This window comes from Pseudochelatococcus sp. B33, from assembly GCF_053570585.1.
The window spans coordinates 228496-283963 of sequence record NZ_JBSEFH010000006.1 but is presented as its reverse complement, the minus strand read 5'-3'; the positions used below and the strand labels follow the sequence as shown (position 1 = coordinate 283963).

Genomic DNA, 55468 nt, shown 5'->3' with positions numbered 1-55468 from the left:
ATGCGCGTGCGCAGCGAATCCGCCCGGCTGGTCAGGATGATGGGCACGCGCGCCCCGAGCACGAGGCCGGCGGCGTCGGCGTCGGCGAAGTAGAGCAACTGCTTGGCCAGGATGTTGCCGGCTTCGAGATCGGGCACCAGCAGGACGTCCGCCTGCCCCGCGACGGGGGAGGTGATTTCCTTCGAGCGCGCCGCCTCGAGGTCGATGGCATTGTCGAAGGCGAGCGGGCCGTCGACCAGCGCGCCGGTGATCTGCCCGCGCGCCGCCATCACGGTAAGGGCTGCGGCGTCGAGGGTGGCGGGCATCTTCTCGTTGACGGTCTCGACCGCGGCCAGCACCGCGACCAGTGGCTGCGCCACGCCGAGCGCATGCAGGAAGTCGACGGCGTTCTGGACGATGTCGCGCTTCTGCGCCAGCGTCGGCTGGATGTTGATGGCGGCATCCGTGACGATCAGCGGCTTGCTGTAGGCGGGTACGTCCATGACGTAGACGTGGCTGATGCGCCGTTCCGTACGCAGCCCCGACCCCTGTGCCAGCACGGCGGCGAGCAGTTCGTCGGTGTGGAGGCTGCCCTTCATCAGGCTCGCCACCTTGAGCGAGGCGGCGAGCTCGACCGCGCGCCCCGCCGCCGCATGGCTGTGGGGAACCGATTCGATCTCGATGCCGCTGAGGTCGATGCCGGCCGCTTCCGCGACCTGCCGTATCTTGTGGTCCGGGCCGATGAGGATCGGCTCCACGAATCCCTCGCGGTAGAGCTCGGCCGCCGCGAGCAGGGCGTTCGTGGAGCAGGGGTGCACCACGGCGACCCTGAGCGGATCACCCTGCCGGGCCTCGTGGACGAAGGATTCGTAGAGATCGTGCCGCCGCAGCGAGACCTTGGGCAGGGCGATGCGCGGCCATTCCACCCGGTGCGTCGGTGCGATGACGGTCGCCGTGCCGGTGAGCACTGTCTCGCCGTACTGGTTGACGCACTGGGTGTCGATCACCGCGATGTTCTTGTCGGGCTTCTTCTCCTGCACCGTCACGGTGGCGGTGATGGTGTCGGCGAGCGCCACCGGCTTGACGAAGCGCAGGTCCTGCCCGAGGTAGATCGTGCCCGGCCCCGGCAGCTTGGTGCCGAGCACGGCCGAGATCAGCGCCGCCGTCCACATGCCGTGCGCCACCACGTGGCCGAACACGCCCGTGGCCGCGAATTCGCTGTCGAGATGGGCCGGGTTCACGTCACCCGAAACGGCGGCGAAGAGGTCGATGTCGTCGCGCCCGACAGTGCGCGTCAGCGAAGCCGTGTCGCCGACCGCCATTTCGTCGAAGGTGCGGTTGTGCAGCAGGCCGTCGCCAACGTCCGGCGCGACGCTGCCGTTGGTAACATGCCCGTGGAGGGCACTGTCCGTGGTGGCGTTACTCATCGCGGCGTCACCTCATCGTTGCGGCTTCGGCTGTACGGTTCATCCTGCAACGATGCGCGGCCGTTGTCGATCACGAAAGCCGCGGCCGGCCCCGTGGACAAGGCCGTTTCAGACTATTTGCCGAGACGGCGGCCGGCGGGAGGCCCTCAGGCCGACATGCCGAGCGCCTGGAGGTAGAGCTCCAGGATCGCGTCCTCCTCGGCGCGTTCCTCGACGGGCTTCTTGCGGATCTGCACGATCTTGCGAATCGCCTTGGCGTCGAAGCCGCGCCCCTTGAGCTCGGCGTAGACCTCCTTGATATCGCCGGCGATGGCGGTCTTTTCCTCTTCGAGGCGCTCGATGCGCTCGATGAACTGCTTCAATTCGTCTGCGGCGACGCCGCTGTCGGCTACGTCTGTGACCATTTATCCTGCTCTTGGTATCCCGCCTTCGGATCCGGGCCGCGATCCGTGGAGGCGCACAATAGGACACGACGCCCGCGCGAGGCAAAAGCTTTCACCGCCGAAGGGCGGGCATCGTGGGATCACTGTGGATGGCTGGGGAGAGGGCGATACGCGTGCAGAGGAGATTCGCTGTGTGCGACAGGAAAGCGCGGGAGCGGTCGGCCTTGAAAATGATACATAAACTGCTCTTCGGGTTTGGAGCGGGATCGGAGCTTTCGCCCCGCCCCCGTTTGCCTAGAAGATGATCAAGACCCGGAGGATGACTTGCCAGCCTCTCCGGGTCTTCTTCATTTCCAGGCTCACGCTAACAGGCAATAGCAGCCACATTAGACGCTACTCCATTCGCAGGCGAGGCTGTCGCCACAGTCGGGGCAGCCCGTCTTCCCCGATCGCGCCGGCTGGCTCGGCGCTGCTGCTGTCGCCCGCGAATCCGCCGATCGTGTCAGCCGTGGCTTGTGGGAGGCTGTGGGCTCACGCGCTGCCGTTTCCGATCCATGCCAGTCGCGTGGCCGAGGCCAAGAATACGCGCCGAAACGGTCGGCCTTGAAAAGAATACACAAGCTGCTATCTTCGTGTATGGAGTGGAGCCGAGGGTTTCCCCTCAGCCCCTTGCCTTACAGAATGATCGAGACCCGGAGCACGATTGACCAGCGCCTCCGGGTCTTCTTCATTTCCAGGCTCACGCTAACAGGCAATAACAGCCACATTAGACGCTACTCCATTCGCAGGCGAGGCTGTCGCCACAGTCGGGGCAGCCCGTCTTCCCCGATCGCGCCGGCTGGCTCGGCGCTGCTGCTGTCGCCTGCGAATCCGCCGATCGTGTCAGCCGTGGCTTGTGGGAGGCTGTGGGCTTTCGTGATCCGGTGTCATTTCCGATCGATCAGATGATTCCATCGGGCCGGCAGGCGCGCTAAAAGCGCATGGACGGATACGATGACACGTCGGCGCGGAAATCATACCGGGACCATCCCTGCCGTGCCGTGCGCGCCGCACAGGAGACACCGAACGCCATGCTCCGTTTACCACGGCCCCGTTTACCGCGCGGCGAACGCCGCCGTTTCCTCGCCTCGACGCTTGTCGCGGGCACTCTTGCCGCCGCTGCGACACCGTTGACGACGGACGCGGCGCTGGCGGACCTGCGCATCTGCAACATGACGGCGAGCCGGGTCGGGGTGGCGCTCGGCTATCGCGACAATCGCGGCTGGGTCACGGAAGGCTGGTGGAATCTGGGCGTGCGCAGTTGCGAGACGCTGGTCAGCGGCTCGCTGGCCGCCCGCTACTATTACGTCCATGCCGTGGATTACGACCGGGGCGGGGAATGGGCCGGCCAGTCGCTGATGTGCACACGGGAGAAGGAGTTCTCCATTCGCGGCATCGAGAACTGCCTCGCCAGAGGCTACGATCGCACCGGGTTTTTCGAGGTCGACACCGGCCAGCAGCGAAGCTGGACCATCCAGCTCACCGAACAGAACCAGCAGGGCGACGGTCCCTGACGCGCCGCAGGGTGCGGCGCGTCAGGGTATCCGCGCCGGTCCGGCTCATAATTAATGCCGGTTCTCGTCCTCGTCGTCGGTCGGGCGCGTCGCGAACACGCCGCCGAGGTCGACACTGTCGGCCGCGTCGCGCTCGTCACGCTCGTCGGTCGGGCCGGCGTCGTCATCCCGCTTGAGCGTCTTGAGCTTGGCGAACACGTTCTCGACGTCGATCTCCCCTTCGTCGCCGCGGCGGGGTGTCTCCTCGTCGCCGAAGGGCGAGGCGGGGGCGGTGGAGACCTCGGTCGGCAGCAGGCTCCGGCCGCCGTCGGTCTCGGGGCGCGGCGGGGCGTCCTTGATGGCGCGCGAGACCTCGAAATCGAGATCGATCTGCGAGCACAGGCCGAGCGTCACCGGATCGGCGGGCGAGAGGTTGGCCGAGTTCCAGTGAGTGCGCTCGCGAATCTGTTCGATCGTCGACTTGGTGGTGCCGACGAGGCGCATGATCTGCGCATCCTTGAGCTCGGGGTGGTTGCGCAGCAGCCAGAGGATGGCGTTGGGCCGGTCCTGGCGGCGGGAGACGGGCGTGTAGCGGGGGCCGCGCCGGCGCTTGGCCTCGGGCAGTTTCACCTTGGGCGGCGCGATGCGCAGCACGTGGGCGGGATTGGCCTCCCCGAGCGCGATTTCCTCACGGGTCAACTGGCCGGTGAGGGTGGGATCGAGGCCCTTGATGCCGGACGCGACCTCGCCATCCGCGATCCCCTTGACCTCGAGAGGGTGCAGCTTGCAGAACTCGGCGATCTGCGTGAAGGTCAGCGCCGTGTTGTCGACAAGCCAGACGGCGGTCGCCTTGGGCATCAGCGGTCCGGTGCTCATTGGGTTTGGCTCCTTGTGCCATGAGACGCCGCATCGTGCCGGCGGGCACCTTGCGGCGTCACGTTTCGGAGGTCGGTCGACGACGGGCAATAGGCCCTCGCTCTCCGGCCCGGCTCTTTCTGCCGGGGCGGTCAACGACCACCTGATTGATGGGAAGACTCTTTCAAATATAGGCGTTGATAGCCGGGTTGGCAATTGATCGTTGGCGCAAAATGTCGGCGGCCGCGCTCCGGCACCCCGGAAGCGGGCATCGGAACGCTTTGCGACGGCGCGCGGGTTCAGTCCGCGGCGAGCCTGGCGAGCAGCGCTTCCGAGAACTGGGCGTTGGAATAGACCGTCTGCACGTCGTCGTTGTCTTCCAGCACCTCGATCAGCCGCAGGACCTTTTCGGCCGCCTCGTCGTCGACGGCGACGTCGTTCTGCGCCTTCCAGATCAGCTTCGTGGCGCGCGGCTCGCCGAACACGGCCTCGAGCGCCTTCGACACGGCGGCGAGTTCCCCCTGGTCGCAGTAGATCTCATGCGTTTCCTCGCCCGACACGACGTCGTCGGCGCCCGCCTCGATGGCGGCTTCGAGCACCGCATCGGCGCTGCCGACGGAGGCGGCGAACTCGACGAACCCGACCCTGTCGAACATGAACGACACCGCCCCGGTTTCGGCGAGATTGCCGCCCGCCTTGGTGAAGGCCGAGCGCACGTCGGAGGCGGTGCGGTTGCGGTTGTCGGTCATCGCCTCGACGATCAGCGCCGTGCCGCCGGGGCCGTAGCCCTCATAGCGGATTTCCTCGTAGTTTTCGGAATCGCCCCCCGCCGCCTTCTTGATGGCGCGCTCGATGTTGTCCTTGGGCATGTTCTCGGCCCGGGCCGCGAGAACGGCGGCGCGCAGGCGGGGATTGAGGTTCGGGTCGGGCATACCGAGCTTGGCGCTGACGGTGATTTCACGCGCCAGCTTCGAGAACAGCTTGGAACGCACCGCGTCCTGCTTTCCCTTGCGGTGCATGATGTTCTTGAACTGTGAATGTCCTGCCACAGGTGCCTCCGGCATGCGGGCGGCGCGCTGGACCCCGGTCGAGTCCGGGCGGCCGGCCCGGATTTGATGATTGATGCCCTGCGACTCACGACGCGGAGCGAATCCCCGGCGGTCCCGGCCGGAATACGCTCTGACGACGGGCGCAGCAGCGATAGACGTTGTGTCATTGCGCATAAACGCAAACGCCCGCGCGCGCAACCCGCTGGCGCGCGGCGCCGTTCATGCGGCCGGGTTCATGCGGCTGGGCTCATGCGGCCGGGTTCACGTGACCTTGCCGTCGATGGCGAGGGTGAGCGGCTGCAGCCCGTCCACCCCGGCAGCGAGCCTGTCGCCCGGCGACAGCGGCCCGACGCCCTCCGGCGTGCCGGTGAGGATGACATCGCCCGGCGCGAGCGTGAAGAACGCCGATAGGCGGGCAATGATCTCGGGGATCTTCCAGATCAGCAGGCCGATGTCCGATTCCTGCACCGTCCTGTCGTTGACGGTGAGCCAGATGCGTCCCTTGTCGATATGGCCCGTCTCGGAAACAGGGCTCAGCGGTCCCGCCGGGAACGAGCGGTCGAAGGCCTTCGCGATTTCCCACGGCTTGCCGTCCCGACTCTGGATGTCGCGGCGGGTGAGGTCGAGGCCGACGCCATAGCCCCAGACGTGAGCGAGCGCGTCCGCCTCGCCGATGTCGCTGCCGCCCTTGCCGATCGCAACGACGAGCTCGACCTCGTGATGCAGGTTCCGGGTCTGCGACGGATAGGGGATGGTCGCGCCCGATTCCACCACGGCGTCGGCGGGCTTCTGGAAGAAGATCGGCGGATCGCGGTCGGCGCTGCCGCCCATCTCGGCCACATGGGCCGCGTAGTTGCGGCCGATGCAGTATACCCGGCGCAGCGGGAAGTGCCCGCCGCCGTGTACGGCGATGCTCGCCCGCGCGGGCGGCGGGATGACGTAATCGGTCTCGGAGGGTGTGCGTGCGGTGTCGGTCATGGTCTTTCCGTTTTCAGGGGGGAATGGGGCGGGTTGCAGACGTCGTGCGGCATTGCCCAGATGGCGACGGGATCGCCCGGCCCGGCCGCGAGTTCCCGGCAGTCGCCCGCCGCGCACAGCGTCCAGCCGGAAGGGGTCGTGCCCGAGGCGGCGAGCAGCAGCCGGCGGACCGGCGCGAGCCGCGGGCGGTAGCGCCAGCCGTCCGCCGTGCGCTCGGCGTCTTCCGGCAGGTCGATGCCCGCGCCGGCGCCGCGCACGCGCGCCTCGACCACCGCGAGCCTGCCGCCCTCGACGCGCCAGCTCTCGTCCCAGCGCGTCTTCTCCACCGAGTGGATCCAGCTCAGGGTGAAGGTCGAAGCCGCGAGCGCGATCACCGTGCCGCCCGTGGCGATGCACAGGGTCATGCGGCGGCTCCCGGGCGTTCCTTCTGCCGTCTCGCCGCCCGCCACCAGTGCCAGGCGATGAGGGCTATGCCGAGCGCGAACCCGAGCTCGTCCGTATAGGGCAGCGCCAGCACCAGCAGCGCGCCGGCCGCAAACGCCAGGAGGCGCTCGAGGATGTTGGCGGGGCCGACGAGGAAGCCGACGACGGCCATGCCCCACAGGCCGACGCCGAAGCAGGCCTTCACCACGATATAGGTCACCTCGGCCGGATAGCCGTAGGCCTCCGTGATCCATCCGCCGTCCTGCAGCATGAGGGCGGGCGTGTAGACCGCCATGAACGGCACGATGAAGCCGGCGATGGCGAGCTTCGTCGCCTCGATGGAGATCTTGAGGCCGGACGTCTTGGCCATGGGGGCGGCGGCGAAACAGGCGAGCGCGACCGGGGGCGTCAGGTCCGCCATGATGCCGAAATAGAACACGAACATGTGGCTCACCAGCAGCGGCACGCCGAGCTCCAGCAGCGCCGGGCCGGCGAGCGAGGAGGTGATGATGTAGTTCGGGATCGTCGGGATGCCGAGCCCCAGCACGAGGCAGGTCAGCATGGTCAGCACCAGCGACAGGAACAGGTTGTCGCGGCCGACGGCGATCACCGCGCCGATGAAGGTCGAGGCGATGCCGGTCAGCGTCAGCGTGCCGATGATGACGCCGACGATGGCGCAGGCGATGCCCACCGGCAGCGCGTTGCGCGCGCCCTGCGCCAACGAATCGCGCACGATGACGAGCGTCTCCCGCCCGCCCCGGAACGTCGCGCAGGCCAGCATCAGCGCGCCGAGGACGCCGATGAGGATATTGACGCCGAACTCGACGAACGACCCGGCGGCAAGCCCGAGCGCGATCCAGAACACGATGCGGAAGGGAAGCGGCCCCATGCGTGCGGCAAGCGGCGTGCCGAGAATGAGCACCACGACGAGCGCCAGGCCGGCGGAACCGGCGAAGATCGGCGTATAGCCCGCGAAGAGCAGGTAGACGAGGGCGGCGAGCGGCAGCACCAGCGGCCATTGCCGGCGCACGGCGGCCCACGGATCGGGCAGCGTCGAGCGGTCCATGCCGCCGAGCCCCGCCTTACCCGCCTCCAGATGCACCATCCAGAAGCAGGCGCCGAAATAGAGCGCGGCGGGAATGAGCGCCGCCTTCACCACCTCGGCGTAGGGGACGTTGAGCGTCTCGGCCATGATGAAGGCGACGGCGCCCATGACCGGGGGCATGATCTGCCCGCCCATGGACGATGTCGCCTCCACGCCGCCGGCAAAGGCGGAGCGGAAGCCGAAACGCTTCATCAGCGGGATGGTGAACTGGCCGCTGGCGACCACGTTGGCGACGCCCGAGCCCGAGATCGTGCCCATGAGCGCGGAGGACAGCACGCACACCTGCGCCGGCCCGCCGCGCGCGCTGCCGACGAGCCCGAGCGCGAAATCGTTGAAGAGCGCCAGCATCCCCGCCCGTTCGAGGAAGGCCGCGAACACCACGAAGATGAAGATGTAGGCCGATGACACATAGACCGGCGTGCCGTAGATGCCCTCGGTGCCGAAGCCGAGATGCTCCACGATCAGCGCGAAGTCGTAGCCGCGGTGGATGAGCGGCGGCGGCAGCAGGTGACCGACGAAGCAATAGGCGAGGAAGATCGCCGCGATGACCGCCAGCGGCCAGCCCATCAGCCGGCGCGCCGCCTCGAACACGAGGATGACCATCACCGTGCCGACCGTGAGGTCGAGCGGCGTCAGGAAGCCGGTGCGCTGGATGAGCGGCACATAGAACACCCAGTTGTAGACGCCGGTCAGGAACCCCGTGATGCCGAGCACCCAGAAGAAGGCGCGCGCCGGCCCGCTTTTCGCCACGAGATTGCCGATCAGCACATAGCCCAGCAGCAGCAGGAAGCCGACGTGCATGGCCCGCACCACCTGGCTCGGCAGCGTGCCGTAGGCGGCGACCCAGAGCTGGAACACGGAGAAGGCGATGGCGATCCAGTAGGCGATATGGCCGAGCAGGCCCTCGCCGAATCCCGGCGGCAGGCCCTCGATGTTTTCCTCGGCGCTCGGATGATCGGGGTCGCTGAGTTGTACCGTCGCGCGGGACATTGTTTCCTCCCAGAACGGATTCTTCTGGCGCGGGTTCAACACGAAGGCACACCCCGGCGACCCGTGTCGCCGGGGTGTGCGGCTGTCGTCAGCTCATGGGCTAGAGCAAAATGCATTAAATCTGAATCGCCATTTTGCTCTATCTCTTTGTTTGTGCATCAAATCTATCCCAAAAATGGTACCCATTTTCTGGTTTGATGCAATTGCACGCCTGTTCCTGCGGGCCTATTTCAGCGCGCCGACTTCGCGATAGTAGCGCTCCGCTCCCGGATGCAGCGGGATCGGCAGCCCCTCCACCGCCTTCTCGACGTCGATCGAGCGGGCGGCGGAGTGGGAGGCGGAGAGCCGGTCGAGGTTCTCGAACAGCAGCTTGGTGATCTGGTAGGCGAGTTCGTCGCTGACCTTGTCGCTGGTGACGAGGATGTTGCCGATCGCGGCGGTGGGCACGTCCTCGGTCTGGCCGGTGTAGGTGTTGGCGGGGATCACCGAGGGCACGTAGGGCGCGCCGATCTTCTCCACCACCTCGGCCGGGATCGCCACGAGGTCGATCTTGTGGGTCGTCGCGAGGTCCTTGATGAAGGCGACGCCCAGCCCCGAGGATTGCAGGGTCGCCTGCAACTGGCGGTTCTTGATCAGCTCGGCCGATTCCGCATAGGGCAGGTACTCGACCTTGGCGAGATCCTCGTAGCTGAGGCCGGCGGCGGCGAAGATGGCGCGCGCGTTGAGCTCCGTGCCCGAGGCGGGCGCGCCCACCGACAGGGTCTTGCCCTTGAGGTCCTCGACGGTCTTCGCGTTGGCGGCCGCCTCGGCGACGATCTGGATGTAGTTGGGATAGATCGCGGCGATGGCGCGCAGCTGCGTCAGCGGGCGCGGAAAGCCCGCCTCCTGGTTGCCCTCCCAGCCGAACTTGACGGAATCGCCCAGCGCGAACGCGAGTTCCCCCTTGCCCTGCGCCAGCAGGTTGAGGTTCTCGACCGAGGCCTTCGTCGCCTGCACCTGGGTGCGCGTGCCCTCGATGTTCTCGGCATAGATCTCCGACAGCGCGACGCCGAGCGGATAGTACACGCCCGAGGTGCCGCCGGTCAGCACGTTGATGAACTGCTGGGCCTGCGCGCCGGACGCCGACACGCCCAGCATCGCTGCGGCGCCGAACAGCGCTCCGACAACCTTGTCCACAACCCTGCGAGATGGCCTGATGGTCATTTGCGTTTCTCCCTGTGCCGCGGACCTGGCGCCCGCCGATGCCCTTGCGTAGCGAGAGTGGTTCGGGAACGGCGGTGTGTCAATGCGCCGCGGCTCAGGCAATGCCGAAGAGCCGCGCCGCGTTGCTGTAGAGAAGCCGCTCGATGACCTTGTCCTTGAATCCCACCTGCAGGAAGTCCTCGATGGTCTGGCGGATGGGCCGGAAGGGATAGCTCGACCCGAACAGGAACTGGTCGGCCAGAAAGCTGTTCGCCGCATCGACATAGGTCTGCGTGCCGGGCTGGAACAGATACATGTCCGGCACCAGATGCACGTTGTCGTAGCGGAAGGCTACACCGACGATCTGCTGCACGTTGGGCCAGTAGCCGTGATAGACCACGAGCGGCAGCGCGGGAAACGCCTGCGCCACCCTGGCGAGCGGCGCGGGGTCGTTGAAGCGCGGATCGGGCGTCGTCGGCCCGCTCATGAAGAAGACCGGCACCTTGAGGGCGAGCGCGAGCTCGTAGACCGGGAAATAGACCGGATCGTCGGGATGGCGCGGCGGATCGCCGAAGCCGGGTTCGAGGTCGATGCCCTTGAGGCCGAGCACCTTGACGGCGCGCTCGGCCTCCTCCAGCGCCGCCCGCTCGCCCTGCAGCGCGGGGTCGACCGCGCCGATGCCGATCAGCTCCTCATGGGGCGCGACGATCTCGTGGATGCGGTCGTTGGGCAGGTGCTGGCCCGGCGTGTGCCGGCCGACGACGACGGCCTTCGACAGCCCGGCCTCGCGCACCTCGGCGATGAAGCCCTCGGGCGTGCGGGAGCGGTCGAAATGCGCGTCGTTGCCGCGCGTGCCCACGCGCCGGTTGAGCCAGCGGGCGGTCTGGTATTCCGGCGTGCCCGGCGTCGCGCCGAAGAAGTCGTGCAGGAGGGCCGGGCGGGCGCGCAGGTCGATCACGGTCATGGCTTCGTTCCTTGCCGGCCGTTCTCCGGCAGCGTGGCGCGGATGTCGAAGGCGCCGCCGGTCTGCGCCGCGCGGATGGTGACGGGCCGCTTGCCCGGCAGGTGCGGAAACACCAGTTCCGCGAAGCGGATCGCCTCCTCGAGGTGCGGGTAGCCGGACAGCACGAACGTGTCGACGCCGAGATCGGCGTATTCCTTGAGCCGGGCGGTCACTTCCTCGGCGTTGCCGACGAGGGCCGTGCCCGCCCCGCCGCGCACCAGCCCCACGCCCGCCCACAGGTTGGGGCCGACCACGAGTCGGTCGCGCCGGCCGCCGTGAAGGGCGGCCATGCGGCTCTGGCCGACCGAGTCCATGTTGGCGTAGTTCTGCTGCGCCCGGGCGATGTCGTCGTCGGTGAGGTGGGCGATGAGCCGGTCGGCGTCCGCCCACGCCTCGGCGCTGGTCTCGCGCACGATGACGTGCAGGCGCACGCCGAAACGCACGGTCCGGCCGTGTCGCTCGGCGCGCCGGCGCACGTCGGCGATTTTCTCGGCCACCGCTTCCGGCGGCTCGCCCCAGGTGAGATAGGCGTCGACGTGCTTGGCCGCGAGCTCGTGCGCCGCCGGCGAGGAGCCGCCGAAATAGAGCGGCGGATGGGGTTCTTGAACGGGCGGATGAAACACCCGCGCGCCCTCGACATGCACGTGCCGGCCCTCGAAATCGACGGTCTCGCCCTGAAGCAGCCGCCGCCAGACGGCAAGGAACTCGTCCGCCGCCTCGTAGCGCTCGTCGTGGGAGAGGAACACGCCGTCGGCGGCGAGCTCGGTCGCGTCGCCGCCGGGCACGACATTGAGCAGCAGCCGGCCATCGAGCGCCTGATCGAGCGTCGCCGCCTGCCGCGCCGAGGCCGTGGGGCCGCTGATCGACGTGCGCAGCGCGACGAGCAGCTTGATGCGCTGCGTGACCGGAACGAGGGATGAGGCCGTCACCCACGGATCGAGGCAGCTCGAGCCCGTGGGGATGAGCAGACCGTCGTAGCCGAGGCTCTCGGCGCTCACGGCGATCTGGCGCAGGTAGGCGTTGGTCGCGGGCCGCCCGAAATCCGACTGGCCGAGATAGCGCGTGTCGCCGGAGGTCGGCAGGAACCAGAAGATCTCAAGGCTCATGTCGTCCTCCTTAGATGGTTCCGTGGCGCGGCGGGCGCTTGCCGTTGAGGTAGAAATTGCCGATCGCGTGATACTTCCAGCGCACCGGATCGTGCAGCGTATGGGTGCGCACGTTGCGCCAGAAGCGGTCGAGGTCGTCCGCCTCGAAGGTCGCCGAGGTGCCCGTGAGCTCGAACAGCTTGTTGGCGGCGAGAAGCCCCGCGCGGGTGGTGAGCACGCGCGCTTCCGCCACCGCGACGGAGGCGCGCGCCACGCTGTCGGCGTCGGAATGCGCCTGCGCCGCGTCCAGGATGCGCCCGGCGCGGTCGGTGAGCGCCTGCGCCGCCCTGAGCCGCAGCGACACGTCGCCGACCTGCGCGATGAGCAGCGGATCGTCGCTCGCCTTCTCGACCCCTGAATCGATCCAGGGACGGGAGCGCTCGCGGATGAACGGCAGCGTCGCCCGGTACGCGCCGTAGCCGATGCCGAGATCGATGGCCGCGTGCAGGATCTGGGCGAAGGGGCCGATGGTCGTCGGCCGCTCGAAGGAGGCCTGGAACGGCACCACCCATTCGGGCTCGACCGCCACGCGCTCGAACACGACCGAGCCGCTGCCCGTCACCCGCTGGCCGAAGCCGTCCCAGTCGTCGATGATGGTCACGCCCGCCGCCGTGCGCGGGATGAAGACGAGGTAGCTGACGGTGCCGCCATCCTCCTGCGCGACGACGAGGGTCGGGATCCAGTGGGCGAAGATCGCGCCGGTGGCGTAGTATTTCCGCCCCTCGACATACCAGCCGGCGGGATCGCGCACGAGCTCGGTGCGGCGCACGTAGTCGCGGTGGGAGATCTCGGCGAGCGCATTGCCGAAACGCTCGCCCCTGAGCGCGCGCTCGAAGAAGAACGCCTTCTGCTCCGGCGTGCCGCCGATGCGCAGCACTTCGAGCGCGTAATAATGGTTCTGCGGGATCTGGCCGAGCGAACCGTCCGCCGCCGACAGTTCGGCGACGACATTGGCGAGTGTCACCGAGGAGACGCCCGCGCCGCCGTATTCCTTCGGCACCGTGATGCCCCAGATACCGCTTGCGCTGTAGCGCGGCAGCTCCGGCCACGGCAGCCGGCGCTCGCGGTCGCGCGCCACGGCGTCCCGGGCGAAATCCGCCGCGAGTTCCCGGGCGACGGCGAGCGCCTCCGCATCGTCACGGATGATCGCCGCCGCCTCCGCCAGCGGCGGGGCGGGCGCGGCGATTGGGGGCTCGGCTGACGGGAGCTTGGAATTCGTCATGCCGCGCTCCCTCAGTTCCACTGGTGGCGTGCGGGATACACGCCGTTCAACGCGTAATTGCCGATGAGGTGGTATTTCCAGCGCACGGGATCGTGCAGGGTGTGCACGCGGGTATTGCGCCAATGGCGGTCGAGGTTGTGCTTGTGGCGCGTGGCCGCCGAACCCGCCAGCGCGAACAGGTGCTCGCTCGCTTCGAGCGCGATCTCGGTGGTGAGGATCTTGGCCTCGGCCACCGCGACCGACGCCCGCGCGCTCGTCCCGGCGGTCACAGGCTCTGCCGAAAGCGCGTCCAGCAGTTCGCCCGTCTCCCGCAGCACCGCCTGCGCAGCGTGGAGGTCGATTTCGAGCCGGCCGACCTCCTGGATGATGTAAGGGTCGTCGGCGGCCGCGGCGACGCCCGAATCCGTCCATGGTCGGGTATGGTCGCGCACGAAGCGGATGGCGTCCTCGATGCTGGCGACGGCGAAGCCGGAATCGATCGCCGCCTGGATATACTGCGATATCGGCCCGGTGAGGCCGGGCGTGTCGGCGAACCGCCACAGGGGAATGACCCGCTCGGGGTCGATCGGCACGTTGTCGAACACCACGGTGCCGCTTGCCGTGGTGCGCTGGCCGAAGGACGACCAGTCGTCGATGACGGTGACACCCGGCGCGTCGTGGGCCGCCCACACCTGCAGCGCGCGGCCTTCCTCGTCCACGGCGCGGGTGGGGATCCAGTGCGCGAAGATGGCGCCCGTCGAATAGAAGCGCTCGCCGGAAAGCCGCAGGCCGTCGGGCGTCTGCGTGAGCCGGGTGGTCACGTGGGTGACGGCGTTGCGCCCGCGCTCCGGCCCGGCGTTGCCGATGCGAAAACCGTTTAGCACCTCGCCGTAGATGCGCGCCTTCTGCGCCTCGCTCCCCACGTCCGCGACGAGCCCGAGCACGCCGAAATGGTTCTGCGGGATCTGCCCCAGCGAGCCGTCGGCGGCGGTGAGGATTTCAAACACCTCCGCCAGCGTCGCATAGGATACCTGCGCGCCGCCGAAACGGCGCGGCACGGTGATGCCGCCAAGGCCGCTCGCCGTGTAAAGCTCGATCTCGTCCCACGGCAGGATGCGGCTGCGGTCGCGTTCCGACGCGCCCTTGGCGAAATGCGCCGCGAGGTCCCTGGCGATCGCGATGGCCTCCGCGTCGCTCGCTATGCGATGGGGAACAGCGGGCGGTGCGGGACGGCGCGGAATGCCGCCGGTATCGATTGAAAACGGTGAAACCATAAAATGTCAGCTCCGGCGGGAGACCTGTCGTCAATGCTGAAGACGCGCATCGATCAGACGCGGGAACTACAAACTATTCCCTGATTCATGTCAACATAGTCTATTGTCTTTGTATTTTTATGAACAAAAAGAGACCGGCCGCCCCAGGGGGGCGGCCGGCCGGAAGGGAGAGCCGGGTGGTCAGCGGTCGCGGAAATCGGGCGCGCGCTTCTCGACGAAGGCGGTCATGCCTTCCTTCTGGTCTTCGAGGGCGAAGAGCGAGTGGAACACGCGCCGCTCGAACCGCAGGCCCTCGGCGAGCGTCAGCTCGTCGGCGCGGTTCACCGCCTCCTTGGCCAGGAGCGTCACCGGCAGCGAGTAGGAGGCGATGGTCTCGGCCGTCTTGATGGCGTCGTCGAGGAGGTCGGCGGCCGGCACCACGCGCGCCACGAGGCCGATGCGCTCGGCTTCCTCGGCATCGATGAAGCGGCCGGTGAGCACCAGCTCCATCGCCTTGGCGCGGCCGACGAGCTTGGTCAGCCGCTGGCTGCCGCCCATGCCGGGAATGACACCGAGCTTGATCTCCGGCTGGCCGAACTTCGCCGTATCGGCGGCGAGGATGAAATCGGCCATCATGGCGAGCTCGCAGCCGCCGCCGAGCGCGAAGCCCGCCACCGCCGCGATCACCGGCTTGCGCGTGCGGGCGAACTTCTCCCACGCGCCGAACCAGTCGGCGAGGTACATGTCGGTGTAGCTCTGCGGCTGCATCTCCTTGATGTCGGCGCCGGCCGCGAAGGCTTTCTCGGAACCGGTGATGACGATGGCGCCGATGGCGGGATCGGCGTCGAAGGCGGCCGTCGCCGCCAGCACGTCCTCGGTCAGCTGGCGGTTGATGGCGTTGAGCGCCTTGGGGCGGTTGAGCGTGATGAGGCCGACGCGGCCGCGTTCGCCTTCGCCCTTCACTTCGGTGAGAATGGTTTCATAGCTCATCGGGCTTGCTCTCCTTCGTTTCCGCCGACGGTTCCGCCACGCAGGAACCGGATGATGGCAGAGAAATCCTCGTTGCCATGGCCCAATTTATCGAACAGGTCAAACAATTGTGTGGCCTCCGCGCCGAGCGGCGTCGACGCGCCCGCCGCCAGCGCCGCCGCCTGCGACAGCTTCATGTCCTTGAGCATGAGCGCCGTGGCGAAACCGGGCTTGTAGTCGCGGTTGGCCGGCGACGTCGGCACCGGGCCGGGCACCGGGCAGTTCGTCGTCAGCGCCCAGCACTGGCCCGACGACGTGGAGGCGACGTTGAAGAGCGCCTCGTGCGACAGGCCGAGCTTCTCGCCGAGCACGAAGGCCTCCGCCACCGCGATGGAGGAGATGCCGAGGATCATGTTGTTGCAGATCTTGGCCGCCTGCCCGGCGCCGGCGTCGCCGCAATGGACGACGCGCTTGCCCATGGCGGCGAGGATCGGCTCGCCGCGCGCGAAGGCTTCCTTGTCGCCGCCGGCCATGAAGGTCAGTGTCGCCGCCTGGGCGCCGACCGTCCCGCCCGACACCGGCGCGTCGAGGGTGTGCACGCCCTTGTCCGCGAACAGGGCGTGCGCCTTGCGGGCGCTGTCGACGTCGATGGTCGAGCTGTCGATGACGAGACTGCCCGGCTTCACATGCGCCGCGATCCCGTTCCAGACATCGAGCACCAGCTTGCCGTTGGGCAGCATGGTGACGACGACGTCGGCATTCGCCGCCGCCTCGGCGGCGGTGGCGGCGACGGTCACGCCCGCCGCCTTCGCGGCCTCCAGCGCCGCGGGTACGAGGTCGAAGCCGGTGACCCTGTGCCCAGCCTTGACCAGATTGGCCGCCATCGGCCCGCCCATGTTGCCGAGGCCGATGAAGCCGATTGAACTGCTCATCCCTTCTCTCCCTTGTTTTTTGACTTTTCGTCGATGCGCGGAGTGGCCGGCGGAGGTGCCGCCGGCCATTGCCTCAAGGGCATCAGCGCCAAAAATTACCGCATCGTCGGGATGACGAATTCCGCGCCGTCCTTGACGCCCGAGGGCCAGCGCGAGGTCACCGTCTTCGTCTTGGTGTAGAAGCGGATCGAATCCGGGCCGTGCTGGTTGAGGTCGCCGAAGCCCGAGCGCTTCCAGCCGCCGAATGTGTGATAGGCGATCGGCACCGGGATCGGCACGTTGATGCCGACCATGCCCACGTTCACGCGCGCCGCGAAGTCGCGCGCCGCGTCGCCGTCGCGGGTGAAGATGGCGACGCCGTTGCCGTATTCGTGGTCGGAGGGCAGCGCCAGCGCGTCCTCGTAGTTGTGGGCGCGCACCACGGTGAGCACGGGGCCGAAGATCTCCTCCTTGTAGATCTTCATGTCGGTCGTCACGTTGTCGAACAGCGAGCCGCCGATGTAGAAGCCGTTCTCGTAGCCCTGCAGCGTGAAGCCGCGCCCGTCGACGACAAGCGACGCGCCCTCCTCGACGCCCGAGGCGATGTAGCTCTCGACGCGATCGAGCGCCTGGCGCGTCACCAGCGGGCCGTAGTCGGCGGCGGCGTCCGTCGAGGGGCCGATGCGCAGGTTCTCGACGCGCGGCACGAGCTTTTCGATGAGCCGGTCGGCGGTTTCCTGGCCCACCGGCACCGCGACCGAGATCGCCATGCAGCGCTCGCCGGCCGAGCCGTAGCCCGCGCCGATGAGCGCGTCGACGGTCTGGTTGAGGTCGGCGTCGGGCAGGATGATGGCGTGGTTCTTGGCGCCGCCGAAGCACTGGGCGCGTTTGCCGGTCTCCGCCGAGCGGGTGTAGATGTACTGCGCGATCGGCGACGAGCCCACGAACCCGACCGCCTTGATGTCGCGGTCATCGAGGATGGCGTCGACCGCCTCCTTGTCGCCGTTGACGACGTTGAGCACGCCGGGCGGCAGGCCGGCCTCAAGGAAGAGCTCGGCGATGCGCAGCGGCACGGAGGGGTCGCGCTCGGAGGGCTTCAGGATGAACGCGTTGCCGCAGACGAGCGCGGGCGCGGCCTTCCACAGCGGGATCATGGCAGGGAAGTTGAAGGGCGTGATGCCCGCCACCACGCCGAGCGGCTGGCGCATGGAATAGACATCGATGCCGGTGCCGGCGGAATCGGTGAACTCGCCCTTGAGCAGGTGCGGAATGCCGATGGCGAACTCGACGACTTCGAGCCCGCGCTGGATGTCGCCCTTGGCGTCGGGCACGGTCTTGCCGTGCTCGCTGGCGAGGAGCTCGGCGAGGGAATTATATTCCTTGTGGGCGAGTTCGAGGAACTTGATCAGCACCCGCGCGCGCTTCTGCGGGTTCTGCGCCGCCCAGCCGACCTGCGCGGCCTTGGCGTTCTCGACCGCCTCGCGCAGTTCCTCGCGCGAGGCGAGCGCCACACGCGCCTGCACCTCGCCGGTGGAGGGGTTGAAGACGTCGGCGAAGCGCCCGCTGCGCCCGGCCACGCGCTTGCCGCCGATGAAATGTCCGATGTCGCTCATGTTATCGCTCCCGAACCGATGCGGGCCAAGCCCCATGTCTTCCGGCGCCCGCCCTTCTTGTGATTGTCTTTTTGCTGCCTGCTTGCGGCGTTGTTTGTGTAGCGTGGAAATATGCGCCATGGTACCGGCAAAATTCCTGTGTCGCTGTGCACCGATTCACATACGCGGCATAGGCAGACAGGACGTTCGCCACGGGAAACATGCGCCACGGGGGAAGATTCGCCATGGTCCAGCCCTTCAACTGGGATCTGCTGCAGTCCTTTCTCGCCGTCGCCCGCGCCGGCCGGCTCACTCTGGCGGCGAAGCGGCTCGGCATCGACCATTCGACGCTGAGCCGCAGGCTCGTAGCGCTGGAGGGGGCACTGGGGGCGACGCTGTTCGAGCGTAGCATGGCGGGCTATACGCTCACCACCCAGGGCGAGCACCTGCTGCGGCATGCGGAGAGCATCGAGAGTTCGGTGATCGCGCTGCAGTCCGACATGGCCGACAGCCGCTCCACGGTGTCGGGGGCGGTGCGGATCGGCGCGCCGGACGGGTTCGGCACGGCGTTTCTCGCGCCGGTGATCGGGCGGCTCGCCGCGGCGCATCCGGGGCTCGATATCCAGATCGTGGCGACACCGCGCAACTTCAGCCTGTCGCAGCGCGAGGCCGACATCGCCATCACCCTGTCGCGGCCCTCGCACGGGCGGCTGCATGCGCGCCTGCTGACGGAATACGAACTCGGCCTCTTCGCCGCCCGCGACCGCGAGGACCTGTGGGCCGGCCTCGCGAGCGCCGAGGACTGCGCCAGCCGGCCCTTCGTCAGCTACATCGACGACATGATCTTCACCCCGGAGCTCGACTACCTGTCGCAGGTCGCGCGCGACATCGTGCCGCGCATCAAGAGCTCGAACCTCATCGCGCAATATCAGGCGACGGTGGCGGGCGCCGGGCTGTGCGTGCTGCCGTGCTTCCTCGCGGCCGACGATCCGCGCCTCGTGCGGGTGCTGCCCGAGGTGCGGCTCACGCGCACGTTCTGGCTGCTGGTGCACAGCGACATGCGCGACCTCGCGCGCATCCGCGTCACCGCCGATTTCATCGCCGAGGAGGTGCGCAAGGCGCGCACGCTGTTCCTGCCCGCCTCAGGCTGAGACCGTCCCCGCCCGCTTCTGCCGGCGATAGGCGCCCGGCGTCAGCGCCGTCCACTTGCGGAAGGCGCGGTGGAAGGCGCTGGGTTCGGCGAAGCCGAGTTCGGCCGCGATGTCGCTGACGTGCCTGTCCGTCGCGGCGAGCGCCGCGAAGGCGCGTTCGCGGCGGATCTCGTCCCTGATCTCGGCATAGCTCTCGCCCTCGCGGCGCAGCCGCCGGCGCAATGTCGAGGCGGGCACGCGCAGAAGCCGCGCCATGCCGTCGAAATCCGGCCACGCCGCCGGCGGCGTGTCGTTGAGGCGGGCGCGCACCTCCGCGTTGACGCCGGAATCGTAGCGGTAGCGGATCAGGATATTGGCGGGCGCGCGGCGCAGGAACTCCTTCAGCGCCGCCTCCGAGCGGTTGATCGGCAGGCCGAGGTAGCGCGCGTCGAAGGCGAGCACGCTCGCGGGACAATCGAAGGTGACAGGCGCGCCGAAGAACTGCCGGTAATAGTCGCCGCTTTGCGGCTCGGGCCCGCGAAAATCCACCCGCCGCAGCGGCAGCCTGCGGCCCACCAGCCAGCAGACGAGCCCGTGCAGCATGATCCAGTAGGCGCGGTAGGCGAAGGCCGAGCGGGGGGGTGAACGGGGGTTCGAATCCTCGTGCAGGGTGATGGTGGCGAGCCCGTTCTCGACGGTGAGTTCGCCGCGCGGCTCGTCGATGACGAGCGTGAGGAACCGCAGCGCCCGGCGCAGGGCGCGCTCCAGGGTGGGGCTGTCGAGCACCGCGCGGCCGATCATGGTGAAGCTGCCCGGCCGCATGGCGCGCGCGCCGAAGCCGAAATATTCGTCCCGCAGGGCTTCAGCGATGCCGAGCCACAGCGCCCCGTACTGGTCCGCCGTGATCTGGCCGCCGGGCTGGCGCAAGTCGTCCGGCGCGACGCCGGCGCGGCGCAGCACCGGCAGCACGTCGAGGCCGCGCTCGCGCATCGGCTCCAGCGCCTCCAGCACGAACCCCATCGTGATCATCCGCCGCGGCGGCTGGCTCGCCTGCTGCATTCCGTCTCCGATATGGCAAAACCGATCACTCAAATCGGGCAGGATCGGTCATTGAATGCCATACCTAGGCGCGATAGCACAAGGGTAACGAGAAGTTTCGCGTGTGACCGTTTTTTCGCACGCCACGTTTCGCACGCCATGCGTCGAAAAGACGAAACAGCAGGTGGGAGGCAATACCTTGGTTCAGCCAACCGGCAATTTCGAGCGCGACTATGCGCAAGCCTACGCGGCTTTCGACCTGGAGGCGAAGGCCGCGACGCTCGCGGGAAGCCTCGCCAACGGCATCAACGCCTGCGTCGAGACCATCGACCGCTATGCGGACAGCGGTCGCGTCGCCTTCTACTGGGAAAGCCAGGACCGCCGCGCGGAGCAGTATACCTTCGCCGAACTGCAGAAGCTCTCGGCGCGTTTCGCCAATCTGCTGACGGCGCAGGGCGTCGAACCGGGCGACGTGGTGGCGGGCCTGTTGCCGCGCGCGCCCGATCTCCTTGTCACCATTCTGGGAACGTGGCGGGCGGGCGCCGTCTACCAGCCGCTGTTCACGGCCTTCGGCCCGAAGGCGATCGAGCACCGCCTGCGCACCAGCGGCGCGAAGCTCGTCGTCACCGACCAGGCGAACCGGGCCAAGCTCGACGAGGTCGAGGGCCTGACGTTCAAGGTCGCCAACGTGTCGTCCGACACGCCGCTGCGGCAAGGCGATATCGACTTCAGGGCGGAGCTCGACCGCCAGTCCGACACGTTCGAGCCGGTGCTGCGCCGGGGCGGCGATCTCTTCCTGCTGATGTCGACGTCCGGCACCACGGGCCTGCCCAAGGGCGTGCCGGTGCCGCTCAACGCGCTGATCAGCTTCGCCGACTACATGCGCGAGTCCGTCGACCTGCGCCCTGACGACGTGTTCTGGAACATTGCCGATCCGGGCTGGGCCTACGGCCTTTATTACGCCGTCACCGGGCCGTTGCTCATCGGCCATGCGACGCTGTTCTACGACGGCCCCTTCACGGTGAAGGATACCTACCGCGTCATCAAGCAGTACGGCGTGACGAACCTCGCCGGCTCGCCCACCGCCTACCGGCTGCTGATCGCCGCCGGTCCCGAGGAGGCGGCCGTGGTCAAGGGCCTGTTGCGGCGGGTCAGCAGCGCCGGTGAGCCGCTCAACCCGGAGGTGATCCGCTGGTTCGCCGAACATCTCGACGCGCCGATTTACGACCATTACGGCCAGACGGAACTCGGCATGGTGGTGTGCAACCACCATCGCCTCAAGCACACGGTGCATCAGGGGTCGGCCGGCGTGCCGCTGCCGGGCTACCGCGTGGCCATCGTCGACGAAAACCTGAAGGAGCTGCCGCCGCATACGCCGGGCGTGCTGGCGGTCGATATCGCGCGCTCGCCGCTCCTGTGGTTCACCGGCTACCTCAACCAGCCGACGCCTGCTATCGTGGGCGGCTACTACCTGACCGGCGACGTCATGGAGCAGGCGGAAGACGGCAGCGTGGCCTTTGTCGGCCGTTCCGACGACGTCATCACCTCGTCTGGCTACCGCATCGGCCCGTTCGACGTCGAGAGCGCGCTCATCGAGCATCCGGCGGTGGTGGAGACGGCGGTCGTCGGCAAGCCCGATCCCGAGCGCACGGAGATCGTCAAGGCCTTCGTCGTGCTCTCCGACAAGGTGGAGCCCTCCGAGGAGCTGGCGGAGGAACTGCGCCAGTACGTGCGCAAGCGCCTGTCCGCCCACGCCTATCCGCGCGAGATCGAATTCGTCAACGCCCTGCCCAAGACGCCGAGCGGCAAGCTGCAGCGCTTCATCCTGCGCAATCAGGAGATCGCCAGGGCCAGGGAGCAGGCACAGCAGCAGGCACAGCAGCAGCAATAGCGGGAGGGATGCATGCAGGTTGCGGATAGGGTCTTCCTGATTACCGGCGGCGCATCGGGGCTCGGCGCGGCAGTGGCCGGCCATCTCGTCGCACGGGGCGCCAGGGTGGTGCTCGCCGACATCGGCCGCGAGGCCGGCGAGGCGAAGGCGCGGGAACTGGGAGCGGGCGCCCGTTTCGTCGCCACCGACGTCACCGACGCCGGCCAGGCCGAGGCGGCGGTGCAGCTTGCGCTCGACGCTTTCGGCCACCTCGACGGCCTCGTGAACTGCGCCGGCGTCGCGCCCGGCGAGCGGGTCGTCGGCCGGCAGGGGCCGCATTCGCTGGAGCTGTTTTCCCGCGTCATCGCCATCAACCTGATCGGCACGTTCAACGTGCTGCGGCTCGCGGCGGACGTCATGTCCCGCAACGAGCCTGGCGAGGACGGGGAGCGCGGCGTGATCGTCAATACCGCTTCTGTGGCCGCCTTCGACGGCCAGATCGGTCAGGCGGCCTATTCGGCCTCGAAAGCCGGCGTCGCCGGCCTCACCCTGCCGGTGGCGCGGGAACTGGCGCGTTTCGGCATCCGCGTCGTGACCATCGCGCCCGGCATCTTCGAGACGCCGATGATGGCCGCCATGACCGAGGAGGTGCGCGCGTCGCTCGGCGCGACCGTGCCGTTCCCGCCCCGCCTCGGCCATCCGGCCGAGTTCGCCGGGCTCGTGCAGCACATCATCGAGAACGGTTATCTGAACGGCGAGGTCATCCGCCTCGACGGCGCGCTGCGGATGGCGGCGAAATAAGCAACCGGGAGAGGGACCACCATGACCACGCATGATCCGATCGTCATCGCAGGCTACGCCCGCACGCCCATGGGCGGCTTCCAGGGCGATTTCAAGGATGTCACCGCCGCCGAGCTTGGCTCCGCGGCCATCCGCGCGGCGCTCGCCCGCGCCGGTGTCGACGGAGAGGCCGTCGAGGAAGTCGTGTTCGGCTGCGTGCTGCCGGCGGGGCAGGGGCAGGCGCCCGCCCGCCAGGCGACGCTCGGCGCCGGCCTGCCGCTGTCCACGGGCGCGACCACCGTCAACAAGATGTGCGGCTCGGGCATGAAGGCGGCGATGTTCGCCCACGACCTGCTGCAGGCGGGCAGCGCCACGATCGCGGTCGCCGGTGGCATGGAGAGCATGACCAATGCCCCCTATCTGCTCGACCGCGCCCGTTCCGGCTACCGCATGGGCCACGGCAAGGTGTCGGACCACATGTTCCTCGACGGTCTCGAAGACGCCTACGACAAGGGCCGCCTGATGGGCACCTTCGCCGAGGATTGCGCCGAGGCCTACCAGTTCACCCGCGAGGCGCAGGACGACTTCGCGATTCAGTCGCTTACCAAGGCGCAGAAAGCCATCACGGGCGGTCTGTTCCGCGACGAGATCGTGCCCGTCACGGTCAAGGCCGGCAAGGCCGAGCGCATCGTGGCCGATGACGAGCAGCCGCCGAAGGCAAAATTCGACAAGATCCCGACGCTCAGGCCCGCCTTCCGCGAGGGCGGCACGGTGACGGCGGCCAACTCCTCCTCGATCTCGGACGGGGCGGCGGCGCTGGTGCTGCTCAGGCTGTCGGAAGCCGAGAAGCGGGAGCTCACGCCCATCGCCGCCATCCGCGGCCACAGCACCCACGCCCAGGCGCCCAACCTGTTCACCACCGCGCCCATCGGCGCGATCCAGAAACTCTTCGAGCGCACCGGCTGGACGAAGGGCGACGTCGATCTCTTCGAGATCAACGAGGCGTTCGCGGTCGTCACCATGGCGGCGATCCACGATCTCGGCCTCGATCCCACGACGGTCAACGTCAACGGCGGCGCGTGTGCGCTCGGCCACCCCATCGGCGCGTCCGGCGCACGGGTGATCGTGACCCTGCTCGCGGCCTTGAAGACCCACGGCCTCAAGCGCGGCGTCGCTTCGCTGTGCATCGGCGGCGGCGAGGCGACGGCCATCGCTGTCGAGCGGCTGAACTGACGGCCGGGCCATAACAGGGGAGGACACCATGATCCTGACGGAAGATCAGGCCGCCATTCAGGAAGCCGCCCGCCAGTTCGCGCAGGAGCGGCTGAAACCGTTCGCGGAGGAATGGGACCGCAAGCACGAATTTCCGCACGAGGCCGTCCGGGAACTCGGGGAACTCGGGTTTCTCGGCATGCTGCTGCCGGAGGAATACGGCGGCTCCGACACCGGGCAGGTGGCCTATACGCTGGCGGTCGAGGAAATCGCCGCCGGCTGCGGGCCGATCTCGACCATCATGAGCGTGCACACCTCGGTAGGCTGCATGCCGATCTACCGCTACGGCACCGAGGAACAGAAGAGCCGCTTCCTGCCCGCGCTCGCCTCGGGCGAGGCGATCGGCGGCTTCGCGCTGACCGAGCCGCAGGCGGGATCGGACGCGAGCGCGCTCAGGACGCGCGCGGTGAGGGACGGCGATCACTACGTGATCAACGGCTCCAAGCAGTTCATCACCTCGGGCAAGAACGGCAAGACGATCATCGTCTTCGCGGTGACGAACCCGGAGGCGGGCAAGAAGGGCATCAGCGCCTTCATCGTCCCCACCGACACCCCCGGCTACGAGGTGGTGCGGGTGGAGCTGAAGCTCGGCCAGCATCTGTCCGACACCTGCCAGCTCGCCTTCAACGACATGCGCATCCATGAAAGCTTGCTTCTGGGGGAGGAGGGGCAGGGCTACGCCATCGCGCTCTCCAATCTGGAGGGCGGGCGCATCGGCATCGCGGCGCAGGCGGTCGGCATGGCGCGGGCCGCCTTCGAGGCGGCGCGCGACTATGCGCGCGAGCGTATCGCCTTCGGCAAGCCGATCATCGAGCATCAGGCGGTCGCCTTCCGGCTCTCCGACATGGCGACGAGGATCGCGGCGGCGCGCGAGCTGGTGCTCTCGGCGGCGGCGCTGAAGGAAGCGGGGCTGCCCTGCCTCCAGCAGGCGAGCATGGCCAAGCTCTTCGCTTCCGAGATGGCGGAACAGGTATGCTCGGACGCCATCCAGATCCACGGCGGCTACGGCTATCTGGCCGACTTCCCGGTCGAGCGTATTTATCGTGACGTGCGCGTCTGCCAGATTTACGAGGGCACCAGCGACGTGCAGCGTCTCGTGATCGCGCGCGATCTGTGAGGGGGGGAAGGACATGAGCGGGCCTCTCGCCGGGGTGAGGATCGTCGAGATGGCCGGCGTCGGACCGGGGCCGTTCGCGGCGATGATGCTCGCCGACATGGGTGCGCGGATGATCCGTGTGCATCCGAAGAACGCCAGGCCCCTGCTGCCGCTCATGAACGGGCCTTACGACCTGCTGGCGCGCGGTCGCCCTTCGATCGCCATCGACGCCAAGTCGGACGCGGGCCGGCGCGCGCTGCTCGATATCATCGGCGAGGCGGATGCGCTCATCGAGGGGTTCCGGCCGGGCGTGATGGAGCGTCTCGGGCTGGGGCCGGAGACCGCGCTCGCGCGCAATCCGCGCCTCGTCTACGGCCGCATGACCGGTTGGGGGCAAACCGGGCCGCTGGCGAAGACGGCGGGCCACGACATCAACTACACGGCGCTGTCGGGCGCGCTTAATGCTATCGGCACCGAGGCCGGCGGGCCGGTCGTGCCGCTCAACCTCGTGGCCGATTTCGGCGGCGGCGGCATGTTCCTCGCCTTCGGCGTGGTCTGCGCCCTGCTGGAAGCCGGCCGGTCGGGCAAGGGGCAGGTGGTGGACGCCGCCATGGTCGACGGCGCGGCCGTGTTGTCGGCCATGCTCATCGGCATGCAGAAGGCGGGTTCCTGGAGCGGCGGACGCGGCGCCAACCTGCTCGACGGCGGCGCGCATTATTACGGCGTCTATCGATGCGCCGACGGCCGATGGCTCGCCGTCGGTGCCATGGAGCCGCAGTTCTACCGCGCCTTCCTGGAGCGGGCGGGACTGCCGTTCGACGATTTCGCCGACCAGCACAACGAGGCGCTGTGGCCCGTCTATCGTGAAAAGATCGCCGCCCGCATCGGCGAGAAGACGCGCGACGAATGGGCCGCGATCTACGACGGCACGGACTGCTGCGTGACCCCGGTGCTCGACTGGGAGGAGGCCGCGGACCATCCGCACTACCGCGCGCGCGGCACGTTCGTGGAAGTGGCGGGGGTGACGCAGCCCGCCCCCGCGCCGCGTTTCAGCCGCACGCCCGGAGAGATCGCCGGGCCGCCCGAGGCCCCGGCGGAAGACGCCGCCGCCGTTCTCGCCGGCTGGGGGCTCGACACCGCCCGCATCGCGGCGCTGCGCGAGGCGGGCGCCATCTGAACGGCAGAAATATGCCGGCGAACCTTTTTCGTCCGAAAAGGTTCGCCGGCTTTTCTCATGCTGAATCCCGACGAGCCTACCGCATCGGAATGCGGTCGAGGACCCCGGGGGCCGATGGCGTCAGGTGTAGTCGCGTTCGTCGGCGATCACCTTGCCGTCGTTCGGCAGTTCGCCCGGCGCGACGATCTCGACCGTGCCGCGCACCTTGGTGACGTTCTGCAGCGTCGCCGTCAGCGTGCCGATCAGCGCCTTGGCCTCGGCGGGATTGGTGATTGGCGTCTCGGCGCGCAGCGTCATGTGGTCGGCTTCGTCCATGCGGGTGACGACGAGGCGCAGCCTGCCGAGTTCGGGGTGAGCGCGGCCGATTTCGGCGACCTGTTCGGGCCGCACGAACATGCCCTTGACCTTGGTCGTCTGGTCGGCGCGCCCCAGCCAGCCCCGGATGCGCTGGTTGGTGCGCCCGCAGGGGCTGATGCCCGGCAGGATGGCGGAGAGATCGCCGAGCGCGAGGCGGATGATCGGGTGCAGCGGATCGAGCGCCGTCACCACCACCTCGCCGATCTCGCCGTCCGCGACCGGATCGCCGGTGCCGGGGCGCACGATCTCGACGATCAGCCCCTCGTTGACCACGAGCCCCTCGCGGGCGGGTGTTTCATAGGCGACGACGCCGAGCTCCGCCGTGGCGTAGGCCTGATAGGCCTCGACGCCGCGCGCCGAGATCTCCTTCTGCAGCGAGGGCGGGAAGGCCGCGCCCGACACCACCGCCTTGCGGAGCGAGGAGGCGTCGGCGCCCCTCTCGCGGACGGCGTCGAGCAGGATTTTCAGAAAGTCCGGCGTGCCGGTGTAGCCGGCGGGCCGATAGGCCTCGATGATCTGGAGCTGTGCTTCCGTGTTGCCGGGGCCGGCGGGGATCACCGGGCAATCGAGGGCGTTGGCGCCCGAGTCGAAGATGAAGCCGCCGGGCGTCAGATGATAGGAGAAGGTGTTGAGCAGGATCTCGCCGGCGCGAAAACCCGCGGCATGGAGGGCGCGCGCCGAACGCCACGCGTCGCGGCCGTTGACCTCGGGCTCGAAGATCGGCCCCGGCGAGGCGAAGAGGCGCGAGTAGATGGGCGAGGGCGGCGCCAGCAGCCCGCCGAAGGGCAGGTTCGCCGCGTGCAGCGACGGCAGGTCCGACTTGCGCAGCACCGGCAGTCGCGCGAGCGCCGCCCGGTCCCTGACGGCGGCGGAATCGATGCCGGCAAGCCGTTCGGCCCATGCGGGCAATTCCCGCGCCGCGTCGAGCACGGCGGGCAGGTTGGCGAACAGATCGGCTTCCCGCTCCGCGGGATCGCGGGTCTCGATCTGGTGATTGAAGGCGGTCATGCCGTGTCTCCGAAATTCTCAAACGTGGGGTATCCGAATGGAGCCGGAAAGTATCCGGCAGTGCGCTCCGGTGAGGCAGATGGTGCGGTGTCCCGAGAACCAGAGCGGAGTGGACTTCTGTCCATGAGCACCGGAAGCGCAGGGACGCGCCAGATGCCCGCCGGAGTAGCGCTGACGGGCGCTTTCTCAGCTGAGCCAGCGCTTCCGGCGCTTGTAACTCTTGACTTCGCGGAACGACTTCCGGTCGCCGCCGCCGACGCCGAGATAGAATTCCTTCACGTCCTCGTTCTCGCGCAGCGCCTTCGCCTCGCCGTCCATGACGATGCGGCCGGTCTCCATGATGTAGCCGTAGGTGGCGTAGCGCAGCGCGATGTTGGTGTTCTGCTCGGCGAGCAGGAAGGACACGCCTTCCTTGGTGTTCAACTCGCGCACGATCTCGAAGATTTCCTCCACCACCTGCGGCGCCAGGCCCATGGAGGGCTCGTCGAGCAGGATCATCGACGGCTTCGACATCATGGCGCGGCCGATGGCGCACATCTGCTGCTCGCCGCCCGAGGTGTAGCCGGCCTGCGAATTCTTGCGCTGGCGCAGACGCGGGAAGTAGTCGTAGACCTTGTCCATGTCACGCTTGACGGCGGCCCAGCCGTCGCGGCGGGTGAAGGCGCCGGTGAGCAGGTTCTCCTCGATGGACAGATGCCCGAAGCAATGGCGGCCCTCCATCACCTGGATGCAGCCGCGCCGCACCAGCTCGTTGGGTGACAGGCGGTCGATGCGCTCGCCCTTGAACGTGATGCTGCCCTTGGTGACTTCGCCGCGTTCGGCGTGCAGCAGGTTGGAGATGGCCTTGAGCGTGGTGGTCTTGCCAGCACCGTTGGCGCCGAGCACCGCCACGATGCCGCTCCTGGGCACGGTGAGCGACACGCCCTTGAGCACCAGGATGACGTGATCGTAGATCACCTCGATGTTGTTGACCGACAGGATGATGTCGGATGCGGGCGCCGGCGCCGCGCTATTGACGGGATTGAGGCTCATTGAGAAACCCTCCATCCCTCTCCCGTTACGGGAGAGGGATCTTGTCCGAACGAGAGGTTATGCGGGCGCGTCGCAGACTTCGGTGCGCTTGGGCCAGCCGGAGTTCTTTTCCGCATATTCCCTGGAGGCGGCCTCCAGCAGCGGCCTGACGCGCTCGTGCAGCGGCTCGATCAGGTCGGTGACGCGCACCCACTTTTCGCCGTCCCACTCCTGCAGGAACGTCGCATTGTGGCCGTTGTGGTCCTTGCAGGTGAGCTTGAGCGGCTCGGCGAAGCCTTCGAGGCCGAGTTCCTTCAGGCGCTCGGGCGTGAGGTCGATCGTCTCGAGGCCGCGGCGCACGTCCTCGCCCGTGACCACCTTCTTGCCGGTGATCTTCTGCGCGTTGGCGATGGCCTCCGCGATCAGCAGCGAGTTGTAGAGGCCGCGGTTGTAGAGCACCTCGCCGAGCTTGTTGGCGTCGGTCTTGCTCTTGCCGGCGTCGACGAGGTGCTTCCTGATGTCGTCGAGGGCCGGGAAGTTGGCGCCCACGGCGTGCCAGTTGAGGGTCTTGAAGCCCTTGGCCTGCGGCCCGGCCGAACGCAGGTCATCCTCGCCCGGCCACCAGATGGAGATGAACTTGTCGCGCGGGTAGTTGATCTTGATGGCTTCCTTGACGGCGGTGGGGTTCAGCGCGCCCCAGCCGAACAGCACGACATAGTCCGGCTTGTCGCGGCGGATGCTGAGCCATTGCGAGGACTGGTTCTGGATGTTGTCGGCCGGCACCGGATAGAGCTTGAGGTCGAAGCCGATTTCCTTCGAGAGCGATTCGAGCAACGGGATCGGCTCCTTGCCGAAGCCGGCGTCGAGATAGATGTAGCCGATGCGCTTGCCCTTTAGGTTGTCGAGCCCGCCTTCCTGGCTGCCGATATGGCTCAGGATACTGGAGATGCCGTCCCAATAGGTGTTCGGCGGGTTGAAGATCCACGGGAAGTTCTCGCCGTCCGCCGAGGCGGAAAGGCCGTAGGCCATGGACAGGACCGGCACCTTATCGACGCTGGCGCGCGGGATGAGCGACAGCGTGGTGCCGGTGGACCACGGGTTGACGATGACGGGGTTCTTGCTCTTGACCGCCTCGTAGCACTCGACGCCCTTCTTGGCGTCGTAGCCGGTTTCGCATTCGTCGATGCGCAGCTTGACGCCGCCGATGCCGCCGTCGCGTTCGTTGAGGAGCTGCAGATAATCGTTCATGCCGTTGGCGATCGGAATGCCGGAGCCCGAGAACGGCCCCGTGCGGTAGGTGAACAGCGGCACGTAGATCTCTTCCTGGGCGCGCGCCGGCCCGGCGGCGAATGCCGAGGTCGCGGCGATGGCCGCCGTCATGGCAAGGATTTGATACTTCTTGGACATGTTTCTCTCCCGGTGAAAGTGGGGGCCTTTGCGGCGCCCGCTGGCGCAGCGTGCAGAAAAGTGGGCACCACTTTTCGTCGCCAAAGCTGCGCAAACTCAAGGATCTGGAGGCCGTTCGATCAGTAGGGGAACGGCCATGTTCTCAGTTTCTGCTTCAACGTCTGCCACAGGCGGGCGAGGCCGTGCGGCTCGACGATCAGGAAGGCGATGATCAGCGCGCCGATGATCATGTAGTTGAGGTGCTCGACCGTCGCGGCGCCGACGGAGAAACCGAGGCTCTCCGGCAGGTAGCGCAGGACGATCGGCAGGATGTAGATGAAGGCCGCGCCCATGAAGGAGCCGATCAGGCTCCCGAGCCCCCCGATGATGACCATGAACAGGATCAGGAACGACAGGTTGATGGAAAAGGCCTCGGGCTCGGCCGAGCCGAGGTAGAGGAACACCATCAGCGCGCCGGCGACGCCGGCGTAGAACGACGAGACCGCGAAGGCGAGCAGCTTCGTCGGCAGCAGCCGGATGCCCATCAGCTCGGCGGCGATGTCCATGTCGCGCACCGCCATCCACATGCGGCCGATGCGGCCGTGCACCAGATGGGCGGCGACGAGCGTCAGCAGCGCGACGATGGACAGCACGACGAGATAGCGCACTTCCGGCGCGGCGTTCGGGCCGGTGATGGCGACGCCGAACAGCGTGCGGGTCGGCACCTCGATGGCGCCCGAGATGTTGTTGTTCGTCAGCCACGGGATGCGCACGAAGCACCATTGCAGGAAGAACTGCGCCGCGAGCGTCGTCACCGCGAGGTAGAAGCCCTTGATGCGCAGGCTCGGCAGGCCGAAGATCACGCCCACGCCGGCCGAGAACAGCCCCGAGGCGAGGAGCCAGACGATGATGTTCACCTCCGGAAAGGCGGTGGTGAGCTTGTAGCAGGCGAAGGCGCCAACCCCCATGAAGCCCGCGTTGCCAAGCGACAGCAGGCCGGTGTAGCCGGTGAGCAGGTTGAGCCCGATGGCGGCGAGCGCGAAGACGAGGAAGGGGATCATCACCGCGTTGAGGAAGAAGCTGCCGCCGAGAAGCGGGACCGCGACGAAGGCGGCGGCGACGATGAGGGCGACGCCGATCTTGTCCTGCAGGATCGGAAAGATCGCCATGTCGTCGGCGTAGTTGGTCTTGAACTGACCGGCCTCACGGTAGAACATGGGTGTGTCTCCCTCAGATGCGTTCGATGATCTTGTCGCCGAACAGGCCCTGCGGCCGGAACAGCAGGAAGACAAGCGCGATGAAATAGGCGAGCCAGCTCTCGATGCCGCCGCCGACGAGCGGCCCCCAGTAGAACTCGCCGAGCTTCTCGCCGACCCCGATGATGAGGCCGCCGACGATGGCGCCCGGCACCGAGGTGAACCCGCCGAGGATGAGCACCGGCAGCGCCTTGAGGCCGACAATCTGGAGCGCGAACGACACGTCCGAGCGCGCCCCCCACATGATGCCCGTGGTCAGCGCCACGACGCCGGCCGTGAACCACACGATGACCCAGATCTGGTTGAGCGAGATGCCGACCGAGAGCGCCGCCTTGTGGCTGTCGGCCACTGCGCGAAGTGCCCGACCGATGCGGGTCTTCTGGAAGAAGACGGCGAGCCCCGCCACCATGATCGAGGCGATGAGCGCCGCGGCGATATCGAGCTTCTGCAGCGAGACGAAGCCGCCGAGCATCTCGAACTCGACCGAGCCCGAGGGCAGGAACAGCTCCTGCGTGATCATGGACTTGGGGTTGCCGCCGAAGACGAGTTCGCCGAGCCCGATGAGGAAATAGGTCAGGCCGAAGGTCGCCATGAACAGGATGATGTCCGGCTGGTTGACGAGCGGGCGCAGCATCACCCGCTCCACGCCGACCGCAAGCCCGTACATGACGGCGACGGTGAGCACGAGGGCGAGAAGCGCCGGCACGCCGATCTCGAACAGGCCCACCAGCGTGAGGGCCGCGAACACCACCATGATGCCCTGGGCGAAGTTGAACACGCCCGACGCCTTGAAGATCAGCACGAAGCCGAGCGCGATCAGCGCATAGAGCACGCCGGAGACGAGCCCCTCCCACAGCGTCTGCACGAGCAGATCGGGCGCGCCGGCCATCTGCGCGAAGGGGTCGATGAAGATGTTGTACAGGATGTCCATGGTGGCGCTTCCCCCTCAATGCGGAACGCCGAGATAGGCGTCGATGACCGTCTGGTCGTTCTTGACGTCGTTCGGCACGCCGTCGGCGATCTTGCGGCCGTATTCCAGCACCACGATGCGGTCGGACAGGTCCATGACCACGCCGATATCATGCTCGATCAAGGCGATCGTGGTGCCGAACTGGTTGTTGACGTCGAGGATGAAGCGGCACATGTCCTCCTTCTCCTCCAGGTTCATGCCGGCCATGGGCTCGTCGAGCAGCAGGAGTTCCGGCTCCATGGCGAGCGCGCGGCCGAGCTCGACGCGCTTCTGCAGGCCGTAGGGCAGGCGCCCGACCGGCGTCTTGCGGATTGCCTCGATTTCGAGGAAGTCGATGATCTCCTCCACGAACCTGCGGTGCTCGATCTCCTCGCGGAAGGCCGGGCCGTGGCGCAGCACCTGCCAGAAGAAGCCGCGGTGCATCTTGAGCGTGCGCCCGGTCATGATGTTGTCGAGCGTCGACATGCCCTTGAACAGCGCCACGTTCTGGAATGTGCGGGCGATGCCCTGGGCGGCTGCGACGGAGGGGCGCATGCGCGCGCGCGTCTCGCCCTTGAAGGTGATGCGCCCTTCCTGCGGGTTGTAGAAGCCGTTGATGACGTTGAGCATCGACGTCTTGCCCGCGCCGTTCGGCCCGATGATGGCGCGGATCTCGCCCTTCCGGATGTCGAACGACACGTCGGTGATCGCCTTGACGCCGCCGAAGCGCAGCGAGACGTTTTCGACGTTGAGCAGGACGTCACCCTTGTGCAGAGCGCCCGCTGCTCCGCCTGTGCTGCCCATGTGCGGCGCTCCCGTGATATCCACTATTCTCATTGTTGCCCCCTTACGCCGCCTTGCGGGCGCTCGTCGCCGGGACCGGGAGCACCGCCACGTCGCGGATCTTGACGCGGGCGGAGATAGAGCCCTTGCGGCCGTCCTCGAAGGTCACTTCGGTGGTGATGTCCTCTTCCGTCTTGCCGGAATAGAGCGCGTCGATCAGCGGCTGGTAGCGCTCGGCGATGAAGGAGCGGCGCACCTTCTGCGTGCGGGTGAGCTCGCCGTCGTCGGCGTCGAGTTCCTTGTGTAGGATGAGGAAGCGGCGCACCTGGGCGCCCGCCATCAGCGGCTCCCGGGCGAGTGCCCGGTTCACGTCCTCGACGTTCTTCTGCAGCATCTCGTAGACGCGCGGATGGCCGGCGAGCTCCTGATAGGACGCGTAGGAGACGTTGTTGCGTTCCGCCCAGTTCCCCACCGCGGTGAGGTCGATGTTCAGGAAGCAGGTGACGTAGCCGCGCCCGTCGCCGAAGGCCACCGCTTCCTTGATGTTGTGGAAGAACTTCAGCTTGTTCTCGATGTATTTCGGCGGGAAAAGCGAGCCGTCCGCGAGCTTGCCGACGTCCTTGGCGCGGTCGATGATCTTGAGGTGGCCGTCCGGCTCGAAGAATCCGGCGTCGCCGGTCTTGACGAAGCCGTCCTCGGTCAGCGTCTCGGCGGTCTTCTCCGCGTCCCTGTAGTATTCGCGGAACTGGCCGGGCGAGCGGAACTGCACCTCGCCGTTGTCGGCGATGCGGATCTCGACATTGGGCGTCGGCGGGCCGACGGTATCGGCGCGGATCTGGCCGTCGGGCTGGGCGGTGACGTAGAGGAAGGCCTCGGTCTGGCCGTAGAGCTGCTTCAGGTTCAATCCCAGCGACCGGTAGAAGGAGAACAGGTCCGGCCCGATCGCCTCGCCCGCCGTGTAGGCGGTGCGGATGCGGCTGAAGCCGAGCACGTTCTTGAGCGGGCCGTAGATCAGGATCTCGCCGAGCCCGTAGAGCAGCCGCCCGGGAAGCGGCACGGCTTCGCCGTTCAGCAGCTTCTCGCCGTATTTCTTCGCCACCCCGATGAAGTACTGGAAAAGCTTGCGCTTCATCGACCCGGCATCCTCCATGCGGATCATGACCCGCGTCAGCAGCGCCTCGAACACGCGCGGCGGCGCGAAATAGAAGGTGGGGCCGATCTCGCGCAGGTCGTGCTCGGCGGTCTCGGGTGATTCCGGGCAGGCCATGCAGAAGCCCGCGACGAGCCCTTGCGCGTAGTTGAGATAATGGTCGCCGACCCAGGCGAGCGGCAGATAGGCGAGCACCTCGTCGCGGTCGGTGAGCTTGTCGAACGTCACGGTGTCGGTGGCGGCGTCGATGCAGCCCTTCGCCGTCAGCACCACGCCCTTGGAACGCCCCGTCGTGCCGGAGGTGTAGAGGATGATCGAGACATCCCCGCCCGTGCCCTCCTCGATGCTGGCGTCGATACGCTCGCGCACGGCGTTTTCCCTCAGCGCGTCGCGGCCCATCGCGATGATCTCGTCGATGGCATGCAGCTTCTCGTGGTCGTAGTCGCGCAGGCCGCGCGGCTCGTCGTAGAAGAGGTGCACTAGGTTGGGCAGGCGGTCCGAGACGGAGAGCAGCTTGTCGACCTGCTCCTGATCCTGCACCGCCGCGTATTTCACTTCGGCATTGGCGAGCACATAGGCGAGTTCGTCCGCGACCGCGTCGGCATAGACCGGCACCGGGATGGCGCCGAGCACCTGCGCCGCCATCACCGACCAGTAGAGCTTGGGCCGGTTGGTGCCGACGATGGCCACCGCGTCGCCGCGCCGCACGCCGATGCCCGAAAGCCCCGCGGCGTAGGCGCGCACGATCTCGCAACTCTCGGCCCACGTCCATGTCTGCCAGATGCCATAATCCTTGTGGCGGATGGCGGGCCGCGTCCCACGCACGGCTGCATTGTGTGCAAGGAGCTTCGGAAAGGTGTCAAGACGTGCGGAAGCACTCGTCGTCATGACGATCAACCCTTCTGTAAAGCCTTGAAAAGGCTCGATGACGTTTCCACGGGACGCGGTGTTGGAGGGGGCCGCACCCTCGTTGTTATAGGGAGAATTTGCCCGATATAGTTTTTTTTGCAACCGTCCGCTTGACAGACAGAACGGGGTGTTTCAAGGTATCATTGTATTTTTGTGTCTTGATCGAAATAGTCGCGTTAAACGCGGCGCTTTCCTTGTCAACAAGGCGTCGTCTGCCGGTGATCGTGCCGCCTTTCAGGCGCCGTAGGTCGCAAGGCCGTTGAGGTCGCGGACACTCACGCCGGCGCGGTCCACGGTGACGAGCCCTTCCTCCTCCAGTTCCTTCAGGGCCTTGTTGGCGACCTGCCGCGACAAGCCGCACAGCAGCGCGAGTTCCTCTTGGCTGATATCGAGGAAGTTCCCCACGCCGGGGTAGAGAACCGGGTTGAACAGCCACCCCAGCGCCCGCGCGACGCGCGGACGGGCGTCGAACATGCGGTCGCTGCCGACGGTGGCAATGAATTGCCCCAACCGCTCGTTGAGCTGGCGCACCAGAAAACGGTTGAAGCCTACCGAGTTCTCGAACAGCCAGTGAAACGTCGCCTTCTGCATCAGCGCCACGCGCGAATCGCGCAGCGCCACGATATCATATTGGCGGATCTCGTCTTTCAGCACCGAACCCTCGCCGACCCAGCCGGATGTCGGCACGCCGGTGAAGGTGACCGCCTTGCCGTGCGTCGAAATGGTGCCCACCTTGATGATGCCCCTCGCCACCCCGCACCAGTAGTTCATGCGGTCGCCCTGATGGCAGATATAATCGCCCTTGGAGAAGCATTTCTCCACGGTGCCACGCGCCGCCCGCTCCCGCTCCGCGGCGGTCAGCTCATGCGACCAGGGCGCGATGGTGGAAAGATATTCCGCTGTGATCAAAGGTGTTTCCGATTGCTTGCCCGGACTTCGGCGTTTCATCCCCTGTCGGCCGCACACCTACAGTGCATCAACCGATTGCCATATTATGCCTATATCGTTGACGGCAGTATCCTCCCGCGCGCGTTTTTGCTCAAGTCCTCCAATGGTTCAATGTCCGGGACTTTACCGTGGCTCTGGATGCGCATATGCTATGCGCATCAGTTTATCCGGAGTGTTGTCATGCCCGTTTCGACCCGCGTATCGAAGATACGCCGCGCGACCAATGTCACGTTGCCCGTCGATCTCGTGGCCGAGGCGAAGGCCTTGCAGGTCAACGTGTCGCAGGCATGCGAGAGCGGCCTGGCCCATTCTGTCGCGCAGGCGCGGCGCGCGCGCTGGCTGGAGGAAAACCGCGCAGCCATCGACGCATACAATGAGCGCGTCGAGCGCGAGGGACTGCTGCTGGACGAGTACCGGCATCTCTGATGGCCCAGTTCGATGTTTATGCCGGCGTCGGCCGCCAGCAGCGCTACGTGGTCGATGTCCAGGCCGATCTGCTGGAGGGGCTGGCGACGCGCGTCGTCGCGCCGCTCGTGCCACGGGCGGAGGCGTCGGTGGTCAATGGCCTCACGCCGGTCGTCGCCATCGACGGCGTTGAATTCGTCGTGTTGATGCCGGAGCTTGTGGCCATTCCGCTGCGCGAGTTGCCCCAGCGGGTCGGCACGCTCTCTGCGTTCCAGGATGCGCTCAAGCGATCGCTCGACATTCTGTTCATCGGTTTCTAGAGCGGCGGCATTCAAACTGACTCGTTCCGCCGCTCTATCCATTTGTTTGCGCACCAAGTTTTCCGAAAAGTGCGCACACTTTTCGGCTTGATGCTATAGAGCATTTCTCCTTTCCGTTGCAACGGAGAGATGCTCTATCTCTTTGCTTTTACGCAATTCCAGCAAAACCGGTTCCCACTTTTGCTGGAATTGCTTTAGTCTCCGAAAGACACCGGATCGTAGACGGGAGAAAAACACATGCTGGCCGCGCAACGTTCGACTCTGCTGCTGGTCGATTTTCAGCATCGCCTCGCCCCGGTCATCGACGGGGCGCAGCGCTCCATCGATACCGCCGGGCGTCTGGCACTGGCGGCCGGGCTCGTCGGCGTGCCGGTCATCGCCACGGAGCAGATTCCCGAAAAGCTCGGCGCCACCACTCCGGAACTGCTGCCGCTCGCGGGGCAGGTGATCGCCAAGCGCACGTTCAACGCGGCCGGCGAGCCGGACCTGCCGCAAGCCCTCGACCAGGAGCGCGAGCAGGTGGTGGTGACGGGCTGGGAATCGCATGTCTGCGTGCTGCAAACCGCCCTCGGCCTGCGGCGGGAAGGGTTCGGACCCGTGGTGGTGGCGGATGCCGTCGCCTCGCGCGATCCCTTCAACAAGGAGATCGCCCTGCGGCGGCTGGCGCATCACGGTATCGAAATCGTGACCAGCGAGATGGTGATTTTCGAATGGCTGGAGAACGCCGACCACCCGGCCTTCCGCGAGGCCATAGGGCTGATCAAATGATCAGCCCGTTCTTCTAAAGATCGCGCTCATCAAGTGATCAGCCGGCTCTTTTGGCCAGAACCGCGTTGGCGACGTTCGATCCGTTGCGCCGGCCGATCGTCTGCGAGATGAACGCGCCCGCGTCGACGAGCGCGTCGAGGTCGATGCCGGTTTCGATGTCGAGCCCGCGGAGCAGGTAGACGACGTCCTCCGTCGCCACGTTGCCGGTCGCGCCCTTGGCGTAGGGGCAGCCGCCGAGCCCCGCCACCGAGGCGTCGAACTGGCGGATGCCGAGTTCGAGCGCCGCATAGATGTTGGCGAGCGCCTGCCCGTAGGTGTCGTGGAAATGGCCCGACACATCGGCGATGTCATAGACCGACAAGGCCGCCTCCAGGGCCGCCTGCGCCTTGCGCGGCGTGCCGACGCCGATGGTGTCGGCGACCGCGGCGTGCTGGACGCCGATGTCCTGCATGAGGCGCGCGACGTAGGCGACCTTGTCGGGCGCGATCTCGCCCTCATAGGGGCAGCCCAGCGCACAGGAGATGGCGCCGCGCACGTGGATGCCCGCCTGCCGCGCCGCCGCCACGACGGGCGCGAAGCGTTCGATGCTCTCGGCAATGGAGCAGTTGATGTTCTTCTGGCTGAAGGCCTCGCTCGCCGAGCCGAATACCTCGATCTCGCCGGGGATCGTCGGCAGCGCGGCCTCGTACCCTTTGATGTTGGGCACCAGCACCGAATAGGTGACGTCCGCGTGGCGCGCGATGCCGGCCATGACGGCGGCGGCATCCGCCATCTGCGGCACCCATTTCGGGCTGACGAAGCTCGTCGTCTCGATATGCTTCACACCCGCCGCCTGCAGACGGTCGATGAGTTCGACCTTGACGGCGGTAGCGACGAAGCTCTTTTCGTTCTGCAGCCCGTCGCGCGGGCCGACCTCGACGATCCTGGCCTTCGATGGCAACGCGCTCATGGTTCACCCCGCCTTCCGCAACGGTTCGAGACGCAGCAGCTCGGCGCCCTCGGCGAGCTGGTCGCCGACGCCGTAGAGCAGTTCCGACACGGTGCCGTCGATGGGGGCCTTGATGGTGTGCTCCATCTTCATGGCCTCCATCACGGCGAGCGGCTGACCCCTGGCGACCTCCTCGCCCGCCGCGACGAGGAAGGCCACGACCTTGCCCGGCATCGGCGCGGTGAGGCGTCCGGCCTCGGCCTCGGATTCACCCGCGTGCGCCAGCGGATCGACGAGATGGGCGGTGGCGCTGCCGTCGCTCGCGAATACCGAAAAGATCTCGCCGGTGCGGTAGGTGGTGACGGGCAGCCGCCGGCCGTCGATGGTGATTGCTGCCGTTTCGTCGAGGCTGAGGGCGTGCGTCACGCCAGCGACCTCCAGCCGGACATGCGTGGCGTCGAGCGCCGTGAACGCTACCGTCTCGCGCGCCTCGCCGTGTTCGAGCACCAGTCGGCGTGTCACCGGCCCGCCAATGCGCCAGCCGTCGCGCCGCGACCAGGGATCGGGATCGCTGTCCGCGAGCGCGCGCTCCTCCCGCAGGACATGGGCGACGACGGCGGCCGCCGTCACCGCGAACGGCAGTCCCTCGCCGCCGAAGAGCGCGTCGCGCTCGCGCACGATCAGCGCCGTGTCGAGATCGGCGGTGGCGAAGGAGCGGCTCGCGGCGGTGCGCCGCAGAAAGGCGACGTTGGTCGCGACGCCGACGATATGCGTGCCGGCCAATGCCGCGTCGAGCCGCGCCAGCGCCTCCTCGCGGGTCGGCCCGTGCACGATCAGCTTGGCGATCATCGGGTCGTAGAACGGCGAGACATCGTCGCCCTCGCGCACGCCGGAATCGATGCGCACGCCGTTGGGGTTGATTCCGAAGGCCGTGTGATCGGGCAAGCGGAAGACGTCGAGATGGCCGGTTGCGGGCAGGAAGTCGTTGTCCGGGTTCTCGGCACAGATACGCGCCTCGATGGCGTGGCCGTCGATGGCGAGGTCGTCCTGCGCCAGCGGCAGCGGTTCGCCGCCCACGACCCTTATCTGCCATTCCACGAGATCGAGCCCGGTGATGGCTTCCGTCACCGGATGCTCCACCTGCAGGCGGGTGTTCATCTCCATGAAGTAGAAGTCGAGGTCGCCGTCGTGGGTGGGCTCGGCGATGAACTCGACCGTGCCGGCGCCGACATAGCCCACCGCGCGGGCCGCCGCGATGGCGGCTTCGCCCATTTCCCGCCGGCGCGCGGCACTGAGGCCCGGCGCCGGCGCTTCCTCCAGCACCTTCTGATGGCGGCGCTGCACAGAACAGTCGCGCTCGAAGAGGTAGACGTAGTTGCCGTAGGTATCGCCGAAGATCTGGATCTCGATATGGCGCGGGCGCTCCACATAGCGCTCGATGAGCACTGCGGCGCTGCCGAAGCTCGCCACCGCCTCGCGCTGGCAGGAGGCGAGGTTCTCGGCGAAGGTCTCCTGGGCGTGGACGATGCGCATGCCCTTGCCGCCGCCGCCGGCGCTCGCCTTGATCATCAGCGGATAGCCGATGCGCTCCGCTTCCGCCGCGAGCAGATCGAACTCCTGATCAGCGCCGTGATAGCCCGGCACCAGCGGCACGCCCGCCTTTTCCATGAGGCGCTTCGATTCCGCCTTCAGCCCCATGGCCTCGATGGCTTCGGCCGGCGGGCCGATAAACACGAGTCCCGCCTGCGTGCACGCCCTGGCGAAGTCGGCGTTCTCGCTCAGGAAGCCGTAGCCGGGATGGATCGCCTCCGCGCCCGTCGCCCTGGCGGCGGCGATGATCTTCTCCCAGCGCAGGTAGCTGTCCTTCGGCGCGGCGCCGCCGAGCGACACCGCCTCGTCGCAGGCAGCGACGAACTTCGCTCCAGCGTCGACATCCGAATGGACGGCGACGGTGCGGATCGCCAGACGCCGCGCCGTCGCCGCCACCCGGCAGGCGATCTCGCCGCGGTTGGCGATGAGGATTTTCCGGATGGCCGGCTGCGTCATGGTTCCCCCGCTTATTGTTCCGCCGCCAACCAGGACGGCCTTGTCTTGTTGAGGAAGGATTGCACGCCCTCGCGGCCCTGCGCGGAGGCGCGGATATCGGCGATGCGCCTTGCGGTATCCGTGACGAGCGCGTCGTCGATGGCGCGCCCGCCCACTTCCCGCAGCAGGCGCTTGGCTTCCCCGAGCGCGGCGGGCGAGGCGGCGAGGATGTTTTTCAGAAAGTGCTCCACCGTCGCGTCCAGTGCGTCCGCATGCACGACATCGTGCACGAGGCCCGTGGCAGCGGCAGCCTGCGCGGAGAAGACTTCCGCCGTCAGGAAGTAGCGCTGCGCCGCGCGCTGGCCCATGGCCGCGATGACATAGGGCGCGATGGTGGCCGGGATCAGGCCGAGCTTCACCTCGCTGAGGCAGAAGCGGGCGGTGTCGGCCGCAATCGCGATGTCACAGGCGGCGACGAGCCCCATGCCGCCCGCGAACGCGTCGCCCTGCACCCGGGCGATGACGGGCTTTGCCGTCTCGTGGATGGTGCGCAGCATGGTGGCGAGCGCGGTCGCGTCCTTGAGGTTCTCCGCATGGGTGTAGTCCGCCATGCGCCGCATCCACGCGAGATCGGCGCCGGCGCAGAACGCCTTGCCGCTGGCCGCGAGCACGATGGCGCGGGTTTTCTTGTCGCTGCCGAGTTCGGCGAAGGCCGCTGTCAACGATGCGATCAGCGCGTCGTCGAAGGCGTTGCGCACGTCGGGGCGGTTCAGCGTCACCGTGGCGACGGGGCCGTCGCGGGTGATCAGCAGGTTGCTCATAGTCGCCTCACACGAAGGTTGTTCGTTCGGCTGCGCCTCATATGAAAATTATCCGTTCGGCTGCGCCTCACATGCGGAACACGCCGAAGCGCGGCTCGGGGATGGGCGCGTTGAGGCTCGCCGAGAGGCCGAGCGCCAGCACGCGCCGCGTGTCGGCGGGGTCGATGACGCCGTCGTCCCACAGCCGCGCCGTGGTGTAGTAGGGGTGGCCCTGGTGCTCGTACTGCTGGCGGATGGGCTCGCGGAACGCGGCTTCCTCCTCGGCGCTCCAGGTGTCGCCTCTCGCCTCGATGCCGTCGCGGCGCACGGTGGCGAGCACCGAGGCCGCCTGCTCGCCGCCCATCACCGAGATGCGGGCGTTGGGCCACATCCACAGGAAGCGTGGCGAATAGGCGCGCCCGCACATGCCGTAATTGCCCGCGCCGAACGAGCCGCCGATGATGACGGTGAACTTCGGCACGTTGGCGCAGGCTACTGCCGTGACCATCTTGGCGCCGTGGCGGGCGATGCCCTCGTTCTCGTATTTCTGCCCGACCATGAAGCCGGTGATGTTCTGCAGGAAGACGAGTGGAATGCGCCGCTGGCAGCACAGTTCGACGAAATGCGCCCCCTTGGCCGCGCTCTCCGAGAACAGGATGCCGTTGTTGGCGATGATGCCGACCGGCAGGCCCTCGATATGCGCGAAGCCCGTCACCAGCGTGGGGCCGAAGCGGGCCTTGAACTCGTCGAACGCGGAAGCGTCGACGATGCGGGCGATGATCTCGCGCACGTCGAAGGGTTTTCGCGTGTCGGTCGGGATGATGCCGTAGATCTCGGCCGGGTCGTATTTCGGCGGCCGGGCCGGGACGACGTCGAGCGGGATTTTTTTGGACAGGTTCAGGTTGGCGACGGCCCGGCGCGCGAGCGCCAGCGCGTGGGTGTCGTCGTTGGCGAGATGGTCGGCGACGCCGGAGAGGCGCGTGTGCACGTCGCCGCCGCCGAGCGCCTCGGCGCTCACCACCTCGCCGGTCGCGGCCTTCACCAGGGGAGGGCCGGCCAGAAAAATAGTGCCCTGATTCTTGACGATAATCGTCTCGTCGCTCATCGCCGGCACATAGGCGCCGCCGGCGGTGCACGAGCCCATGACGACGGCGATCTGGCCAATGCCCTCGGCGCTCATGTTGGCCTGGTTATAAAAAATACGGCCGAAATGGTCGCGGTCCGGGAACACCTCGTCCTGGTTGGGCAGGTTGGCGCCGCCCGAGTCCACCAGATAGACGCAGGGCAGCCGGTTCTGCTGGGCGATCTCCTGCGCCCTGAGGTGCTTCTTGACGGTGAGCGGAAAGTAGGTGCCGCCCTTCACCGTGGCGTCGTTGCAGACGATGACGCACTCGCGTCCCGCGATGCGTCCGATGCCGGCGATGATGCCGGCCGCGGGGGCGGAATCGCTGCCGTCCTTCTCCTTGTAGACCTCATAGGCCGCCATGGCCGCGATCTCGAGGAACGGCGTGCCGGGGTCGAGCAGCAGCTCCACCCGCTCGCGCGGCAGGAGCTTGCCGCGCGCCACGTGTTTTGCGCGCGCCGCCTCGCCGCCGCCCTGCGCCACCTGCGCGAGGCGCTGGCGCAGGTCGACGACGAGCGCCTGCATGGCTTGCGCGTTCGCCTGGAAATCGGCAGCGCGCGGGCTGATCCTGGTGTCGATGACGGCCATGATCAGTTTCCGGTTTCGTTGAACAGCTCGCGCCCGATGAGCATGCGCCGGATCTCCGACGTGCCGGCGCCGATTTCGTAGAGCTTGGCGTCGCGCCACAGGCGCTCGACCGGGAATTCCCGGGTGTAGCCGACGCCGCCCAGCGTCTGGATGGCCTCGCCGGCGATCCACGTCGCCTTTTCCGCGGAATAGAGGATCGCCCCGGCCGCGTCCTTGCGCAGTGTGCGGGCGTGGTCGCCCCGGTCGCACGCCTTGCCGAGCGCGTAGACATAGGCCCGTGTCGCCTGCCAAGTGGTGTAGATGTCGGCGATCTTGCCCTGCATGAGCTGGAATTCGCCGATGCTCTGGCCGAACTGCCTGCGCTCGTGGATATAGGGCACGATCGCATCCATCGCGGCCGCCATCAGCCCGAGCGGCCCGCCGGAAAGCACCGCCCGCTCGTAATCGAGGCCCGACATCAGCACCCTGACACCGTTGCCGACGCCGCCAAGCACGTTCTCCTCCGGCACCTCGACATTGTCGAAGAACAGGGGATAGGTGTTCGAGCCGCGCATGCCGAGCTTGTCGAGCTTGGCGCCGGCCGAAAACCCCGGAAAACCCTTCTCGACGATGAAGGCCGTGATGCCCTTCGGCCCCGCCGACGGATCGGTCTTGGCGTAGATGACGAGCGTATCGGCGTCGCCGCCGTTGGTGATCCACATCTTCGAGCCGTTGAGCACGAAGCGGTCGCCTTGTCTTTCGGCCCTGAGCTTCATGCTGACCACGTCCGATCCCGCGCCGGGCTCGCTCATGGCGAGCGCGCCGACATGCTCGCCCGAGACGAGCTTGGGCAGGTATCGCCGCCTCTGCGCCTCGGTGCCGTTGCGGCGGATCTGGTTCACGCACAGGTTGGAGTGCGCGCCGTAGGACAGGCCGACGGAGCCCGAGGCGCGCGAGATCTCCTCCATGGCGACGATATGGGCGAGATAGCCGAGATTGGTGCCGCCGTATTCCTCGCTGACGGTGAGGCCGTGGACGCCGAGTTCCCCGAGCTTGCGCCACAAGGGAGCGGGGAAGACGTTGTCGCGGTCCACGTCGGCGGCGATGGGCGCGATCTCCCTGGCCGCGAACGCCTGAACCGCTTCCCGCAGGGCGTCGACATCCTCGCCCAGATCGAAATCGAGTCCCAGCCCTGAAAATGTCATCGGTCTCGCTCCCGCTTGTTGTCGTTGTGCCGTCTCATTGACCTCATGGGTTTCAGAGTAAACCGTTCCATCCGCCAATTGGTGCCACAATGGTTGCAAATCACGCCATCATCGCGCAATCATGCGGCCATGATACGGAGCGCCGGAAAGACCTTGTCCGCAGTCACGCCGATTGCATTTGTGATAGCAATAACAGAGGCTTATGCCATCCGTGGCCGGTCGCCGGAAGCGGCCCTGCGGCAGGCACGGATTGCGCCGCATCTTCTCGCGGATCCGGCGGCGCGCGTCACGGCCGAGCAGTTCGAGGCGCTGTCGGGTTTCGCCATGCGCGAGCTCGACGACGAGGCGCTCGGCTGGTTCTCGCGCCGTCTGCCGTGGGGAAGCCACGGCCTGCTGTGCCGGGCGGCTGTGACGGCGCCCGATCTCGGCATTGCCCTCAAGCGCTGGTGCCGCTGCCACGGGCTCCTGACCGAGGATATCCGGCTTACCTTGACCGTCAAGGCGGGGCAGGCGAGCCTCGCGCTCCATGAAGGGCGCATCCCGGACCGGCTGCGCGAATTCTGCCTGGTGTCGGTGCTGCGCATGGTGCACGGCTTCGCCTGCTGGCTGATCGACTCGCGCATTCCGCTCGACGATCTGACGTTCCCGTTTCCGCGCCCGGCGCACGCGGCGTCGTACCGGGCGATGTTTCCCGGCGAGGCGCGGTTCGGGGCGGAGCTCGCCGGTTTCAGCTTCGATGCCGACTATCTGGCGCTCGCCCCCCTGCGCGACGAGGCGGCGACGCGCGCCATGCTGCAGAGGGCGCTGCTGCTCACCGTGCTGCAATACAAGCGCGACCGCCTGCTGGTGGACAGGGTGAAGAGCCTGCTCAAGGGCCACATGCGCGCGCCGGCCGGCCGCGCCGGCCTGCCGAACGCGGAAGTGCTCGCCGCGGCGCTCGCCATATCGAGCCGCACCCTGCACCGGCAGTTACGGGAGGAGGGGGCGTCGCTGCAACAGATCAAGGACGACGTGCGCCGCGAGCAGGCCATCGACCTGATGCGGCGTACCAACCGGCCGCTGAAGCAGATCGCCCACCTCACGGGCTTCCGCGGCGAGAAGAGTTTTTCGCGCGCCTTCCGGGAATGGACCGGCGTATCGCCCGGCGCCTTCCAGCGCGGGTGACGCTCACCCGGCGGCGCGCCCCCCTGTCATGATGTCATGAAGCCTCCACACGAGGGCTTTATGTCGTTAAATCGTCATCGGCCTGTCAACGAAGCATCATCGCCAGCGCCTATCTCGGCAACAGAGGCAGGTTCCCGCGGAGGGGGCCGTCATCCTGCATGGAGAAACGACCATGGCAAGCAAGGTTCATATTTCCGGGATGGCGCTGGCCGTCTCGTTCGCGTTCACGGCCCCCGCTCTCGCGCAGACGGAAATCCAGTGGTGGCATGCGATGGGCGGTGAGCTCGGCGTCAAGCTCGAGGAGATCGCCAAGGGCTTCAACGACAGCCAGTCCGATTACAAGATCGTGCCCGTCTACAAGGGCTCCTACCCCGAGACGCTGACGGCCGCCATCGCCGCCTTCCGCGCCAAGCAGAACCCGGCCATCGTGCAGGTGTTCGAGGTCGGCACCGGCACGATGATGGCCGCCAAGGGCGCCGTCTACCCGGTCTTCCAGCTGATGGCCGACAACGACGAGCCCTTCGATCCGAAGAGCTATCTCGCGCCTGTCGTCGGCTACTATTCGGACACCGAAGGCAACATCCTGTCACTGCCCTTCAACTCCTCGACGCCGATCCTCTATTACAACAAGGACGCGTTCGAGAAGGCCGGCCTCGACCGCGACACGCCGCCCAAGACCTGGGCCGACGTCGAGGCGTTCTCGAAGAAGATCCTCGAGACCGGCGCCGCCAAGTGCGGCTTCACCACCGGCTGGGTGTCGTGGGTGCAGCTCGAGAACTTTTCGGCTCTGCACGACAAGCCCTACGGCACGCTGGAGAACGGCTTCGGCGGCCTCGCGACCGAGTTCCAGTTCAACGGCGACGCCCAGGTCAAGCACTTCGAGAACCTCAAGAAGTGGTCGGATGAGGGCATCTTCCAGTACGGCGGCCCGGTGGGCGGCAACGACGCCCCGCCGAAGTTCTATTCCGGCGAATGCGCCATCTACATGAACTCCTCGGCCTCGCGCGCCGGCGTCGTGGCCAACGCCAAGACCTTCGAGGTCGGCTTCGCGCCGCTGCCCTACTATGACGACGTGATCACGGAGCCGAAGAACTCCATTATTGGCGGCGCGACGCTGTGGGTGCTCCAGGGCCGTCCGGCCGAGGAATACAAGGGCGTGGCCAAGTTCTTCTCCTACCTGTCGAAGCCCGAGGTGCAGGCCGACTGGCACCAGTTCACCGGCTACCTGCCGATCACCTACGCCGCGTTCGAGCTCGGCAAGGAGCAGGGCTACTACGAGAAGAACCCCGGCACCGACATCGCCATCAACCAGATCACCCGCGGCGAGCCTTCGGCCAACTCCAAGGGCGTCCGCTTCGGCAACCTCGCCCAGGTGCGCGACGTGATCGACAGCGAGTTCGAGGCGTTGCTCGCCGGCAAGAAGTCCGCCAAGGACGCGCTCGACGCGGCGGTCGCCGGCGGCAACCGCATCCTGCGCGACTTCGAGGCCGCCAACAAGTAAGACGCGTTCGTCGCCAACGGCGGGCCCGCGCCGGCCGGCGCGGGTCTTGCCGCCTTCTGACGGGACCGGCTCGTCCGCATGCAGACCAAACGCACGATCTTCCCGAACAAAATCCTGCCCTATGCGCTGCTGGCGCCGCAGATCGCGATCACCGTCGTGTTCTTCCTGTGGCCCGCAGGGCAGGCGGTGGTGTCGTCCTTCGTGCGCGAGGACCCTTTCGGCCTCAGCGCCTCCTTCGTCTGGTTCGACAACTACATCCGCCTGTTCGAGGATCGCGCCTACGTGGATTCGATCCGGGTCACGGCGGTGTTCGCGGTGTCGGTCACTCTCGCGTCGATGTCGCTGGCGTTGCTGCTCGCCGTGTCCGTCGACCGGCTCATCCGGCTCGGGGGCATCTACACCACGCTGCTGGTGTGGCCCTATGCGGTGGCGCCGGTGGTGGCGGGCGTGCTGTGGTGGTTCCTGTTCAACCCCACCATCGGCATCTTCCCCTATCTGCTGTCGTTCGCCGACGTGCGCTGGAACCACCGCGTCAACGGCGACCACGCCATGATCATGCTGGTGGTGGCGGCGAGCTGGAAGCAGGTGTCCTACAACTTCCTGTTCTTCGTCGCCGGGCTGCAATCGATCCCGCGCTCGCTGATCGAGGCGGCAGCCATCGACGGCGCGGGGCCGTTGAAGCGGTTTCTCACCGTCGTCTTTCCGCTGCTGTCGCCCACGACCTTCTTCCTGCTGATCATCAACGTCAACTACGCCATGTTCGACACCTTCGCCATCGTCGACGCGACCACCGGCGGCGGGCCGGCGGGGGCGACGAACATCCTCGTGTTCAAGGTGTTCGCCGACGGCGTGCTCGGCCTCAACATCGGCTCGTCCGCGGCGCAGTCGGTGGTGCTGATGCTGATCGTGATCGCGCTCACCATCGTCCAGTTCCGCTATGTCGAGCGGCGCGTGCAGTATTGAGGGGCGGGCGATGAGCGACAACCAGGGCATGATCGAGAACAGGGTATGATCGAGAACAGACCTTGGCTCAACGTCCTCACCCACCTCGTGCTGATCGCGGGCGTGGCCATCGTGGCGCTGCCCGTCTATCTCGCCTTCGTCGCCTCCACCCATCCGGACGGCGCCTTCGTCAGTGGCGTGATGCCGCTGCTGCCGGGCGCGGAACTCGCCGCCAACTACGGCGGGATATTCCGCCAGGGGATGGCGATGGCCGGCACGCCGCCGCTGGGGCTGATGCTGTGGAACGCGTTCGTCATGGCGACGGTGATCACGGTGGGCAAGATCGCCATCTCCATCATCTCGGCCTATGCCATCATCTATTTCCGCTTTCCCGGCCGCATGCTGTTCTTCTGGATGATCTTCATCACCCTGATGCTGCCCGTCGAGGTGCGCATCCTGCCGACCTTCAAGGTGGTCGCGGATCTCGGCCTGCTCAATTCCTATGCCGGCCTCACCCTGCCGCTGATCGCCTCCGCGACGGCCACTTTCCTGTTCCGCCAGTTCTTCATGACGCTGCCCGACGAATTGACGGAAGCAGCGCGCGTCGACGGCGCGGGCCCCTTGCGATTCTTCCGCGACATCCTGCTGCCGCTGTCGCGCACCAATATCGCGGCGCTCGCGGTGATCCTGTTCATCTACGGCTGGGTGCAATACCTGTGGCCGCTGCTGGTGACGACGGACCCGCGCTACTACACCATCGTGATGGGCATCAAGCGCATGGTGGCGGTGTCGGACGCCGATCCGCAATGGAACCTCGTCATGGCGGCGGTGATGCTGGCCATGCTGCCGCCGGTGCTGGTCGTCATCCTGATGCAGCGCCTGTTCGTCAAGGGCCTCGTCGAGACGGAGAAGTGAAGTGGCGACCATCGACATCGCGGGCGTGCGCAAGACCTATCCGGGCGGCGTGGAGGTCATCAAGGGGCTCGACCTCGCGATCGGCGCGGGCGAGCTCGTGGTGCTGGTCGGCCCCTCCGGCTGCGGCAAGTCGACCCTGCTGCGCATGATCGCGGGCCTGGAGCGCATCACGGCCGGGACGATCGCCATCGGCGGGCGGGTGGTCAACGATCTGGAGCCCGCCGATCGCGATATCGCCATGGTGTTCCAGAACTACGCTCTCTATCCGCACATGTCGGTGCGCGGCAATCTGGAATATGGCCTCAGGAACCGCCGCACGCCGCGCGCCGAGATCGACGCGCGCGTGGTGGAGGCGGCGCGCATCCTCGAGATCGAGCCCTATCTCGACAGGAAGCCGCGGCAGCTGTCCGGCGGCCAGCGCCAGCGCGTCGCCATGGGGCGCGCCATCGTGCGCAAGCCGCAGGCGTTTCTGTTCGACGAGCCGCTGTCGAACCTCGACGCCAAGCTGCGCGCGCACATGCGCGTGGAGATCCGCCGGCTGCAGCGCACGCTCGGCACGACGCTGGTCTACGTGACGCACGATCAGCTGGAGGCGATGACGCTCGCCGACAAGCTCGTGGTCATGAACGGCGGCGCGATCGAGCAGCAGGGCGTGCCGCTCGATCTCTACGCCGATCCGCAGACGCTGTTCGTCGCCGGCTTCATGGGCTCGCCGGGCATGAACCTGATCGATACCGACAAGCTGCGCGCGGCGGGCGTTGCCCTGCCGGACGCCGTGCCGGCGGGCACCGGCGTCATCGGCATCCGTCCGGAGGACGTGCGGCTCGATGCGGGGGCCGAGCCCGCGCTGGCGCTGCCGGCGCGGATCGAGGCGGTGGAGATGGTGGGGGCGGAGAGCCTCGTCTACGCGCGCGCCGGCGCCGCCGGCACGATCGTGCTGCGCACTGCCGGCGTCTGGCCCGGCCTTCTGGACACGGACACGACGCTGCACCTGCCGCTTGCGCGCCTGCACTGCTTCAGCCGGGAAACCGGGCGCAAGCTGCACTTCGACAACGGAGCGGTGAGGGAACACGGCCAGATGGCGCGTTACCCGGCCAGCTTCTTGTAGAGTGTTCCGAATGTCGATCTTGCGCAAAAGCAACGGCGCGGGCGTTTCCGCCCGCGCCGCCGGCACGATGATCGTGTGACGGGTGTCACCCGCCGTTAACGACGTTGTTGACGACCGGGATCACTTCGAGAAGGCCGCGGTAGATCATGTCGAGCGCCACGTAGAGGATGATGGCGAGGCCGATATAGGCGATCCAGCGGTGCCTGTGCAGCAGCTTGGCGATGAAGTTCGCCGCCACGCCCATCAGCGCGACCGAGAGCACCAGACCGAAGACCAGGATCTCCGGATGTTCGCGCGCCGCGCCGGCGACGGCGAGCACGTTGTCGAGCGACATCGACAGGTCGGCGATGATGATCTGCGTGGCCGCCTGCCTGAAGGTCTTCGTCTGGGTCTGGCCGGCGATGGTGCCGTCCTTGTTGATGTCTTCCTCGCCGAGGGCCTCGACGGCGTCGACTTCCTCCTGATGCTGGATGCGCAGCTCGCGCCACATCTTCCAGCACACCCACAGCAGCAGCACGCCACCGGCGAACAGCAGGCCGACGATCTGCAGGAGCTGAGTAGTCAGCGCGGCGAAGAAGATACGCAGCACCGTCGCCGCGATGATACCGACGAGAATGGCCTTGCCACGCTGCTCCTTGGGCAGGCCGGCAGCGGCGAGGCCGATCACGATTGCATTGTCGCCTGCCAGCACGAGGTCGATCATGATGACCTGCAGCAGGGTATAGAACGCGTCAGGCGTCAGAAGATAATTGAGTGTGTCCGCCATTTGGCACCCGTCATGAGGGCGGCCGTCGCGGCGGGACCGGCATCGCGCACCGGCAATCTCCCTGCAAGGCTCCGCTATCGCGGACCGTACAGAAGGCGAAGCTTCAGCGATGTCGAATGAAAGTCCCTACGCTCCAGGCCACCGGATTTCAGACATCCAGTCCGACATCACAGTCCGGATGAATTCAGCGGACTGCCAGAGGGGCCCGGGCTGGCGTGTCCTGTATATCGCCGGAGGCGAACGGTTTCAAGCGTCTGATGGAAAAAACGCCCCGCGCCGGTTCAGGACTCCCGTCCGCCGTGCTATCGTCCGTTGGCGGAACCGAGGAACACGACCACGTCGTTTTCATGGACGAGGCCGAGTGTCTTGCGGGCTTCTTCCTCGAGAATATCCGCGTCGATCCTGCCGGCGCGCACCAGTTCCGTCCGGCGGTCCCATTCGGCGTGTTCCGCCTTGAGCGCTTCGAGTTCGACGGTCTTCTCGTAGATCTGTCGTTTGAACTCGCGTTTGGCCTCGAGCCCGCGCGCGCCGTTCTGGGCGTGGAAGAGAAAGTACCCTACCACGGCGGCCGAAACGGCGTATAAAAAAACCGGTATAAGGATGGCGCGGAGGCGCTTGCGTTTGACCATACATGAATGCTACCTCCGTCGCGGTTAATGACACCTTAACGAAGTATTGCGATCACCAAAAGTTGCGTACCTGAAAATGACCCGCTTCTCGGAATGCGTATTGTCTTTGCATGATCTGATGTGGAGGCGGCTTCATGAAGACAAGATTTGAGATAGATAGTAGAGGTAGATTATGTCTAAATGGTCAGAAGGTTACGTAACCGGAATCGAATACACGATCGGTTTCTTTCATGAACTCACGCCCGAGAATCTGCGCTTTGCGCTGCTGCAGCAGGGGCTGGCCACGCCGCGCGGGCCGGTCTCCTATCTCGAACTGGGGGCGGGCCACGGCCTGACGGCCAATCTCCTCGCCGCCGTCAATCCGGACGTCGAGGTGGTGGCGGTCGATTTCAATCCGGCGCACATCAGCCACGCCAGGGCGCTGGCGGCGAAGGCCGGCACCCCCAACGTGACGTTCCTCGAACGCAGCTTCGAGGAGCTGGCGCGCGACGACAGCCTGCAAAGCTTCGACTTCATCGTCCTGCACGGGGTCTATAGCTGGGTCAGCGAGGCCAACCGCGGCTACATCCGCGACATCGTCCGCCGCAATCTCAAGCCCGGCGGCGTTGTCTACGTGTCCTACAACGCCTATCCGGGCTGGTCTGCGGGAGCGACCCTGCAGCGCGTGCTGCGGGACGGCGGCGCGCTTGGCGGGGGCGAGATCACCCAGCAGATCGCCCAGGGCGTGCGGCTGCTCAATCGCCTCAAGGAGCTGAACGCCGGCTTCTTCGTCGCCAATCCCGGCGCGGCGGCCCGGCTGGAGGATCTGCAGAAGCGTCCGCTGTCCTATCTGGCGCACGAATACATGAACAGCGACTGGGACGCGTTCTTCTTCAGCGACGTCGCCAAGGATTTCGGCGAGGCGAAGGTGACCTATGCCGGGCAGGCCCACCTCGCCTCCCAGACCGAGGCGCTCAACTTCAATCCCGACCAGCGGCAGCTCCTGGCGTCGATTTCCGACCCGGTGTTCCGCGAGGTGGCGCGCGACGTCATCCTGAACACCGCGTTCCGCCGCGACATCTACCTGCGCGGCGCCTCGGCGCTGCCGCGCCAGGAGCAGAAGGACATCTGGAACAACCAGCGTTTCGTGCTGCTGCGCGATCCTGCCGACGTGCCGCGCAAGATCGCCGCGCGCGTGGGCGAGGTCTCGCTCAACGCCAGCGTCTACGATCCGGTGATCGCCGCGCTCGGCCGCGGGCCGCAGACCCTCGCCGAACTGGTCACGGACGCCGATGTCGCCCGGCTCACCTGGGGGCAGGTGACCGAGGCGCTGCATGTCCTGGTGCTGGTCGGCGCCGCGCATCCGGCGCTGCCCGCGGAGGGCGAGGCGGAGCGCACGGCGCGCGCGAAGGCGTTCAACGCCGCCGTCGCCGAGCGCGTCAAGGCCGGCGACGCCATCCAGGTGCTGGCTTCGCCGATCACCGGCTCGGGCATCGGCCTCGACAACCTGTCGCAGTTGCTGTTCACCGCGTATGCGACCGACGCGCAGGACAAGGCCGCCTTCGTGCGCCAGCAGCTCAGGGAACGTGGCCACGCCCTGATCAAGGACGGCGCGACGATCGAGGACGGGGCGGCGGAGGCCGAGCATCTGCGCGCGGCCATCGCGAGCTTCGAGAACGATACGCTCAAGGTCCTGCGGCGCGCCGGTATCGTCTGACGCGGGTTGAGGGCGTTTCAGCGTTGCTGGCGCGCCCTTGCGCTCACGCCGTAAACGTCGTGCTGGCGGTGACGGTGCGCTCCAGCAGGTCGAGCGCCGCCGCCACCGACCTCAGGCGGATGGCGGCGCGGCCCTCGTCGGCGAAGTGGTAGACGACGTGCAGGCTCGGATGACCGCGCCGTGCCGTGGCCAGGTGCACCAGCCCGACCGGCTTCGCCGCCGAGCCGCCGCCCGGACCGGCGACGCCGGTGAGGGCGACGGCGACATCGGCGTCGGGCAGACGCTCCAGTACGCCCTCCGCCATGGCCAGCGCCACCGGTTCGCTGACCGCGCCGTGCAGCGCCAGCAGATCCAGGGGAACGCCGATGCTGGTGTGCTTGGCGGCGTTGGAATAGGTGACGAAGCCGCCTTCCACCACGTCGGACGAGCCGGGGATCTCGGTCAGCAGCCCGCTGACGAGACCGCCGGTGCAGGATTCCGCCGTGGCGAGGCGAAGTCCCCGCTCGCGCGCCTCCTCCAGAAGCCGGCGCGCCCGCTCGATCAGGTGCGCCGGAAAGATCGTCGCCGTGTCCGCCGGCGTTTTTCCTGACAGGTCGTTGTTGTCGGTCATGCTGTCTCTCCCCGCGAGTGGATTGGGGGCGGTGATCAGAGCATGTCATCATATGACATGCTCTCAGTTTTTGATTATGAGCGAATTCTGATCGATCAGACGATTCCGTCTGATCGGAACGCGCTCTATCGTTCCGGCAGGCGCACGGTGGCCGCAGCCTGCGCCGCAATGCCCTCGGCCCGCCCCGTGAAGCCGAGCCGCTCGGAAGTCGTGGCCTTGACGGACACCCTGTCGGCGCCGATGCCGCAGATCCCGGCGATCCGCGCCCGGATCGCCTCGCGGTGCGGGCCGACCTTCGGCGTTTCGCAGATCACCGTCGCGTCGAGGTGGTCGAGGATGCCGCCGCGCGCGTGGAGCAGGCCGAGCGCATGGGCGAGGAAGCGGTCGGAAGACGCCCCCTGCCATTGCGGATCGCCCGGCGGGAAATGGCTGCCGATGTCGCCGTCGGCGAGCGCGCCGAGCAGGGCGTCGGTGAGCGCATGCAGCACCACGTCGCCATCAGAATGGGCACTGACGCCGCGCGTGTGCGCGATCCTGACCCCGCCGAGCCAGACGTGGTCACCCGCCGCGAAGGCGTGGACGTCGAAACCCGTGCCCACCCGGGTGACGAGGTGCTGGCCGGGGAGCAGCCGCCGTTCGGCGGCGTCGAAATCGGCCTGTGTGGTGAGCTTCACGTTGTCGGGATCTCCGGGAAAGACCGTGACCGGCGAGCCTGCCCACTCGGCGAGCGCGCCGTCGTCGGTGAAGGAGGACAGGCCCTCGGCACGCGCCCGCGCGTGGGCGCCGAGCAGCAGCCGGTAGTCGAAGGCCTGCGGCGTCTGCACGGCGCGAAGCCTCGCGCGCTCGGGCGTCGCCGCGACGCGGTCCCTGTCGTCGACGAGCTTGATGGTGTCGGTGACGGACGTGCCGGGTATGGCGGCGGCATGGGCGCGCGCTGCCGCGATCGCCGCGTCGATCAGCGCAGCCGATACGAACGGGCGCGCGCCGTCGTGGACGAGGACGACGGCCGGCGGGTCGTTGCGCAGGGCGTGCAGCCCCGCGAACACGGACTCCTGCCGCGTGCTGCCGCCGACGACGGGCGCGAGCAGCCCGTCGCGGCGGGAGAGGGCGGCGATGGCCCGTTCGTAACGGTCGATGTCGTCCGCCCCGATGACGGCCTGCACCCGCGCAATGCCGGGATGGCCGAGGAAGGCGTCGAGCGTGCGCGCCAGCACGGGCACGCCGGCAAGCGGCCGGTACTGCTTGGGCAGATCGTGCTTGGGCAGATCGTGCTTGGGCAAGTCATGTTTGGGCAGGTCATGTTTGGGCAGGTCCTCATGGCCCGCGCTGGCGCGCAGGCCCCGGCCTGCGGCGACGATGACGGCGGCGATGTCGGTGCTGGCCACGGGCGAAACCTTCTGTCTGGGAACGCTGCCGCGAATTGCTGGCGGAGCTGCTTGCGGTTTTGTAGGCGAGCCGCGCGCGCGGCGCAACCGATGCGCCCGCCTCCGGCCGGATGGCGGGCAACGGAACGGCGGCGCGGAGTTTGTTGCGTTGCGAAATTTGTTGCGTTGAAAGGCAAATGGTTGTTCTCCTGCACTGCGATGACGAATAATGACAGCACAATGAACCGCACCGGCGCGCCCGCCCTCATGGTGGGGCCGGTGGCGCTCGGCGGGCGGGCGTTCCTGGCGCCGATGTCGGGCATCACCGACATCGGCATGCGCCGGCTCGCCATGCGTTTTGGCGCATCGCTCGTGGTGTCGGAGATGGTGGCGTCCGACGATCTCGCTCTGGGCGACGAGGAGGCGCGGACGCGCGCGGAGGGCGAGGGCGTCGCGCCGCATGTGGTGCAGCTCGCCGGCTGCGATCCGCGCTGGATGGCCGAGGGCGCGCGCGTGGCCGAGGCCGCCGGGGCGC

Annotated in this window: 50 protein-coding genes (1 of these 50 cut by a window edge); 17 read left to right on the top strand and 33 right to left on the bottom strand. The window is 67.3% G+C overall.

The window, feature by feature from the left end:
• Both ACUSIJ_RS08960 and ACUSIJ_RS08955 read right to left on the bottom strand, forming a co-directional pair.
• On the bottom strand, positions 1 to 1301 hold a 1301-nt coding region (locus ACUSIJ_RS08960), incomplete at its 3' end, for a bifunctional enoyl-CoA hydratase/phosphate acetyltransferase (protein ID WP_449308040.1).
• A gap of 251 nt (positions 1302 to 1552) precedes the next feature.
• A complete protein-coding gene (locus ACUSIJ_RS08955; RefSeq protein ID WP_449308032.1) occupies positions 1553 to 1810 on the bottom strand; it encodes a DUF2312 domain-containing protein in 258 nt (85 codons plus the stop codon).
• A gap of 1049 nt (positions 1811 to 2859) precedes the next feature.
• On the opposite strand from ACUSIJ_RS08955, the gene ACUSIJ_RS08950 reads away from it, so the two are divergent.
• On the top strand, positions 2860 to 3342 hold the full coding sequence (locus tag ACUSIJ_RS08950) for a DUF1036 domain-containing protein (RefSeq protein ID WP_449308031.1): 483 nt from the start codon (positions 2860 to 2862) through the stop codon (positions 3340 to 3342).
• Positions 3343 to 3393: 51 nt separating this feature from the next.
• Here ACUSIJ_RS08950 and ACUSIJ_RS08945 read toward each other — a convergent pair whose 3' ends face one another.
• From ACUSIJ_RS08945 to ACUSIJ_RS08885, 13 genes are all read right to left on the bottom strand, one after another.
• Positions 3394 to 4197: a DUF1013 domain-containing protein gene (locus ACUSIJ_RS08945; RefSeq protein WP_449308030.1), complete on the bottom strand. Its 804-nt coding sequence runs from the start codon at positions 4195 to 4197 to the stop codon at positions 3394 to 3396.
• A gap of 278 nt (positions 4198 to 4475) precedes the next feature.
• Entirely contained in the window at positions 4476 to 5225 is a 750-nt protein-coding gene (locus ACUSIJ_RS08940) for a YebC/PmpR family DNA-binding transcriptional regulator (protein ID WP_449308029.1), read from the bottom strand.
• 261 nt (positions 5226 to 5486) lie between these two features.
• Positions 5487 to 6203, bottom strand: coding sequence for a fumarylacetoacetate hydrolase family protein (locus ACUSIJ_RS08935; protein WP_449308028.1), 717 nt, complete (start codon positions 6201 to 6203; stop codon positions 5487 to 5489).
• Complete coding sequence (locus ACUSIJ_RS08930; RefSeq protein ID WP_449308027.1) at positions 6200 to 6607, bottom strand: DUF1850 domain-containing protein; 408 nt, start codon at positions 6605 to 6607, stop codon at positions 6200 to 6202. The genes ACUSIJ_RS08935 and ACUSIJ_RS08930 overlap by 4 nt, the downstream gene beginning before the upstream one ends.
• Complete coding sequence (locus ACUSIJ_RS08925) at positions 6604 to 8721, bottom strand: TRAP transporter permease (protein ID WP_449308026.1); 2118 nt, start codon at positions 8719 to 8721, stop codon at positions 6604 to 6606. Before ACUSIJ_RS08925 ends, ACUSIJ_RS08930 begins: the two co-directional genes overlap by 4 nt.
• A 225-nt stretch (positions 8722 to 8946) precedes the next feature.
• The gene (locus tag ACUSIJ_RS08920) at positions 8947 to 9924 is read right to left on the bottom strand and encodes a TAXI family TRAP transporter solute-binding subunit (RefSeq protein WP_449308025.1); all 978 of its coding nucleotides are present in this window, start codon (positions 9922 to 9924) and stop codon (positions 8947 to 8949) included.
• Between the two features lie 94 nt (positions 9925 to 10018).
• Positions 10019 to 10867: an amidohydrolase family protein gene (locus tag ACUSIJ_RS08915; protein ID WP_449308024.1), complete on the bottom strand. Its 849-nt coding sequence runs from the start codon at positions 10865 to 10867 to the stop codon at positions 10019 to 10021.
• On the bottom strand, positions 10864 to 12012 hold the full coding sequence (gene ssuD / locus ACUSIJ_RS08910; protein WP_449308023.1) for an FMNH2-dependent alkanesulfonate monooxygenase: 1149 nt from the start codon (positions 12010 to 12012) through the stop codon (positions 10864 to 10866). Before ssuD ends, ACUSIJ_RS08915 begins: the two co-directional genes overlap by 4 nt.
• A gap of 10 nt (positions 12013 to 12022) precedes the next feature.
• Positions 12023 to 13273 (bottom strand): SfnB family sulfur acquisition oxidoreductase, encoded by a 1251-nt coding sequence (locus ACUSIJ_RS08905; RefSeq protein WP_449308022.1) that lies wholly within the window; start codon positions 13271 to 13273, stop codon positions 12023 to 12025.
• Between the two features lie 11 nt (positions 13274 to 13284).
• Positions 13285 to 14526 (bottom strand): SfnB family sulfur acquisition oxidoreductase, encoded by a 1242-nt coding sequence (locus ACUSIJ_RS08900; RefSeq protein WP_449308021.1) that lies wholly within the window; start codon positions 14524 to 14526, stop codon positions 13285 to 13287.
• Between the two features lie 180 nt (positions 14527 to 14706).
• A complete protein-coding gene (locus ACUSIJ_RS08895; protein WP_449308020.1) occupies positions 14707 to 15495 on the bottom strand; it encodes an enoyl-CoA hydratase in 789 nt (262 codons plus the stop codon).
• Positions 15492 to 16475 (bottom strand): 3-hydroxyisobutyrate dehydrogenase, encoded by a 984-nt coding sequence (gene mmsB / locus ACUSIJ_RS08890; RefSeq protein ID WP_449308019.1) that lies wholly within the window; start codon positions 16473 to 16475, stop codon positions 15492 to 15494. Before mmsB ends, ACUSIJ_RS08895 begins: the two co-directional genes overlap by 4 nt.
• Before the next feature lie 26 nt (positions 16476 to 16501).
• The gene (locus tag ACUSIJ_RS08885; RefSeq protein WP_449308018.1) at positions 16502 to 17998 is read right to left on the bottom strand and encodes a CoA-acylating methylmalonate-semialdehyde dehydrogenase; all 1497 of its coding nucleotides are present in this window, start codon (positions 17996 to 17998) and stop codon (positions 16502 to 16504) included.
• A gap of 224 nt (positions 17999 to 18222) precedes the next feature.
• On the opposite strand from ACUSIJ_RS08885, the gene ACUSIJ_RS08880 reads away from it, so the two are divergent.
• Positions 18223 to 19128 carry a LysR family transcriptional regulator gene (locus tag ACUSIJ_RS08880; RefSeq protein ID WP_449308017.1) on the top strand — a complete coding sequence of 302 codons (906 nt, stop codon included), beginning with the start codon at positions 18223 to 18225 and terminating at the stop codon, positions 19126 to 19128.
• Here ACUSIJ_RS08880 and ACUSIJ_RS08875 read toward each other — a convergent pair.
• Positions 19120 to 20166: an AraC family transcriptional regulator gene (locus ACUSIJ_RS08875; protein ID WP_449308016.1), complete on the bottom strand. Its 1047-nt coding sequence runs from the start codon at positions 20164 to 20166 to the stop codon at positions 19120 to 19122. The two genes, ACUSIJ_RS08880 and ACUSIJ_RS08875, sit on opposite strands and share 9 nt — an antisense overlap.
• A 178-nt stretch (positions 20167 to 20344) precedes the next feature.
• On the opposite strand from ACUSIJ_RS08875, the gene ACUSIJ_RS08870 reads away from it, so the two are divergent.
• Genes ACUSIJ_RS08870 through ACUSIJ_RS08850 form a run of 5 tightly spaced genes read left to right on the top strand, consistent with a single transcriptional unit; the run spans position 20345 to position 26340 of the window.
• A complete protein-coding gene (locus ACUSIJ_RS08870) occupies positions 20345 to 22036 on the top strand; it encodes an acyl-CoA synthetase (RefSeq protein ID WP_449308015.1) in 1692 nt (563 codons plus the stop codon).
• Positions 22037 to 22048: 12 nt separating this feature from the next.
• Positions 22049 to 22816: a 3-hydroxyacyl-CoA dehydrogenase gene (locus tag ACUSIJ_RS08865; RefSeq protein ID WP_449308014.1), complete on the top strand. Its 768-nt coding sequence runs from the start codon at positions 22049 to 22051 to the stop codon at positions 22814 to 22816.
• Between the two features lie 21 nt (positions 22817 to 22837).
• Positions 22838 to 24028 (top strand): acetyl-CoA C-acyltransferase, encoded by a 1191-nt coding sequence (locus tag ACUSIJ_RS08860; RefSeq protein ID WP_449308013.1) that lies wholly within the window; start codon positions 22838 to 22840, stop codon positions 24026 to 24028.
• Between the two features lie 28 nt (positions 24029 to 24056).
• Positions 24057 to 25184, top strand: coding sequence for an acyl-CoA dehydrogenase family protein (locus ACUSIJ_RS08855; protein WP_449308012.1), 1128 nt, complete (start codon positions 24057 to 24059; stop codon positions 25182 to 25184).
• Between the two features lie 13 nt (positions 25185 to 25197).
• Positions 25198 to 26340: a CaiB/BaiF CoA transferase family protein gene (locus tag ACUSIJ_RS08850; protein WP_449308011.1), complete on the top strand. Its 1143-nt coding sequence runs from the start codon at positions 25198 to 25200 to the stop codon at positions 26338 to 26340.
• Positions 26341 to 26460: 120 nt separating this feature from the next.
• Here ACUSIJ_RS08850 and ACUSIJ_RS08845 read toward each other — a convergent pair whose 3' ends face one another.
• The 8 genes from ACUSIJ_RS08845 to ACUSIJ_RS08810 all read right to left on the bottom strand — a co-directional run bounded on the left by ACUSIJ_RS08845 (position 26461) and on the right by ACUSIJ_RS08810 (position 36058).
• Positions 26461 to 27705, bottom strand: coding sequence for a phenylacetate--CoA ligase family protein (locus tag ACUSIJ_RS08845; RefSeq protein ID WP_449308010.1), 1245 nt, complete (start codon positions 27703 to 27705; stop codon positions 26461 to 26463).
• Between the two features lie 186 nt (positions 27706 to 27891).
• A complete protein-coding gene (locus tag ACUSIJ_RS08840) occupies positions 27892 to 28737 on the bottom strand; it encodes an ABC transporter ATP-binding protein (protein WP_449308009.1) in 846 nt (281 codons plus the stop codon).
• A gap of 57 nt (positions 28738 to 28794) precedes the next feature.
• Entirely contained in the window at positions 28795 to 30123 is a 1329-nt protein-coding gene (locus tag ACUSIJ_RS08835; RefSeq protein ID WP_449308008.1) for an ABC transporter substrate-binding protein, read from the bottom strand.
• A gap of 119 nt (positions 30124 to 30242) precedes the next feature.
• The gene (locus ACUSIJ_RS08830) at positions 30243 to 31319 is read right to left on the bottom strand and encodes a branched-chain amino acid ABC transporter permease (protein WP_449308007.1); all 1077 of its coding nucleotides are present in this window, start codon (positions 31317 to 31319) and stop codon (positions 30243 to 30245) included.
• Between the two features lie 13 nt (positions 31320 to 31332).
• On the bottom strand, positions 31333 to 32289 hold the full coding sequence (locus tag ACUSIJ_RS08825) for a branched-chain amino acid ABC transporter permease (protein WP_449308006.1): 957 nt from the start codon (positions 32287 to 32289) through the stop codon (positions 31333 to 31335).
• A gap of 15 nt (positions 32290 to 32304) precedes the next feature.
• On the bottom strand, positions 32305 to 33111 hold the full coding sequence (locus tag ACUSIJ_RS08820; protein ID WP_449308005.1) for an ABC transporter ATP-binding protein: 807 nt from the start codon (positions 33109 to 33111) through the stop codon (positions 32305 to 32307).
• Between the two features lie 43 nt (positions 33112 to 33154).
• Positions 33155 to 35128 carry an AMP-dependent synthetase/ligase gene (locus ACUSIJ_RS08815; RefSeq protein ID WP_449308004.1) on the bottom strand — a complete coding sequence of 658 codons (1974 nt, stop codon included), beginning with the start codon at positions 35126 to 35128 and terminating at the stop codon, positions 33155 to 33157.
• A 255-nt stretch (positions 35129 to 35383) separates the two neighbouring features.
• A complete protein-coding gene (locus tag ACUSIJ_RS08810) occupies positions 35384 to 36058 on the bottom strand; it encodes a Crp/Fnr family transcriptional regulator (protein WP_449308003.1) in 675 nt (224 codons plus the stop codon).
• 219 nt (positions 36059 to 36277) lie between these two features.
• On the opposite strand from ACUSIJ_RS08810, the gene ACUSIJ_RS08805 reads away from it, so the two are divergent.
• From ACUSIJ_RS08805 to ACUSIJ_RS08795, 3 genes are all read left to right on the top strand, one after another.
• Positions 36278 to 36523, top strand: coding sequence for a type II toxin-antitoxin system CcdA family antitoxin (locus tag ACUSIJ_RS08805; RefSeq protein WP_449308002.1), 246 nt, complete (start codon positions 36278 to 36280; stop codon positions 36521 to 36523).
• Positions 36523 to 36822 carry a CcdB family protein gene (locus ACUSIJ_RS08800; RefSeq protein WP_449308001.1) on the top strand — a complete coding sequence of 100 codons (300 nt, stop codon included), beginning with the start codon at positions 36523 to 36525 and terminating at the stop codon, positions 36820 to 36822. The genes ACUSIJ_RS08805 and ACUSIJ_RS08800 overlap by 1 nt, the downstream gene beginning before the upstream one ends.
• A 237-nt stretch (positions 36823 to 37059) precedes the next feature.
• Complete coding sequence (locus tag ACUSIJ_RS08795) at positions 37060 to 37590, top strand: isochorismatase family protein (RefSeq protein ID WP_449308000.1); 531 nt, start codon at positions 37060 to 37062, stop codon at positions 37588 to 37590.
• Between the two features lie 37 nt (positions 37591 to 37627).
• Here ACUSIJ_RS08795 and ACUSIJ_RS08790 read toward each other — a convergent pair whose 3' ends face one another.
• From ACUSIJ_RS08790 to ACUSIJ_RS08770, 5 genes are all read right to left on the bottom strand, one after another.
• Positions 37628 to 38539 (bottom strand): hydroxymethylglutaryl-CoA lyase, encoded by a 912-nt coding sequence (locus ACUSIJ_RS08790; protein ID WP_449307999.1) that lies wholly within the window; start codon positions 38537 to 38539, stop codon positions 37628 to 37630.
• Between the two features lie 3 nt (positions 38540 to 38542).
• Positions 38543 to 40564, bottom strand: coding sequence for an ATP-binding protein (locus tag ACUSIJ_RS08785; protein ID WP_449307998.1), 2022 nt, complete (start codon positions 40562 to 40564; stop codon positions 38543 to 38545).
• Positions 40565 to 40575: 11 nt separating this feature from the next.
• A complete protein-coding gene (locus tag ACUSIJ_RS08780) occupies positions 40576 to 41364 on the bottom strand; it encodes an enoyl-CoA hydratase/isomerase family protein (protein ID WP_449307997.1) in 789 nt (262 codons plus the stop codon).
• 67 nt (positions 41365 to 41431) lie between these two features.
• On the bottom strand, positions 41432 to 43054 hold the full coding sequence (locus ACUSIJ_RS08775) for a carboxyl transferase domain-containing protein (protein ID WP_449307996.1): 1623 nt from the start codon (positions 43052 to 43054) through the stop codon (positions 41432 to 41434).
• 2 nt (positions 43055 to 43056) lie between these two features.
• Positions 43057 to 44238: an isovaleryl-CoA dehydrogenase gene (locus ACUSIJ_RS08770; protein WP_449307995.1), complete on the bottom strand. Its 1182-nt coding sequence runs from the start codon at positions 44236 to 44238 to the stop codon at positions 43057 to 43059.
• A gap of 180 nt (positions 44239 to 44418) precedes the next feature.
• On the opposite strand from ACUSIJ_RS08770, the gene ACUSIJ_RS08765 reads away from it, so the two are divergent.
• The 5 genes from ACUSIJ_RS08765 to ugpC all read left to right on the top strand — a co-directional run bounded on the left by ACUSIJ_RS08765 (position 44419) and on the right by ugpC (position 49868).
• Positions 44419 to 45402 (top strand): AraC family transcriptional regulator, encoded by a 984-nt coding sequence (locus ACUSIJ_RS08765; RefSeq protein ID WP_449307994.1) that lies wholly within the window; start codon positions 44419 to 44421, stop codon positions 45400 to 45402.
• Between the two features lie 172 nt (positions 45403 to 45574).
• A complete protein-coding gene (ugpB, locus tag ACUSIJ_RS08760) occupies positions 45575 to 46903 on the top strand; it encodes a sn-glycerol-3-phosphate ABC transporter substrate-binding protein UgpB (RefSeq protein ID WP_449307993.1) in 1329 nt (442 codons plus the stop codon).
• Between the two features lie 78 nt (positions 46904 to 46981).
• The gene (ugpA, locus tag ACUSIJ_RS08755; RefSeq protein ID WP_449307992.1) at positions 46982 to 47866 is read left to right on the top strand and encodes a sn-glycerol-3-phosphate ABC transporter permease UgpA; all 885 of its coding nucleotides are present in this window, start codon (positions 46982 to 46984) and stop codon (positions 47864 to 47866) included.
• A gap of 45 nt (positions 47867 to 47911) precedes the next feature.
• Complete coding sequence (ugpE, locus tag ACUSIJ_RS08750) at positions 47912 to 48760, top strand: sn-glycerol-3-phosphate ABC transporter permease UgpE (RefSeq protein ID WP_449307991.1); 849 nt, start codon at positions 47912 to 47914, stop codon at positions 48758 to 48760.
• A 1-nt stretch (position 48761) separates the two neighbouring features.
• Positions 48762 to 49868 (top strand): sn-glycerol-3-phosphate ABC transporter ATP-binding protein UgpC, encoded by a 1107-nt coding sequence (ugpC, locus tag ACUSIJ_RS08745; RefSeq protein WP_449307990.1) that lies wholly within the window; start codon positions 48762 to 48764, stop codon positions 49866 to 49868.
• Positions 49869 to 49953: 85 nt separating this feature from the next.
• Here ugpC and ACUSIJ_RS08740 read toward each other — a convergent pair whose 3' ends face one another.
• Together ACUSIJ_RS08740 and ACUSIJ_RS08735 are read right to left on the bottom strand one after the other, a co-directional pair.
• Positions 49954 to 50634, bottom strand: coding sequence for a TerC family protein (locus ACUSIJ_RS08740; protein ID WP_449307989.1), 681 nt, complete (start codon positions 50632 to 50634; stop codon positions 49954 to 49956).
• Between the two features lie 302 nt (positions 50635 to 50936).
• A complete protein-coding gene (locus ACUSIJ_RS08735; RefSeq protein ID WP_449307988.1) occupies positions 50937 to 51263 on the bottom strand; it encodes an FtsB family cell division protein in 327 nt (108 codons plus the stop codon).
• 172 nt (positions 51264 to 51435) lie between these two features.
• On the opposite strand from ACUSIJ_RS08735, the gene ACUSIJ_RS08730 reads away from it, so the two are divergent.
• The gene (locus ACUSIJ_RS08730) at positions 51436 to 52959 is read left to right on the top strand and encodes a methyltransferase regulatory domain-containing protein (protein ID WP_449307987.1); all 1524 of its coding nucleotides are present in this window, start codon (positions 51436 to 51438) and stop codon (positions 52957 to 52959) included.
• Positions 52960 to 53002: 43 nt separating this feature from the next.
• Here ACUSIJ_RS08730 and ACUSIJ_RS08725 read toward each other — a convergent pair whose 3' ends face one another.
• Together ACUSIJ_RS08725 and ispF are read right to left on the bottom strand one after the other, a co-directional pair.
• Positions 53003 to 53569, bottom strand: coding sequence for a CinA family protein (locus ACUSIJ_RS08725; protein ID WP_449307986.1), 567 nt, complete (start codon positions 53567 to 53569; stop codon positions 53003 to 53005).
• A gap of 125 nt (positions 53570 to 53694) precedes the next feature.
• Positions 53695 to 54954 carry a 2-C-methyl-D-erythritol 2,4-cyclodiphosphate synthase gene (ispF, locus tag ACUSIJ_RS08720; RefSeq protein WP_449307985.1) on the bottom strand — a complete coding sequence of 420 codons (1260 nt, stop codon included), beginning with the start codon at positions 54952 to 54954 and terminating at the stop codon, positions 53695 to 53697.
• Between the two features lie 219 nt (positions 54955 to 55173).
• Between ispF and dusB the strand changes: the two genes are divergently transcribed.
• Positions 55174 to 55468, top strand: the start of a protein-coding gene (gene dusB / locus ACUSIJ_RS08715) for a tRNA dihydrouridine synthase DusB (protein WP_449307984.1). It continues 728 nt past the right edge of the window; the window shows 295 of its 1023 coding nt (coding positions 1-295); its start codon is at positions 55174 to 55176; the stop codon falls past the right edge of the window.

Bases quoted from the DNA above. Each gene is read 5' to 3' on its own strand.
- ACUSIJ_RS08875 (WP_449308016.1), bottom strand. From the start codon at position 20,166: ATGCAGCAGGCGAGCCAGCCGCCGCGGCGGATGATCACGATGGGGTTC.
- ACUSIJ_RS08795 (WP_449308000.1), top strand. From the start codon at position 37,060: ATGCTGGCCGCGCAACGTTCGACTCTGCTGCTGGTCGATTTTCAGCAT.
- ACUSIJ_RS08880 (WP_449308017.1), top strand. From the start codon at position 18,223: ATGGTCCAGCCCTTCAACTGGGATCTGCTGCAGTCCTTTCTCGCCGTC.
- ACUSIJ_RS08865 (WP_449308014.1), top strand. From the start codon at position 22,049: ATGCAGGTTGCGGATAGGGTCTTCCTGATTACCGGCGGCGCATCGGGG.
- ACUSIJ_RS08860 (WP_449308013.1), top strand. From the start codon at position 22,838: ATGACCACGCATGATCCGATCGTCATCGCAGGCTACGCCCGCACGCCC.
- ACUSIJ_RS08740 (WP_449307989.1), bottom strand. From the start codon at position 50,634: ATGGCGGACACACTCAATTATCTTCTGACGCCTGACGCGTTCTATACC.
- ACUSIJ_RS08730 (WP_449307987.1), top strand. From the start codon at position 51,436: ATGTCTAAATGGTCAGAAGGTTACGTAACCGGAATCGAATACACGATC.
- ACUSIJ_RS08905 (WP_449308022.1), bottom strand. From the start codon at position 13,273: ATGACGAATTCCAAGCTCCCGTCAGCCGAGCCCCCAATCGCCGCGCCC.
- ACUSIJ_RS08735 (WP_449307988.1), bottom strand. From the start codon at position 51,263: ATGGTCAAACGCAAGCGCCTCCGCGCCATCCTTATACCGGTTTTTTTA.
- ACUSIJ_RS08825 (WP_449308006.1), bottom strand. From the start codon at position 32,289: ATGGACATCCTGTACAACATCTTCATCGACCCCTTCGCGCAGATGGCC.
- ACUSIJ_RS08775 (WP_449307996.1), bottom strand. From the start codon at position 43,054: ATGGCCGTCATCGACACCAGGATCAGCCCGCGCGCTGCCGATTTCCAG.
- ACUSIJ_RS08950 (WP_449308031.1), top strand. From the start codon at position 2,860: ATGCTCCGTTTACCACGGCCCCGTTTACCGCGCGGCGAACGCCGCCGT.
- ACUSIJ_RS08845 (WP_449308010.1), bottom strand. From the start codon at position 27,705: ATGACCGCCTTCAATCACCAGATCGAGACCCGCGATCCCGCGGAGCGG.
- ACUSIJ_RS08935 (WP_449308028.1), bottom strand. From the start codon at position 6,203: ATGACCGACACCGCACGCACACCCTCCGAGACCGATTACGTCATCCCG.
- ACUSIJ_RS08800 (WP_449308001.1), top strand. From the start codon at position 36,523: ATGGCCCAGTTCGATGTTTATGCCGGCGTCGGCCGCCAGCAGCGCTAC.
- ACUSIJ_RS08855 (WP_449308012.1), top strand. From the start codon at position 24,057: ATGATCCTGACGGAAGATCAGGCCGCCATTCAGGAAGCCGCCCGCCAG.
- ACUSIJ_RS08785 (WP_449307998.1), bottom strand. From the start codon at position 40,564: ATGACGCAGCCGGCCATCCGGAAAATCCTCATCGCCAACCGCGGCGAG.
- ssuD (WP_449308023.1), bottom strand. From the start codon at position 12,012: ATGAGCCTTGAGATCTTCTGGTTCCTGCCGACCTCCGGCGACACGCGC.
- ACUSIJ_RS08925 (WP_449308026.1), bottom strand. From the start codon at position 8,721: ATGTCCCGCGCGACGGTACAACTCAGCGACCCCGATCATCCGAGCGCC.
- ACUSIJ_RS08805 (WP_449308002.1), top strand. From the start codon at position 36,278: ATGCCCGTTTCGACCCGCGTATCGAAGATACGCCGCGCGACCAATGTC.
- ugpA (WP_449307992.1), top strand. From the start codon at position 46,982: ATGCAGACCAAACGCACGATCTTCCCGAACAAAATCCTGCCCTATGCG.
- ACUSIJ_RS08920 (WP_449308025.1), bottom strand. From the start codon at position 9,924: ATGACCATCAGGCCATCTCGCAGGGTTGTGGACAAGGTTGTCGGAGCG.
- ACUSIJ_RS08900 (WP_449308021.1), bottom strand. From the start codon at position 14,526: ATGGTTTCACCGTTTTCAATCGATACCGGCGGCATTCCGCGCCGTCCC.
- ACUSIJ_RS08850 (WP_449308011.1), top strand. From the start codon at position 25,198: ATGAGCGGGCCTCTCGCCGGGGTGAGGATCGTCGAGATGGCCGGCGTC.
- ACUSIJ_RS08815 (WP_449308004.1), bottom strand. From the start codon at position 35,128: ATGACGACGAGTGCTTCCGCACGTCTTGACACCTTTCCGAAGCTCCTT.
- ACUSIJ_RS08780 (WP_449307997.1), bottom strand. From the start codon at position 41,364: ATGAGCAACCTGCTGATCACCCGCGACGGCCCCGTCGCCACGGTGACG.
- ACUSIJ_RS08790 (WP_449307999.1), bottom strand. From the start codon at position 38,539: ATGAGCGCGTTGCCATCGAAGGCCAGGATCGTCGAGGTCGGCCCGCGC.
- ACUSIJ_RS08930 (WP_449308027.1), bottom strand. From the start codon at position 6,607: ATGACCCTGTGCATCGCCACGGGCGGCACGGTGATCGCGCTCGCGGCT.
- ACUSIJ_RS08820 (WP_449308005.1), bottom strand. From the start codon at position 33,111: ATGGGCAGCACAGGCGGAGCAGCGGGCGCTCTGCACAAGGGTGACGTC.
- ACUSIJ_RS08830 (WP_449308007.1), bottom strand. From the start codon at position 31,319: ATGTTCTACCGTGAGGCCGGTCAGTTCAAGACCAACTACGCCGACGAC.
- ACUSIJ_RS08835 (WP_449308008.1), bottom strand. From the start codon at position 30,123: ATGTCCAAGAAGTATCAAATCCTTGCCATGACGGCGGCCATCGCCGCG.
- ugpE (WP_449307991.1), top strand. From the start codon at position 47,912: ATGATCGAGAACAGACCTTGGCTCAACGTCCTCACCCACCTCGTGCTG.
- ACUSIJ_RS08895 (WP_449308020.1), bottom strand. From the start codon at position 15,495: ATGAGCTATGAAACCATTCTCACCGAAGTGAAGGGCGAAGGCGAACGC.
- ACUSIJ_RS08955 (WP_449308032.1), bottom strand. From the start codon at position 1,810: ATGGTCACAGACGTAGCCGACAGCGGCGTCGCCGCAGACGAATTGAAG.
- ACUSIJ_RS08770 (WP_449307995.1), bottom strand. From the start codon at position 44,238: ATGACATTTTCAGGGCTGGGACTCGATTTCGATCTGGGCGAGGATGTC.
- ACUSIJ_RS08945 (WP_449308030.1), bottom strand. From the start codon at position 4,197: ATGAGCACCGGACCGCTGATGCCCAAGGCGACCGCCGTCTGGCTTGTC.
- mmsB (WP_449308019.1), bottom strand. From the start codon at position 16,475: ATGGCCGGCGGCACCTCCGCCGGCCACTCCGCGCATCGACGAAAAGTC.
- ugpB (WP_449307993.1), top strand. From the start codon at position 45,575: ATGGCAAGCAAGGTTCATATTTCCGGGATGGCGCTGGCCGTCTCGTTC.
- ACUSIJ_RS08725 (WP_449307986.1), bottom strand. From the start codon at position 53,569: ATGACCGACAACAACGACCTGTCAGGAAAAACGCCGGCGGACACGGCG.
- ACUSIJ_RS08915 (WP_449308024.1), bottom strand. From the start codon at position 10,867: ATGACCGTGATCGACCTGCGCGCCCGCCCGGCCCTCCTGCACGACTTC.
- ACUSIJ_RS08840 (WP_449308009.1), bottom strand. From the start codon at position 28,737: ATGAGCCTCAATCCCGTCAATAGCGCGGCGCCGGCGCCCGCATCCGAC.
- ACUSIJ_RS08885 (WP_449308018.1), bottom strand. From the start codon at position 17,998: ATGAGCGACATCGGACATTTCATCGGCGGCAAGCGCGTGGCCGGGCGC.